This is a genomic window from Proteus vulgaris (assembly GCF_016239305.1).
In the GTDB taxonomy this organism is placed as follows: domain Bacteria; phylum Pseudomonadota; class Gammaproteobacteria; order Enterobacterales; family Enterobacteriaceae; genus Proteus; species Proteus vulgaris_C.
This window is the reverse complement of the sequence record NZ_JAEHOQ010000005.1, coordinates 1-57,671: the sequence shown is the minus strand read 5'-3', so window position 1 is coordinate 57,671 and position 57,671 is coordinate 1. Positions and strand designations below refer to the sequence as shown.

Annotated in this window: 55 protein-coding genes (1 of these 55 running past the window's edge); 45 read left to right on the top strand and 10 right to left on the bottom strand. The window is 38.5% G+C overall.

The features are described from left to right. From dpaL to JEP40_RS04925, 4 genes are all read left to right on the top strand, one after another. Window positions 1–1,029 carry the 3' portion of a diaminopropionate ammonia-lyase gene (gene dpaL / locus JEP40_RS04940; protein ID WP_198622708.1) on the top strand. Its footprint begins 189 nt before the window's first position, so only the last 1,029 of its 1,218 coding nucleotides appear in the window; its start codon lies off the left edge, out of view; it ends in the stop codon at window positions 1,027–1,029. A 31-nt stretch (window positions 1,030–1,060) separates the two neighbouring features. After that, on the top strand, window positions 1,061–2,245 hold the full coding sequence (locus tag JEP40_RS04935) for a YgeY family selenium metabolism-linked hydrolase (protein ID WP_198622707.1): 1,185 nt from the start codon (window positions 1,061–1,063) through the stop codon (window positions 2,243–2,245). A gap of 73 nt (window positions 2,246–2,318) precedes the next feature. Continuing rightward, window positions 2,319–3,905 carry an N-acyl-D-amino-acid deacylase family protein gene (locus JEP40_RS04930; protein ID WP_198622706.1) on the top strand — a complete coding sequence of 529 codons (1,587 nt, stop codon included), beginning with the start codon at window positions 2,319–2,321 and terminating at the stop codon, window positions 3,903–3,905. A 96-nt stretch (window positions 3,906–4,001) separates the two neighbouring features. Then, window positions 4,002–5,276, top strand: coding sequence for an MFS transporter (locus JEP40_RS04925; RefSeq protein ID WP_198622705.1), 1,275 nt, complete (start codon window positions 4,002–4,004; stop codon window positions 5,274–5,276). Between the two features lie 223 nt (window positions 5,277–5,499). Here the strand turns inward: JEP40_RS04925 and prfH are convergent, their stop codons facing one another. The 4 genes from prfH to deoC all read right to left on the bottom strand — a co-directional run bounded on the left by prfH (window position 5,500) and on the right by deoC (window position 9,060). Then, window positions 5,500–6,111 (bottom strand): peptide chain release factor H, encoded by a 612-nt coding sequence (prfH, locus tag JEP40_RS04920; protein WP_198622704.1) that lies wholly within the window; start codon window positions 6,109–6,111, stop codon window positions 5,500–5,502. Further along, window positions 6,111–7,247, bottom strand: a complete 1,137-nt coding sequence (locus JEP40_RS04915) for an RNA ligase RtcB family protein (protein ID WP_232799155.1) — start codon at window positions 7,245–7,247, stop codon at window positions 6,111–6,113. Before JEP40_RS04915 ends, prfH begins: the two co-directional genes overlap by 1 nt. A gap of 312 nt (window positions 7,248–7,559) precedes the next feature. Next, window positions 7,560–8,336: a DeoR family transcriptional regulator gene (locus JEP40_RS04910; protein ID WP_198622702.1), complete on the bottom strand. Its 777-nt coding sequence runs from the start codon at window positions 8,334–8,336 to the stop codon at window positions 7,560–7,562. Window positions 8,337–8,391: 55 nt separating this feature from the next. Next, on the bottom strand, window positions 8,392–9,060 hold the full coding sequence (gene deoC / locus JEP40_RS04905; RefSeq protein WP_072069516.1) for a deoxyribose-phosphate aldolase: 669 nt from the start codon (window positions 9,058–9,060) through the stop codon (window positions 8,392–8,394). 179 nt (window positions 9,061–9,239) lie between these two features. On the opposite strand from deoC, the gene rbsK reads away from it, so the two are divergent. The 12 genes from rbsK (at window position 9,240) to ilvN (ending at window position 20,930) form a co-directional block, all read left to right on the top strand. Then, the gene (gene rbsK, locus JEP40_RS04900; protein WP_198622701.1) at window positions 9,240–10,160 is read left to right on the top strand and encodes a ribokinase; all 921 of its coding nucleotides are present in this window, start codon (window positions 9,240–9,242) and stop codon (window positions 10,158–10,160) included. Window positions 10,161–10,398: 238 nt separating this feature from the next. Next, window positions 10,399–11,310: an N-acetylmuramic acid 6-phosphate etherase gene (murQ, locus tag JEP40_RS04895; RefSeq protein ID WP_198622700.1), complete on the top strand. Its 912-nt coding sequence runs from the start codon at window positions 10,399–10,401 to the stop codon at window positions 11,308–11,310. 42 nt (window positions 11,311–11,352) lie between these two features. Then, entirely contained in the window at window positions 11,353–12,717 is a 1,365-nt protein-coding gene (locus JEP40_RS04890) for a PTS transporter subunit EIIC (RefSeq protein WP_198622699.1), read from the top strand. Window positions 12,718–12,741: 24 nt separating this feature from the next. Then, window positions 12,742–13,593 (top strand): MurR/RpiR family transcriptional regulator, encoded by an 852-nt coding sequence (locus tag JEP40_RS04885; protein ID WP_198622698.1) that lies wholly within the window; start codon window positions 12,742–12,744, stop codon window positions 13,591–13,593. Further along, window positions 13,593–14,381: a sulfite exporter TauE/SafE family protein gene (locus tag JEP40_RS04880; RefSeq protein WP_198622697.1), complete on the top strand. Its 789-nt coding sequence runs from the start codon at window positions 13,593–13,595 to the stop codon at window positions 14,379–14,381. Before JEP40_RS04885 ends, JEP40_RS04880 begins: the two co-directional genes overlap by 1 nt. Before the next feature lie 306 nt (window positions 14,382–14,687). Further along, complete coding sequence (gene speFL, locus JEP40_RS19245; protein ID WP_106426928.1) at window positions 14,688–14,789, top strand: leader peptide SpeFL; 102 nt, start codon at window positions 14,688–14,690, stop codon at window positions 14,787–14,789. Window positions 14,790–14,926: 137 nt separating this feature from the next. Then, a complete protein-coding gene (argF, locus tag JEP40_RS04870; RefSeq protein ID WP_198622696.1) occupies window positions 14,927–15,919 on the top strand; it encodes an ornithine carbamoyltransferase in 993 nt (330 codons plus the stop codon). A 15-nt stretch (window positions 15,920–15,934) separates the two neighbouring features. Beyond that, window positions 15,935–16,882 carry a carbamate kinase gene (arcC, locus tag JEP40_RS04865; RefSeq protein ID WP_198622695.1) on the top strand — a complete coding sequence of 316 codons (948 nt, stop codon included), beginning with the start codon at window positions 15,935–15,937 and terminating at the stop codon, window positions 16,880–16,882. A gap of 101 nt (window positions 16,883–16,983) precedes the next feature. Further along, on the top strand, window positions 16,984–18,495 hold the full coding sequence (locus JEP40_RS04860) for a YfcC family protein (RefSeq protein ID WP_198622694.1): 1,512 nt from the start codon (window positions 16,984–16,986) through the stop codon (window positions 18,493–18,495). Between the two features lie 242 nt (window positions 18,496–18,737). Further along, entirely contained in the window at window positions 18,738–18,836 is a 99-nt protein-coding gene (gene ivbL / locus JEP40_RS04855; RefSeq protein ID WP_071788573.1) for an ilvB operon leader peptide IvbL, read from the top strand. Between the two features lie 108 nt (window positions 18,837–18,944). After that, entirely contained in the window at window positions 18,945–20,642 is a 1,698-nt protein-coding gene (gene ilvB / locus JEP40_RS04850) for an acetolactate synthase large subunit (protein ID WP_198622693.1), read from the top strand. A 3-nt stretch (window positions 20,643–20,645) separates the two neighbouring features. Next, window positions 20,646–20,930, top strand: coding sequence for an acetolactate synthase small subunit (gene ilvN, locus JEP40_RS04845; RefSeq protein WP_006535577.1), 285 nt, complete (start codon window positions 20,646–20,648; stop codon window positions 20,928–20,930). Window positions 20,931–20,978: 48 nt separating this feature from the next. On the opposite strand, the gene JEP40_RS04840 is transcribed toward ilvN, so the two are convergent. Beyond that, window positions 20,979–21,557, bottom strand: a complete 579-nt coding sequence (locus JEP40_RS04840) for a helix-turn-helix domain-containing protein (protein ID WP_069368071.1) — start codon at window positions 21,555–21,557, stop codon at window positions 20,979–20,981. 184 nt (window positions 21,558–21,741) lie between these two features. On the opposite strand from JEP40_RS04840, the gene JEP40_RS04835 reads away from it, so the two are divergent. The 10 genes from JEP40_RS04835 (at window position 21,742) to JEP40_RS04790 (ending at window position 32,157) form a co-directional block, all read left to right on the top strand. Next, complete coding sequence (locus JEP40_RS04835; protein ID WP_160229926.1) at window positions 21,742–22,488, top strand: sulfite exporter TauE/SafE family protein; 747 nt, start codon at window positions 21,742–21,744, stop codon at window positions 22,486–22,488. A 200-nt stretch (window positions 22,489–22,688) separates the two neighbouring features. Then, complete coding sequence (locus JEP40_RS04830) at window positions 22,689–23,876, top strand: MFS transporter (protein ID WP_198622692.1); 1,188 nt, start codon at window positions 22,689–22,691, stop codon at window positions 23,874–23,876. Window positions 23,877–24,325: 449 nt separating this feature from the next. After that, window positions 24,326–24,754, top strand: a complete 429-nt coding sequence (locus JEP40_RS04825; RefSeq protein WP_198622691.1) for a hypothetical protein — start codon at window positions 24,326–24,328, stop codon at window positions 24,752–24,754. Next, a complete protein-coding gene (locus tag JEP40_RS04820; protein WP_198622786.1) occupies window positions 24,754–25,707 on the top strand; it encodes an S-type pyocin domain-containing protein in 954 nt (317 codons plus the stop codon). Before JEP40_RS04825 ends, JEP40_RS04820 begins: the two co-directional genes overlap by 1 nt. Next, window positions 25,704–26,249, top strand: a complete 546-nt coding sequence (locus JEP40_RS04815; RefSeq protein ID WP_232799154.1) for a DUF6392 family protein — start codon at window positions 25,704–25,706, stop codon at window positions 26,247–26,249. Before JEP40_RS04820 ends, JEP40_RS04815 begins: the two co-directional genes overlap by 4 nt. Before the next feature lie 8 nt (window positions 26,250–26,257). Then, window positions 26,258–26,767 (top strand): DUF6392 family protein, encoded by a 510-nt coding sequence (locus JEP40_RS04810; protein WP_198622690.1) that lies wholly within the window; start codon window positions 26,258–26,260, stop codon window positions 26,765–26,767. A 494-nt stretch (window positions 26,768–27,261) separates the two neighbouring features. Next, a complete protein-coding gene (locus JEP40_RS04805) occupies window positions 27,262–28,608 on the top strand; it encodes an NCS2 family permease (RefSeq protein ID WP_198622689.1) in 1,347 nt (448 codons plus the stop codon). Window positions 28,609–28,735: 127 nt separating this feature from the next. Further along, the gene (locus JEP40_RS04800) at window positions 28,736–29,239 is read left to right on the top strand and encodes a GNAT family N-acetyltransferase (RefSeq protein WP_198622688.1); all 504 of its coding nucleotides are present in this window, start codon (window positions 28,736–28,738) and stop codon (window positions 29,237–29,239) included. A gap of 393 nt (window positions 29,240–29,632) precedes the next feature. Next, window positions 29,633–31,282, top strand: coding sequence for a Na+/H+ antiporter (locus tag JEP40_RS04795; RefSeq protein ID WP_198622687.1), 1,650 nt, complete (start codon window positions 29,633–29,635; stop codon window positions 31,280–31,282). 2 nt (window positions 31,283–31,284) lie between these two features. Continuing rightward, window positions 31,285–32,157 (top strand): carboxylate/amino acid/amine transporter, encoded by an 873-nt coding sequence (locus JEP40_RS04790; protein WP_198622686.1) that lies wholly within the window; start codon window positions 31,285–31,287, stop codon window positions 32,155–32,157. Here JEP40_RS04790 and metR read toward each other — a convergent pair. Beyond that, window positions 32,072–33,025, bottom strand: coding sequence for an HTH-type transcriptional regulator MetR (gene metR, locus JEP40_RS04785; RefSeq protein ID WP_198622685.1), 954 nt, complete (start codon window positions 33,023–33,025; stop codon window positions 32,072–32,074). The two genes, JEP40_RS04790 and metR, sit on opposite strands and share 86 nt — an antisense overlap. Before the next feature lie 106 nt (window positions 33,026–33,131). Between metR and metE the strand changes: the two genes are divergently transcribed. Next, a complete protein-coding gene (gene metE / locus JEP40_RS04780; protein WP_198622684.1) occupies window positions 33,132–35,405 on the top strand; it encodes a 5-methyltetrahydropteroyltriglutamate--homocysteine S-methyltransferase in 2,274 nt (757 codons plus the stop codon). A gap of 175 nt (window positions 35,406–35,580) precedes the next feature. Then, on the top strand, window positions 35,581–36,408 hold the full coding sequence (locus JEP40_RS04775) for a hypothetical protein (RefSeq protein ID WP_198622683.1): 828 nt from the start codon (window positions 35,581–35,583) through the stop codon (window positions 36,406–36,408). A 91-nt stretch (window positions 36,409–36,499) separates the two neighbouring features. Here the strand turns inward: JEP40_RS04775 and JEP40_RS04770 are convergent, their stop codons facing one another. Beyond that, complete coding sequence (locus JEP40_RS04770) at window positions 36,500–36,892, bottom strand: YidB family protein (RefSeq protein ID WP_198622682.1); 393 nt, start codon at window positions 36,890–36,892, stop codon at window positions 36,500–36,502. 508 nt (window positions 36,893–37,400) lie between these two features. On the opposite strand from JEP40_RS04770, the gene udp reads away from it, so the two are divergent. The 10 genes from udp (at window position 37,401) to tatC (ending at window position 45,968) form a co-directional block, all read left to right on the top strand. Next, window positions 37,401–38,159 (top strand): uridine phosphorylase, encoded by a 759-nt coding sequence (udp, locus tag JEP40_RS04765; RefSeq protein WP_023583501.1) that lies wholly within the window; start codon window positions 37,401–37,403, stop codon window positions 38,157–38,159. Between the two features lie 152 nt (window positions 38,160–38,311). Then, a complete protein-coding gene (locus tag JEP40_RS04760) occupies window positions 38,312–39,094 on the top strand; it encodes a tyrosine-protein phosphatase (RefSeq protein ID WP_198622681.1) in 783 nt (260 codons plus the stop codon). Window positions 39,095–39,165: 71 nt separating this feature from the next. Beyond that, complete coding sequence (locus JEP40_RS04755; protein WP_198622680.1) at window positions 39,166–39,696, top strand: DedA family protein; 531 nt, start codon at window positions 39,166–39,168, stop codon at window positions 39,694–39,696. Window positions 39,697–39,798: 102 nt separating this feature from the next. Then, on the top strand, window positions 39,799–41,139 hold the full coding sequence (rmuC, locus tag JEP40_RS04750; protein ID WP_198622679.1) for a DNA recombination protein RmuC: 1,341 nt from the start codon (window positions 39,799–39,801) through the stop codon (window positions 41,137–41,139). Window positions 41,140–41,223: 84 nt separating this feature from the next. Beyond that, entirely contained in the window at window positions 41,224–41,979 is a 756-nt protein-coding gene (gene ubiE / locus JEP40_RS04745; protein WP_075672293.1) for a bifunctional demethylmenaquinone methyltransferase/2-methoxy-6-polyprenyl-1,4-benzoquinol methylase UbiE, read from the top strand. Between the two features lies 1 nt (window position 41,980). After that, entirely contained in the window at window positions 41,981–42,622 is a 642-nt protein-coding gene (locus tag JEP40_RS04740) for a ubiquinone biosynthesis accessory factor UbiJ (RefSeq protein WP_198622678.1), read from the top strand. Beyond that, on the top strand, window positions 42,622–44,259 hold the full coding sequence (gene ubiB, locus JEP40_RS04735; RefSeq protein ID WP_198622677.1) for a ubiquinone biosynthesis regulatory protein kinase UbiB: 1,638 nt from the start codon (window positions 42,622–42,624) through the stop codon (window positions 44,257–44,259). The genes JEP40_RS04740 and ubiB overlap by 1 nt, the downstream gene beginning before the upstream one ends. A gap of 125 nt (window positions 44,260–44,384) precedes the next feature. Next, window positions 44,385–44,654 carry a twin-arginine translocase TatA/TatE family subunit gene (gene tatA / locus JEP40_RS04730; RefSeq protein ID WP_109372600.1) on the top strand — a complete coding sequence of 90 codons (270 nt, stop codon included), beginning with the start codon at window positions 44,385–44,387 and terminating at the stop codon, window positions 44,652–44,654. Between the two features lie 3 nt (window positions 44,655–44,657). Next, window positions 44,658–45,176 carry a Sec-independent protein translocase protein TatB gene (gene tatB / locus JEP40_RS04725; RefSeq protein ID WP_198622676.1) on the top strand — a complete coding sequence of 173 codons (519 nt, stop codon included), beginning with the start codon at window positions 44,658–44,660 and terminating at the stop codon, window positions 45,174–45,176. 3 nt (window positions 45,177–45,179) lie between these two features. Beyond that, window positions 45,180–45,968 (top strand): Sec-independent protein translocase subunit TatC, encoded by a 789-nt coding sequence (gene tatC / locus JEP40_RS04720; RefSeq protein WP_109408600.1) that lies wholly within the window; start codon window positions 45,180–45,182, stop codon window positions 45,966–45,968. Between the two features lie 63 nt (window positions 45,969–46,031). On the opposite strand, the gene rfaH is transcribed toward tatC, so the two are convergent. Next, on the bottom strand, window positions 46,032–46,532 hold the full coding sequence (gene rfaH / locus JEP40_RS04715; protein WP_198622675.1) for a transcription/translation regulatory transformer protein RfaH: 501 nt from the start codon (window positions 46,530–46,532) through the stop codon (window positions 46,032–46,034). Window positions 46,533–46,819: 287 nt separating this feature from the next. Here rfaH and pepE point away from each other — a divergent pair, with 287 nt between their 5' ends. From pepE to fre, 3 genes are all read left to right on the top strand, one after another. Further along, window positions 46,820–47,545: a dipeptidase PepE gene (gene pepE / locus JEP40_RS04710; RefSeq protein ID WP_023583493.1), complete on the top strand. Its 726-nt coding sequence runs from the start codon at window positions 46,820–46,822 to the stop codon at window positions 47,543–47,545. A 119-nt stretch (window positions 47,546–47,664) separates the two neighbouring features. Next, the gene (gene ubiD / locus JEP40_RS04705) at window positions 47,665–49,134 is read left to right on the top strand and encodes a 4-hydroxy-3-polyprenylbenzoate decarboxylase (protein ID WP_198622785.1); all 1,470 of its coding nucleotides are present in this window, start codon (window positions 47,665–47,667) and stop codon (window positions 49,132–49,134) included. Window positions 49,135–49,149: 15 nt separating this feature from the next. Then, a complete protein-coding gene (fre, locus tag JEP40_RS04700; protein ID WP_198622674.1) occupies window positions 49,150–49,851 on the top strand; it encodes an NAD(P)H-flavin reductase in 702 nt (233 codons plus the stop codon). 143 nt (window positions 49,852–49,994) lie between these two features. On the opposite strand, the gene fadA is transcribed toward fre, so the two are convergent. Together fadA and fadB are read right to left on the bottom strand one after the other, a co-directional pair. Then, window positions 49,995–51,158 carry an acetyl-CoA C-acyltransferase FadA gene (gene fadA / locus JEP40_RS04695; protein WP_198622673.1) on the bottom strand — a complete coding sequence of 388 codons (1,164 nt, stop codon included), beginning with the start codon at window positions 51,156–51,158 and terminating at the stop codon, window positions 49,995–49,997. Between the two features lie 11 nt (window positions 51,159–51,169). After that, window positions 51,170–53,350 (bottom strand): fatty acid oxidation complex subunit alpha FadB, encoded by a 2,181-nt coding sequence (fadB, locus tag JEP40_RS04690; RefSeq protein ID WP_198622672.1) that lies wholly within the window; start codon window positions 53,348–53,350, stop codon window positions 51,170–51,172. A gap of 267 nt (window positions 53,351–53,617) precedes the next feature. Between fadB and pepQ the strand changes: the two genes are divergently transcribed. The 4 genes from pepQ to hemG are packed head-to-tail and all read left to right on the top strand — an operon-like array spanning window position 53,618 to window position 57,600. Then, window positions 53,618–54,952 (top strand): Xaa-Pro dipeptidase, encoded by a 1,335-nt coding sequence (pepQ, locus tag JEP40_RS04685; protein ID WP_198622671.1) that lies wholly within the window; start codon window positions 53,618–53,620, stop codon window positions 54,950–54,952. Then, on the top strand, window positions 54,952–55,572 hold the full coding sequence (locus tag JEP40_RS04680) for an IMPACT family protein (RefSeq protein ID WP_198622670.1): 621 nt from the start codon (window positions 54,952–54,954) through the stop codon (window positions 55,570–55,572). The genes pepQ and JEP40_RS04680 overlap by 1 nt, the downstream gene beginning before the upstream one ends. Window positions 55,573–55,597: 25 nt before the next feature. Beyond that, the gene (gene trkH / locus JEP40_RS04675) at window positions 55,598–57,049 is read left to right on the top strand and encodes a Trk system potassium transporter TrkH (RefSeq protein WP_198622669.1); all 1,452 of its coding nucleotides are present in this window, start codon (window positions 55,598–55,600) and stop codon (window positions 57,047–57,049) included. Between the two features lie 20 nt (window positions 57,050–57,069). Further along, window positions 57,070–57,600 (top strand): menaquinone-dependent protoporphyrinogen IX dehydrogenase, encoded by a 531-nt coding sequence (gene hemG, locus JEP40_RS04670; RefSeq protein WP_198622668.1) that lies wholly within the window; start codon window positions 57,070–57,072, stop codon window positions 57,598–57,600. The last annotated feature ends 71 nt before the right edge of the window (window positions 57,601–57,671 follow it).

The following is a 57,671-nucleotide window of genomic DNA, read 5'->3' as shown; positions in this document are numbered from 1 at the left end:
TATCTTAAAGATGAATCTTTCCGTTTTGGTTTAAAAGCGTTTAAAGCGTTAGGTGGTGCTTATGCGATGGCACGCCATATTGCTGACTTCCTCGAAATGGACATAAGTGAATTACCTTATGAGGTAATGATCAGTGATGAGATCAGGAAAAAGTTAAATGGCGTGACTTTTGCGACAACCACTGACGGAAATCATGGACGTGGCGTTGCTTGGATGGCAAGACAGTTAAAGCAAAAAGCAGTGGTCTATATGCCAAAAGGATCATCACAAGAACGTTTGGATGCCATTTTACGAGAAGGTGCTGTTGCTGAAATCGTTGATATGAATTATGACGACGCCGTGAGAATGACGGCTGAAATGGCTGAAAAATATGGCTGGATCGTGGTTCAAGATACGGCATGGGATGGCTATGAAGAGATCCCTCTTTGGATCATGCAAGGCTATGGCACTTTAATGCTGGAATCTCTCGCCCAATTACATGAAGTACCACCGACGCATATTTTTGTGCAAGCCGGCGTAGGCTCTTTTGCGGGTATGGTGCAAGGGATGGTAACTGCTGCTTATGGCAAACAAGCCCCGAAAGTGATTGTGGCAGAAGCGCGTATTGCCGACTGTTTATATCAATCTGCCGTATCAGGAAAAGCGGATGCTATTCCTGTTGGCGGAGATTTACAAACGGTTATGGCAGGGCTTGCTTGTGGTGAAGCCAATAGTATTGGTTGGAATTTATTACGCGATTATTCAGCGGCATTTTTCTCTTGCCCTGATGCGGTCGCGACTAGGGGAATGCGGATTTTAGGGAATCCTTTACCCGGTGATCCGCACATCATTTCTGGTGAATCTGGCGCTGTGACAACTGGATTGCTCTCTATTTTAATGCAATCACCTGTTTATCAAAGCGCGAAAGAAGAGCTGGGATTAGATGAAAATGCAAGAGTGCTTGTGATAAGCACCGAAGGTGACACCGATCCTGAACGCTATCGCGATATCGTGTGGGATGGCGAGTTACCTAGCTTCAAACAATTTTAAAAAACAAATAAGTCTTTTGGAGTGAAAAAGTATGTTATCAGCAAACCGATTTGATGAAGTTATTAAGAATTGCCAATTATTAATCCAACAAAAAAGCTATTCGGGTGAAGAAGGTAACGTTGTTAAAGTCATAGAAGAGATGATGAAAAGCTATGATTTTGACGATATTCATATTGATAAATACGGCAATATTATTGGTGGAATAATAGGTCAACACCCAGGGAAAACCCTTGTTTTTGATGGTCATATCGACACAGTACCTGTCAGTGAGCGTGATTGGAAAGAAAAGCCTTATGGTGCAGAAATAAAAGACGGCAAGATTTATGGTCGTGGTACTAGTGATATGAAAGGTGCTGTGGCTGCGATGATTTCGGCAATTGGTTTTTATGGCCAAGATAATCAGCGCAATTTTGCTGGCCGTATTTATGTCTCTTGTATTGTGCATGAAGAATGCTTTGAAGGCGTGGCGGCAAGACTGGTTTCAGAGCGCTATAAACCTGATTACGTGGTGATTGGTGAAGCCTCTGAATTAAACCTGAAAATAGGCCAACGTGGTCGTGCTGAAATAGTTGTTGAAACTTTTGGTAAACCTGCACACTCCGCTAATCCAGATGCAGGGATCAACTCTGTTTATAAAATGGCAAAACTGATCGAGAAGATCAGAACCTTAACGCCGTCTGTTCACCCAGTATTAGGAAAAGGGATCTTAGAACTGACGGATATAAAATCCTCACCTTATCCCGGTGCTTCGGTTGTACCTGAGTATTGCCGAGCCACTTACGATCGTCGCTTGTTAGTGGGTGAAACCAAAGAAGAAGTGCTGGCGCCATTACAAAAAGTGATTGATGAACTATCTGCTCAAGATACTGATTTTAAAGCTAAAGTCTCTTATGCTTATGGAACTGAGAAATGTTACACCGGTGCCACTATTGAAGGTGAACGTTTCTTCCCTGGCTGGGTATTAGAAGAGAGTGATCCTTATGTACAAAGCGTTTTAACAGGGCTGCAAGAGTCGGGCTTTAAACCTACGGTCACACAATACTCTTTCTGTACTAATGGTAGCCATTACGCGGGTGAAGCGGGCATTAAAACTATAGGTTTTGGTCCATCTCGCGAAAACCTGGCGCACACCATTGATGAGTATATCGAAATTGAACAACTAAAAGGTGCAGCAAGCGGTTACTACAGCATTATGAACAGCCTTTATCACCTTTAATTCTTACTCAAATAAATCCTTACTAGAAGAGTATCTGGCGAAATAGTCAGATGCTCTTTGGAGAAATAACAGAATGAAAACAATATTTAAAAACGCCACTGTTATTGATGGAACAGGGGCAAGTGCATTTCAAGCTGATGTTGTGGTTAATGAAGGAAAAATAATAAAAATCGGTCAGATTGATGCTAAAACAAATGATCAGATTATTGATGCTACTGGAAAAATTGTCTGCCCTGGTTTTATTGATACGCATACTCACTCTGATCTTTCAGCATTACTTAATCCCGCATTATCCGCAAAAATTCGTCAAGGGATCACCACGGAATTGCTAGGGCAAGATGGTGTCGCATTAGCACCATTGCCTGAGCAGTATATTTCTGCATGGCGTAAGAATATCGCGGGGTTAGATGGTGATTCTGACAGTATTGATTGGCATTTTAAAAATACCGAAGGTTACTTAGGGATGTTGGAAGCCAGAGGCTCTGCAACCAATCTCGCTTATCTTGTACCTCATGGCAATATCAGAATGGAAGCAATGGGATTAGAAGGTAATCCTTCTACTCGTGAAGATGTCGCCAAAATGTGTGAGATCTTAGAGCGTGAACTAAAAGCAGGGGCATTTGGTTTATCAACAGGGTTGATTTATATGCCTTGTGCTTTTGGCGATACTGCTGAAATGATCGAACTTTGCAAGGTTACCGCGAAGCACAACGGTATTTTTGTCGTTCACCAGCGTAGTGAAGCCGACGATATTATTCAGTCTACTCAAGAGCTTATTGATATCGCTAAAGCATCTGGAGTTTGGTTGCATATTTCTCATATGAAAGTGTGTGGCAAGAAAAACTGGAGATTAATCGACGAAATGCTCGGTATGTTAGAGCAAGCCCAAAAAGAGGGTATTCGTATCTCTTTTGACCAGTATCCGTATGTGGCAGGCAGCACTATGCTTGGGGTGATTTTACCGCCTTGGGTACATGCGGGAGGAACAGAGAAATTATTAGAACGCTTAGCTTCTCCTGAACTGCGTAAAAAGATGATTGAAGATATTGAAAAAGGTATTCCGGGTTGGGATAACTTTATTGATTTCGCTGGATTAGAAAATATTTATGTCACCAGTTCTAAAACAGAAAAAAACCAAGATGCGGTTGGACTTAGCCTTGTCGAGCTAGGTAAATTGAGAGGAAAAGATCCCTATAACGCTACGTTTGATCTGCTATATGAAGAAGAAAATGCGGTAGGAATGGTGGATTTTTACGGTACAGAAGAGCACGTTATCAAATTCTTATGTCGTCCTGAGCAAAACGTCTGTACTGATGGATTAATGGGCGCAGGAAAACCTCATCCTCGTGTATTTGGTGCATTCCCGCGTGTTTTAGGGAAATACGTCAGAGAAGAAAAATGCCTCACTTGGGAACAAGCTATTCGCAAAATGACAGGTAAACCAGCGGAAGTCCTTCGATTAACCGACAGAGGCTTAATTAAAGAAGGGTATGCGGCAGACATTGTGATGCTTGATCCTGAAACCATTATTGATAAAGGCACGTTCGTTGAACCAAACCAATATCCAGAAGGGATTGATTTGGTGATGGTTAATGGGCGTATCGCTTTAATTAATGGAGTCGAAAGTTACGCCTGTAGCGGTCATGTTTTAAGGGCATAACAACCCAATAGCGCTCTTAAACGTTTAAACCTTATCTCTGTTTATCACGGTTGTTCTTCAACCGTGATGGTTTCCCCTTACCTGAGGAACAGGAAAATGAGTTCAAATATTATTCCAGACCTTCAACAGAAGAAGACATGGAAAGCTCGTTACACCGTTTTATCTTTGATTTGGTTAGCATGGTTACTTTCATTCTTAGATAGAATGGTGATGAGTGTTTCGTTACCTTTTATTGGGCGTGATCTTAACCTTGATACTACTCAACAAGGCCTAATCATCAGTGCATTCTTTGTCGGTTATGCTGCATTCCAAATACCGGGTGGTTTCTTAGCTGACCGCTTTGGTGCACGTAAAATTATGGCGATTGGGATTGCTTGGTGGTCAGTATTTACCAGTTTAACGGGAATGGTGTTTACATTACCGTTAATGTTAGCGGTGCGATTCTTATTTGGTATTGGTGAAGGGTGTTTTCCATCAGCCTCTTGGAAAATGATCTCAACCTATTTCCCATCTAAAGAGCGTGGTCGTGCTACTGCAATTCAATCAACAGTAAATACGTTAGGGCCAGCATTAGCCGTAATTGTTGCAGCCAGTATTATCGGTGCTTTTGGCTGGCATATGGTGTTTATTGTCTTAGGTATTCCGGGCTTATTAATTGCCGCAGGTATCTACTTCTTTACTCGTGATAATCCAAAAGATCACCCAAGTATTACTCAGCAAGATCTCGATGAATTAGCGGCAGATGGTACATTAACGGATAAACCTGTTGAAGCCGTACCTTTTAAAGATGTGTTAAAAATGCCAGTGTTATGGCAAATGGCAGCCATTTGGTTTCTGTTTGATATTACCTTTTGGGGATTTTCAACATGGTTACCAAGCTATTTAATTACCGTTCGTGAATTCTCTTTAGCAAAAACAGGAGTAATGGCAGCTATTCCATTCTTATTTGGTGCTGGTGGAACATTATTAGGCGGTTATGTTTCTGATAAATGTAAATCACAGCGTAAATGGCTATATATGGTTACCGCAGTGATTGCCGCTGGCTTTTTATATATGACCTATACCGTTGAAAGTGCTGATATGGCTGTTGTATATCAGTGTATTTCAGCATTATTTATGTTCTTCGCCATGGCAATGTTCTGGGGTATTTTAATGGATACTATCCCAAATAAAATCATGGGGCGTGCTTCGGGTATTGTTAACTTTGGCGGTCAAATGGCTGGTGTTGTTTCCGCACCTGTTATGGGCTTCTTAATTAAAGCGAGTGGTGGCAGTTATGATAGTGCATTTATGTTTATGATAATTGCATTAGTTGCTTCTGCTGTTGTGACGTTCACCGTTAAAATGAGAAATACACCAGCACCCATTTAATTAATCAGTATTAATAATGTTTATATTTAAATAAGTGTGATGTTATTAAAATAAATAAGATTAATTAAATAGAATAAATGTATTAACTGTAAGATTTATTTATTAAAACTCACTATACGCTTTATTGATTTTTTAATTTAAAAAATCTTATTGCAGGGTATTTTTGTCTTAAAAAAAGCCACGATTAAAAAATCGTGGCTTTGCTTTTGTTAAATTAATAACATTATTTGCTTATAAGCACAAAATCATTACCACTAAAACAGAGTGTGGCATCACCTCGGATCACTCGATGATGAGCAATATGGCGTTGGCTATTTAATGAGGCATGTTGCTTCATCATATAAGCTTCTAAATGCCATGCAATAAGTTGCTTAGCGAGCTTTTTATTAGCGTGCTGACTACGTTCTGATTGCACTTTTACACTAATACCTGTGGCAATATGTGTTGCTCTGACTGCAGATTCTGTTTTGTTAACATGCTGACCACCGGGGCCATTTGAACGCATGGTTTCAAAGACAATTTCTTTGTCATTAATTTCATCAGGTTGTTCAAAACAAGCGACACCAATAAACCAATTTTTACGCTTGTGTCGAGGCCGTAATGTACTTGCACATTGCCATTGTATTGAACCCGCCCATTGTTGTGCGATAGCTTGTGCATCAGCACCTTCTAGAAACACTAATGCAGATTTTAAACCATAACGTGAAGGTTCTTTTTCAAGCACTGTCACGTTAATTTGTTGTTTTGATACTGATTTTAAAAAGTAATTTAAGGCTTTTTCAACCGCTAAACAGCACTCTTCAGGGCCTTGTGCGGAGGTGAATTGTAATAACATTACGCCATCTCCCCACTTGTTTTGTAGGTGATCACTGGTTTTAAGCGGGCAATAACCTCGATTAATCCAATGCTCACCATACTTTCAATCACTGTTTCAATTGATTTATAAGATTGTGGCGCTTCTTCATAAATCAGTTGTTTATTGGCACAAATAATACGGCTACCTAATGCAGTTCGTGAAAGTTGTAATGGCGTAAAACGGTGTGATAAACGCCCTTTACACTCTGTACGCATCCATTTTCTGCCTGCACCATGAGGTAATGAATGAAGGCTTAATTCAGACACAATGGGTTTAACAATATAACTGTAATCACCACGTGACCCTGGAATAACCACCATATCGTGATGTGCGGGTGTTGCACCTTTGCGATGTAACCAGCCTTGTTGACCGTGTAACTCACTAGGCTCTACAAGATTATGATTTACATCAGAAATAACTTCACCTTGAGTACGAATTTGGCGCATCATTCTTTCACCAATAAGGCGACGATTTAGCTTTGCATAATCAAGCGCTTTATTGTGAGCTTGCAAATATTCATTTGCGTCATCAGTGTTTGCAACCAGTCCTTTATGACCAAATTGTTCGGTGTGGGCACGTAAGATAGCTTGTCCTAAACCTCTCGACCCGCTGTGGACTAATAGTAATAACTGCTTTTTATTGATACCACTTTCAGCAAAAAGTATTTCATTAATCACTTGGTCAATTTGCTGGAATTCAGCAAAGTGATTACCACCACCAATAGAGCCTAAAGAGCCAGCAAAAGGGTGGTTTTTCATTTCAGTCGGTAGATGAGTTTCTAACCATTCTGAAGGTGCGATATCACTCATTTCACTCAACTGTTTTTCTGCTTTATCTAAGTTGAGTTTGCTGTTTTTAAATTCAGTTTGAAAAAGTGTCATACCACAGCCGATATCATTTCCGACTAAAGCAGGGTAAAAACGATTAACAGAAAAAAAGGCTGCCCCAATAGGATAACCGCGACCCGGATGTAGATCTGGCATACCTGCGACATAAGTCATATCAGGAAGTTGAGCTGTTGTTTCTAGTTGTTGGATTGCTTTGCTTTCAATCCAAGTACTATCTGATGCGATATAACAAACGCTATCAGATAAATAATGAACACACTTGTCCATATACCAATCCATATAATGTAAAGGATAAAAAATAAATTGATTGGCGGACAGCAAAAAGAAGGAAAAAGATTACTTCTGAGATTGTCCGCAAAGAGTATTCATATTTGTAGTTGTCATGGGATACCTCCTTGCAGTTAAGTGAAATGGATAAGAAATAATAAATCGCGGGCATAGTAACCACTTTTTTTTGCTTTAGCAATTAAAAAGTGGTGTTGTTTTTCTTTATTTTTTATAAAAAAGAATAAATATAATCGATTTAATTTAAGGCTAATTTTTCTTTATTCTTCATTTTAGTTAGTACTCTATTTTTAATTAATAAATCACTTTTACCGAGCTTTTTCGGCAATAATCTTCGTAATCATCTGTTAATTTTCTATCGGTGATAACAACATCAAATTGAGCTAAATCTCCCATATTGCCTGTCGCTGTTTCATCAAAATAGTGGTATTTGGTAAGTAAGATCTTACGAATAGATTTATCCATCGCTTTTTTCTTCATATAAAGATCGTCGATGTTATAACAGGTAACGCCAAAATCGAGATGGACACCTTCAGCTGAAATAAAGGCTTTTTTGGGATTAATGCTATCAAGATAAGAAGGTTGGGTAGGATTGTAGAATGAATCACTTTTAGGACGATATTCACCTCCGCAGAGTAAAACGGTGGCATTTTTTTTCTGGCTTAATGCTAAAAATACACGATGAGAATAACAGATCCCTGTGAAATGCAAATTATCAGGAATAAGTTCAATCAATGTAGGAATAAATTGCCCGTTATCGAAAAAAAGGACATCACCCTCAGAGACCATACCAGCGGCAAGATTGGGTATATGAAGTTCTTCAGTTTGATCTGGTGTAATAATATCGGATGATGTTGAAATTAAACCAGAATGAGGTTGGGCTAATGCAACAATATAGCCACCCAATAATGACATTGGAAATGGATTTTCAGCGTCAGAACTAAGATCGCGTCTAATCGTCATTTCAGAAACTTCAAGGATCCTTGCGGCGTCTTTAAGATGTATGCGACCTGAGCGTTTTATACATTCACTGAGGCGGCGCAAACGTTCGTGCTGTTTGGTCTCTATCACCGAAGGATCCTTGTGTTATCGAATAGCGTACTCCAAGAAAATATACGCTAAATAATTAGTAGTTTGATTCAGGTGCATCTGAATCTGTTGCGATAGCGACACTTGCACTAGCACCGATACGTGTTGCACCTGCTTTGATCATGTTTAATGCTGTTTGACGATCGCGAACACCACCTGATGCTTTCACGCCAACTTCATCGCCAACTGTTTTGCGCATTAAAGCAACATGATGTTCTGTTGCGCCCATTGTACTGTATCCTGTTGATGTTTTCACAAAATCAACGCGGATCTCACGACACATTTCACAAACTAAACGTACTTCGTCGTCAGTTAATAAGCAAGTTTCTAAAATAACTTTCAGTGTTGTGTTACCACAAGCCGCTTTTACTGCTTCGATATCTTGTTTTACGAAGTCTAAACGACCGCTTTTTAACATACCAATGTTAATAACCATATCGACTTCTTGTGCGCCTTGACGAATAGCTTCAGCAGCTTCAAATGCTTTTGTTGCGGTTAAACCCGCACCAAATGGGAAGTCGATAACACAACATACTTTTACATCACTTCCTTCAAGGCAAGTTCTTGCTAAAGGGATATAAGAAGTGTTAATACAAACAGAGAAGAAACCATGTTCTGCTGCTTCAGCACACAATTTCTTGATTTGTGCTTCAGTTGTATCTGCAGCAAGAAGGGTATGATCGATATAATTAGCTAATGGACGCATTGTATATTCCTTAATAAGAAGATTGTTATTTATCACTCATGTTAGTTTGGCAACATATTAGTGCTGTTTTAACGAGATAACAATCACAAATGATATTTAAATAACACGATACTGTTATACATCTATCAAAATGTCACTATTTTCACATTTATAAATTTTACATAAAAGTAAGAGGCGCTATGGATATCGCAGTGATTGGTTCAAATATGGTGGATTTGATCACCTATATAGATAGGATGCCAAAAGAGGGTGAAACCCTTGAGGCGCCGGCATTTAAGATTGGTTGCGGTGGTAAAGGGGCAAACCAAGCGGTTGCTGCTGCTAAATTAAATTCAAAAGTGATGATGTTAACAAAGGTTGGCGATGATATTTTCGCGGATAATACCATCATGAATTTAGGATCTTATGGCATTAATACACGCTATGTTGAAAAAGTACCGGGTACAACAAGTGGTGTTGCACCTATTTTTGTAACTTCTCAATCATCAAATAGCATTTTAATTGTTAAAGGTGCTAATCAGCATTTGTCGCCAGAAGATATCGATAGAGCGGCAGATAGCCTGAAAAAATGCAAAATAATTGTACTGCAATTAGAAATCCCCCTTGAAACGGTCTATCACGCTATCGAGTTCGGTAACAAACACCATATTCCTGTGTTATTTAATCCAGCTCCAGCGTCAAAAGCATTAGATCTTGATGTCGCTGCCCGTTGTGACTTTTTTGTTCCGAATGAAACAGAGCTAGAAATTTTGACGGGGATGCCAATCACCACAATGGATGAGATCCGCGAAGCCGCTTGTTTTTTACTACAAAAAGGCTTTAAGAATGTCATCGTTACATTAGGTGAGAAAGGCGCATTATGGATGAATGGCGAAATTGAAAAGTACATTCCTGCTATCGAAGTTGATGCTATAGATACCAGCGGGGCAGGTGATGCCTTTATTGGTTGCTTCTCCCATTATTATGTTCACACCAATAATATCGAAGAGGCATTAAATAAAGCGGTGATGTTTTCAGGTTTAAGTGTTGCTGGAAAAGGCACACAATCTTCTTATCCGAGTATTGAAGAATTTGGGCAGTTTTTGTCACAAGCAAAGTAATATCCTTTTTCATAATCACTTCTTTCTATTCTCTCAGTTATCTGGCTCATAAGGTAATTGAGAGGATCACTTTAAGATCATGCAATTAAATTATATTGAAGATCATTATTAAATTTCTCCCTGAAGAAAAAGACCTCGAGTTATGTGATTTATTTCACATCATTATGACAAATAAGATTGAAATATAATTTCATAGAGTGTAATTTTAATTGAAATTTAATTTCATAAGGTTGTTGTGATGAAAGAAGATGCATTGAGCCAATGTCTTAAAAATGAAAGTAACCAAGAAACAACCCAATTTTCAGAGTTAAGTGCATTGGAATTGGTCACATTAATCAATAGTGCAGATATGACGGTTGCAAGTGCAGTCAAAAAAGAATTACCTGCTATTGCCAATGTGGTAGAAAAAATTACTGAACGTGTGCAAAACGGTGGGCGTATTTTTTATGTCGGTGCAGGAACGAGTGGGCGATTAGCTGTATTAGACAGTGCAGAATGTCCTCCAACTTTCGGTGTACCTTCTACATTAGTGCAGGCGATTATTGCAGGGGGCCATGATGCAATGCTAAAGGCCGTTGAAAATATTGAAGATAGCCAAGAAGCGGCAATTGAAGAACTTCAACGTCGTCATGCTAGTGATAAAGATGTCATTATTGGTATTGCAGCAAGTGGTCGAACTCCTTTTACGGTTGCAGCGTTGCAATATGGTAAGAAACTAAAAGCGTTAACAGTATCTATTACCACGCGTGGCAAAAGTAAAATGAGTGAGATTGCTGACTTATCTATTGCACCAGACGTAGGCGCAGAGGTGTTAACAGGCTCCACTAGAATGAAAAGTGGCACAGCTCAAAAAATGATTTTGGGTATGTTAAGTACCAGTGTAATGACTAAGCTTGGCAAAGTGCATAAAAACCTTATGGTGGATGTGATTGCAAGTAATGAGAAATTACAACGTCGTGCTGAAGGCATTGTCAGCGAAGTGTGTGGAATTTCCAATGAAAGAGCCAGAACGCTGTTACAAATGGTTAATTATCATCCTAGAAAAGCCATTTTAATGTATGAGCTTCATCTGAGTGTGGAGAAAGTTGAGCAAATCACACAGCAATATCCTTATTGTTCGCTACAACAGCAACTTGCCCTATTTAATTAATAACAATATGAGTAAATACTCTGAACTTTAGCAGGCACACATATGGCTAATAAAATAGAACATCTCGACACGTTAGCAATAGAAATAGAAAAATACGCTGGTGGGTTTCAAAATGTGGTAACCCTAACACATTGTATGACTCGCATTCGATTGATTTTAAAAGATAGTTCGCTATTTAATGCTGATGCTTTAAAACAAGTCGAAGGCGTTAAAGGTGTTGTATTTAATGGCGAACAGCATCAAGTGATTGTCGGAATGGGAACCGCCGCAAAAGTTTATTCCATCATGAATAAGCGTATGCAAAAAAATTCAGCAAGTAGTGAAGATGAGCCTGTGTCAACACCAGTGAAAAAAGGCTTCTCGATACGTCGTATGCTCAATACATTAGCCGCTATTTTTGTTCCTACAATTCCTGCATTAATTGGCTGTGGTTTGATCATGGGGCTAATTAATATTATTCGTTTAATGGCGCCTGGTTTGGTTGATCAATTCCCTGAATTATTTAAGCTATTTAAATTAATTGGCAGTACGGTATTTGCGTATCTCTCAATTATGATAGGAATAAATACAGCTAAAGAGTTAGGCGCATCAACGTCGATTGGTGCAGTAATGGCTGGGTTATTAGCCATGCCAGGGCTTGCAGATATCACTTTATTTGGTGAGAAATTACAGCCAAATAGTGGGGGGATTTTTGCAGTATTAATGGTGGTAGTGTTCTCTTCAAAATTAGAATTATGGTTTCGTAGTATTGTTAAAGAGAGTCTTGATCTTATCTTAACGCCGTTTGTGACTATTTTAGTCTCTTCACTTGTGGCGATTATGATATTCCAACCTATCGGTCATTATCTTAATCAGTTATTAGCGCAAGGCGTATCATTATCACTATTAAATCAAGGTGGTGGTGCGGTTGTAACCGGTGCTGCGTTGGGGGGAAGTTTCTTATTTTTACTCTTAACGGGATTACACCAAGGGTTAATTCCTATTCATACCGAAATTTTAAATACTTTTGGTTTAAATTACCTGTTCCCTATTTTAGCCATGGGCGGAATGGGGCAAGTAGGCTCTTGTTTTTGGGTTTATCTACGTACTAAAAATCAACGTTTAAAGAAAACATTAATGGGCGCATTGCCTGTGGGTATTTTCGGTGTTGGTGAGCCGTTATTATTTGGTGTTTCTCTTCCATTAGGAAAACCTTTTGTAGCGGGATGTATTGGTGGTGCTGCTGGTGGTGCATTAATGGCCTATTTCCAAGTTGGGATCATTATTCCATTTGGTACTGCTGGGTTATCATTAATTCCGTTAGTCGGTGATGGGCAAATTATTAAGTTCCTGATCGCGGTATTAGGCGCATGGATTGTCGGTTTTATTGCCAGTATGCTAATGGGATTTACAGATCCAGAGAAATAAGTCAGAAATAAAAAGGATAACAGGATGTCGACACTGACCAAAAAACTTGAAAGTTTGCTAATACAGGGCAAAGGCACAGAACAACGTATTGCTCATTATTTATTAGAGAATAGTGAGAATATTGCCAGTATGAATGCAGCTGAACTGGCACTGAAAGCTGGTGTAAGTAGTGCTTCTGTTATCCGTTTCTCTCGTCAAATGGGATATCGTGGTTATCCTGAATTTAAAATTGATTACCTTTCAGAAGAAAAGCAACAAAAAAGCAGTGGCGGTATTCTTTATGGTAATTTAGCGAAAACAGATCCGACAGAATTAATTATTTCAAAAACAGGCCATCTATTTACTAGCGCTATTCAGGACTCATTGGCTTTGTTAGATCCCAAGTGTATTGATCTGCTGGCTAAAAAAATGGTCTCGGCTAAACGCATTGTCCTGTTTGGTATTGGTGCCTCTGCGGTTGTGGCAAGTGATATTTTCCATAAGCTAATTCGCGTGAATAAAAACGCCTTATTTAGTTCAGATCTTCATGCTCAACTGGCTTATTCTGCCAATTTATCAGTTGATGACTTTGCTATTGCAGTTACTGCACGGGGTAATACTGCTGATATTAATCGTATGTTGAAATCAGCAAAGAATGAAGGCTGTTTAACGGTGGCATTAACCCGTTTTGGGCAAGATGAAGCGACTCGTTTATCTGATTATACGTTGCCTTATTTTTATGATGAACAACACTCTCAATTGGGGGTGATCACGCCACAAGTTTTACAAATGGTGGCTTTTGATGTGTTGTTTTTTAAATATATGACACTGGCGAGTGAGTCAGCAGAAAAAGCCTTATTAAAAGGGCGAGAAGCTGTCATGCAAGGAAATCAATAATGTTACTTATCACTACATTAGCGGTAGGTGCTGCTATTGGTTTAATTATTAGCACAACGGGCGTGGGTGGCGGTGTTATTGTTTTACCTGTATTGACGTATTTTTTTGGTATGAATGCATTAATGGCTGTGGCAACAGCAAATTTATTATCGATGTTGATGAAAGTCACCTCGTCTTATATGCATTTTCGCCTTGGTAATATTCCTTTTAAAAGAGCAATGATTGTATTAGGAATAATGCTACCAAGTACCTTTTTGGCTAGTGTTTTGGTTAATTATTTAGGTTCATTAGAGCAGTATCAGCAACAAGTTGAATGGGGAATTAATGCGCTTGTTGTCAGTGCTATTGTGTTTTCTCTATTTCTCTTTGTACAGAGAATGTTTTTCTCATTACCTCCCGTTGTGGTTGAAAATACAGCGTTAGCGCCTTTAAATATAAAAGCACTATTACTTCCTGCGATTGCAGCAGGTGTTGTTTTAGGTGCAACAGGGGTGGGGGGCGGTGTCGTTGTATTACCGTTATTGCTACGTTATGCAAACCTCTCTATTAAGCAGGCCATTGGTACTTCTATATTTACCACAACATTGTTATCAGGCTCTTCAGCACTGGCTTATATGCAAGATGGGCATACGGATATTCATTTGGCGCTTTTGTTATTTTTAGGCTCATTGATCTCTATTCCCTTGTCTAAGTGGCTGTTAATCAGAATGCCTGATAAGGTATTTCAGTATGCAACTTTGATTTTAATTATTTGTAGTGGCGTAATGATGCTAGCTAAATTATTTTAATGTTAAAACACATCGGTAACATTAACATTTAAGAAACACAATAAATAATAACTAAATAAAGTTGAATTATTTCTATTAATTTATTTTATATTATATTGCTAATTTAATTGAGTTAGTCTGTTAATATAAACTCAATTCTCCTTATAGTATATGTGTGTTAATGGAATGTTTTATTCATTATTTATTTCTAATAAGATATGATTTTAGTCATAAATAGATAATTGAGATAATAATCACATTAATGTTAATTCCTATATGTTTCACTGTAATCCTCATTTAATACATATAGATGAAGGTACTAGTATTATGGAAAATAATAATAGGAAAACACCTCATATTAGACGTATTACCCACATCATGATGTATAAACAACGTCAATGTTTTCATTTCTCCGTTTTTAACGGTTAAGCCCTCTTTTTGCGCACTAAAAATATAAAGCATACTTCCTAATGACGTCTGTTATTGGGGGGGGCTCTATTTTTTATAAATAACAAATCATTTCTTTAACTCTATTATTATCAGAATAATTAGGAGATAGGATTATTATGTCTATTAATATTAAAGGTAGAAGTTTTCTAAAATTACTCGATTTTTCATCGGCTGAAATTCAATATTTATTAAAGTTATCTAAACATTTTAAGTCATTAAAAATGACAGGCATTCCTCATCGTTCTTTGGAAGGTAAAAATATCGTTTTATTATTTGAAAAAACCTCAACACGTACGCGCTGCGCTTTTGAAGTAGCGGGTTATGATTTAGGAATGGGGGTGACTTATCTTGATCCCGGCTCCTCACAAATGGGGAAAAAAGAGTCTATTGAAGATACTGCGCGTGTATTAGGGCGTTTTTATGATGGTATTGAATATCGTGGTTTCGATCAGTCATTAGTTGAAGAATTGGCTGCAAAATCAGGTGTGCCAGTGTGGAACGGTCTGACAGATAAATTCCACCCAACTCAGATGTTGGCGGATATGCTGACTGTTGAAGAAAACTTTGGTCATTTAAAAGGGCTTAAGCTCACTTTCTTTGGTGATGCTCGCAATAACGTTGCTAACTCTTTAATGGTAGTTTGTGCGAAATTAGGCTTACATTTTACAGCGTGTGGCCCAGCATCTTTAATGCCAGAAGAGCAACTTGTGAAAGAGTGTCGTGTAATCGCGGCAGAAAATGAAGGCTCTATCACGTTAACCGAAGATATTGAAAAAGGGGCGAAAGATGCGGATGTTCTCTATACCGATATTTGGGTTTCAATGGGTGAACCAGATAGTGTATGGGATGAACGTATTCGCTTATTAAAAGCTTATCAAGTGAACAGTTCTATGATGAAAATGGCTAATCCTCATGCGATTTTCTTACACTGTTTACCTTCATTCCACGATCGTCTAACTATTATTGGTGAAGATATTTATCAGAAGTTTGGTTTGAGTGAAATGGAAGTGGCTGACGATGTTTTTGAATCTCGTCAATCAAAAGTTTTCGATCAAGCTGAAAACCGTATGCATACCATTAAAGCTGTTATGTTTGCCACTTTAAACTAAAGCAAGGAGTTAATAATGCCTAAAAAGGTATTTATTGCTTTAGGGGGAAATGCATTAGGAAATACGCCACTAGAGCAAAAGCAGATAGTACGAAAAACCGCAAAGCCCATCGTGGACTTGGTTGAGAAAGGTTACCAAATCATTATTGGTCATGGCAATGGTCCTCAAGTTGGGATGATAAATTTAGCTATGGATTATGCATCACAACAAAATATTGGCACGCCTTATATGCCATTTGCTGAATGTGGTGCTATGAGCCAAGGTTATATCGGTTATCACTTACAACAAGCTATTAATGATGAGTTGTGTGCTCGACATCTGAATAAAAATTATGGTTGTGCAACGATAGTGACCCAAGTGGTGGTTGATAAAAATGATCCTGCTTTTTTATCGCCAACAAAACCCATAGGGGCCTTTTATACTCAACAGCAAGCTGAGGCTATTCAAGAAGAGCATGGTTTTCACTTTATGGAAGATGCGGGGCGTGGATATCGTCGCGTTATTCCATCACCAAAACCGTTAGAAATTGTAGAATCACCGATTATTAAGCAGTTAGTTGAACATAATATTGTGGTGATCACTGTTGGTGGTGGTGGTATTCCTGTTATTCGGAAAGATGATTTATTAGAGGGTATTGATGCCGTTATTGATAAAGATAATTCCAGTGCTAAATTAGCTGTCGAATTAAAAGCAGATATTTTATTAATATTAACGGCTGTTGATAAAGTGGCAATTAATTTTAATAAACCAGAGCAAGTTAATTTAGATAAATTAACATTTTCTCAAGCTGAAGAATATATTTCTCAAGGACAATTTGCTAAAGGAAGTATGTTACCGAAAGTTGAAGCTTGTCTTAATTTTCTAAAAGAAAGTCACAAGGATGCTCAAGCAATTATTACTTCTTTAGATAATGCACTATCTGCTTTAGAAGGGAAAACAGGTACAACAATTATCTCTAATTAATATTATTTTTATTATTCTAAATTTAATTCTAAAAATAAATACTGCCAGTTAGACATTATTTCTACTGGCAGTCGTTACCTCTTATTTAAGTCGAGGACGCTATGAAACTTAAAAAGTTTGCGTTTCCGACCGCATTTACTATTTTATTTGCAATTACAGTAATTGTGGTTGGCTTAACATGGATTATTCCAGCAGGCGAATATCAACGATTAAGTTATAACTCAGCAGAGCCATCATTAGTGGTTGCAAAAATAGACGGTTCTCATGAATTATTACCTGCAACTCAAGCCACATTAGATGACTTAAATGTCTCTATTGAGATTAATAAATTTACTGATGGAACAATTAAAAAACCGATAGCGATACCTGGAACCTATGAACGTGTAGCACAACAACCCAAAGGGATAATGGATATTACTGAAAGTATGGTGAAAGGAACGATAGAGGGGGCTGATGTTATTGTTTTCATTCTTGTCTTGGGGGGGCTTATCGGGGTTGTTAATAAAACTGGTGCATTCAATGCGGGCTTAACAGCACTGGCAAATCGAACCAAAGGTAAAGAGTTTTTAGTGGTGTTTGGTGTCACGATTATATTATCCATAGGCGGGACAAGTTGTGGGATTGAAGAAGAAGCCGTAGCTTTCTACCCCATATTAGTGCCTATATTCTTAATATTGGGATATGACGCTATTGTGTGTGTTGGGGCCATTTTCCTTGCCTCTTCAATGGGGGCTGGATTTTCAACAGTTAATCCATTCTCTGTGGTGATAGCCTCAAATGCATCAGGAATAAGTTTTATTGAAGGGATTGGCTTTCGTACTATTGGTTTGGTTATAGGTACGATTGGCGTTTTGGTTTATTTATACTGGTATTGTAAAAAAATCAAAAAAAATCCTGCTTTTTCTTATAACTATGAAAATGCCGAAAGTTTTAAACAGCGCTTTTTAAGTAATTACGATCCTAATGAAATATTAGAATTTTCATGGCGTCGTAAAGTGATCCTCTGCTTATTTGTTGCCGCTTTTCCTATTATGGTTTGGGGCGTCATGGATATGGGCTGGTGGTTTCCACAAATGGCCGCTCTCTTTTTAGCCATTGCCATCGTCATTATTTTCCTTTCTGGATTAAAAGAAAAAACGGCTATTGATGGATTTATTCATGGGGCATCTGAATTAGTAGGCGTTTCATTAATTATTGGTTTAGCGCGTGGTGTTAACCTTGTGATGGAACAAGGTAAAATTGCCGATACTATCCTTGAGTTTATGTCTCATATGGTTGCAGGAATGCCGCCAAGCTTATTCTTATTGGCACAGCTCATGGTTTTTATTTGCTTAGGTTTTATCGTTCCTTCCTCTTCAGGGCTTGCGGTTTTAGCGATGCCAATTATGGCGCCATTAGCGGATGCAGTCGGTGTTCCTCGTTATATGGTGGTATCTGCATATAACTGGGGGCAATATATTATGTTGTTCTTAGCCCCTACCGGACTGGTGTTAGCAACCTTGCAAATGTTAGATATCTCCTATAACAAATGGCTTAAATTTATTATGCCTATGGTGGTATTTATGTTTGTACTTTCGGCAACATTACTCTTGGTTCAAGTTGCGTTTTTATAAAATTGAGTTGGTGTGTTTACGCAGATAAAAGGATTTTTGGTTATTCTGTAATGTGAGGTTAATCTGGTTTTTTATGCTGTTATCGTCATTATTTTTTTATTTTCATTAGAAGTGATCTAGCTCTCGTTTTTAATGGTGATAAAAAATAAACCGAAAAAAAAGGTTGTTAATTTGTAGAAGTTATGTTTTTTTAAATACAGATAATACGTAAACACATCATTAAATTAATTGATAGGTAACCCATGATCATCACTACTCTACTACAAAGCCTACGACTAACAGCGCACATTGCGGCTGTGGTTGTCGTGCGTGTGGTGGTGGTCGTCGGCAAAGCGCCGTAACGGGTCCGAATCAACACAGTTTCGAAACCCCGCCGGCGCACTAACCGGGCGGGGTTTTTCTTTTCTACCTGCCCATCAAGTCCGGCTTAGAACAAAGGACAGATAAAAATGGGTGATCAACAAGAAAACGCCACAACAAGTAGAACGTTTACTGGCGCACAATTAATCGTTTATTTACTGGAACGACAAGGCATTACGACAGTTGCAGGTATTCCCGGTGGGGCTGCGCTTCCTTTGTATGATGCATTGAGCCAAAGTAAATCTATTCGACATATTTTAACTCGCCATGAGCAAGGTGCGGGTTTTATTGCACAAGGTATTGCAAGAGCAAATGGTAAACCTGCTGTGTGTATTGCCTCAAGTGGCCCAGGTGCGACAAATTTAGTGACAGCGATTGCAGATGCTAAACTGGACTCTATTCCTTTGGTTTGTATTACAGGCCAAGTCTCTTCAGCCATGATCGGAACCGATGCTTTCCAAGAAGTTGATACTTATGGCATGTCTATTCCCATTACTAAACATAACTATTTAGTACGCGATATTGCGGATTTACCTGACATCATTTGTGATGCATTTCGTTTAGCAATGTCAGGAAGACCGGGACCAGTTTGGGTTGACGTGCCAAAAGATGTTCAGCAAGCCAAAATTACATTAGAAGCGTTACCGCCTATTCCACAAAAAGATCCTGTTCCCGCATTTAATACTGATTTAGTGATACAAGCGGCGCAAATGATTAATCAGGCTAAAAACCCCGTTTTATATTTAGGTGGGGGGATTATTAGCTCTGAGGCATGTAAAGAGGCAATTGAATTAGCAGAAAAAAGTAACCTACCTACAACCATGACATTAATGGGATTAGGATTAATGCCACCTTCACATCCATTGTATTTGGGGATGTTGGGTATGCATGCAACTCGTAGTACCAATTTTATTTTGGAAGAAGCGGATCTGTTGATTGTATTAGGGGCTAGATTTGACGATCGTGCCATCGGTAAAGCCGAGAAGTTTTGCCCTAATGCTAAAATTATTCATGTTGATATCGATCGCGCTGAAATTAGTAAGATCAAACGCCCTGATATTGCGATCCACGCCGATGCGAAATCCGTATTATCACTGTTATTACCATTGATTAATACCAATAAACGTAATGAATGGATAGAACGTGTTACGACACTAAAACAAGAATATCCATTGGAGATGAAAAACTCTGAAAATATTCTGAGTGGTTACGGTATTGTATTGGCTGCCTCAAGCTGCGTAGATGATGATGCGATTATTACGACTGACGTAGGACAACACCAGATGTGGGTAGCGCAAGCGTATCCGTTAAATCGACCTCGACAATGGTTAACTTCAGGTGGATTAGGCACGATGGGGTTTGGTTTACCTGCTGCAATTGGTGCCGCGTTAGCTGAGCCAGATAAGAAAATTCTCTGCTTTTCGGGGGATGGCAGTATTATGATGAATATTCAAGAGCTTGCCACCGCTGCTGAACACCAATTAGATATCAAAATTATTTTGATTAATAATCAGGCGCTGGGTTTAGTGCATCAACAACAAACGCTGTTTTTTGAAGAGCGCATTTATGCTGCAGCTTACCCTTATCAAACAGATTTTATCCGTATTGCACAAGGTTTTGGTTTAGATACCTGTGACTTAAATCAAGAAGCAGATCCCGCCAGTGCATTGCAAGCTGCTATTGAAAAACCAGGCCCTTGCTTAATTCACGTTATGATTGATATCCATGAAAAAGTATTTCCAATGGTTCCACCTGGGGCTGCAAATATTGAGATGATAGGAGCTTAATTTATGTCAAACCAATCACAACCTATCGCGCTGGAATTGATTGTTCGCAACCATCCCGGTGTTATGACCCATATTTGTGGTCTATTTGCCCGTCGCGCATTTAACGTCGATGGCATTTTGTGTTTACCGATGAAAAATAGCGATAAAAGCCGGATTTGGCTATTAGTACAAAAAGATGATCGTCTAATGCAGATGGTCAGTCAGGTCGAAAAGCTTGAAGACGTAAAAGAAGTCAGATTTAGTGATGATTTACGTGTTTTTGAACAAATGGAAAGTTATTTAAATTAATGCAGATTGGCTCTCTCTTTAATCATTAAGAGGGAGCCAATATAGTGCTTAAGGACGATGGTGGTAATGCTGTTGATTTGGGCTAGACATAATCACAGAAGCGCGTAAATGTCCTTCCACACAGATATAAGAGTGGGGAGCATTGCCATGAAAAGCGTAAAAATCACCTGTTTCTAATAAGACAGTTTCGTCGTTATCAAAACGCATCATTAATTTACCAGAATAGACCATGATGTGTTCTTGCGTACCATCAGCGTGAGCAGGGCTATTAATAATTGCCCCATGCTTCATCTCAATATGCCAAATCTCAGTAATATTGCCGATACCAATACGGAATTTAAATTCTTGGGCATAATCACCAACGATAGGTTTATGTCGTTCTAAGCGAGGGTACTCTTCGCGTGTAAAACTAAATAAATCTCCCAAAGGAAAGCCAAGGGCTATCGCGATAGCCTCTAAGGTATCGATTCTAGGATTAGAATCACCGGATTCTAATTTTGACAATGCAGCCTTGGATATTCCCGATTTTCTTGATAACTCATTAAGTGACAAGTTTCGAGATTGCCTTAATTGTTTGACTTTATTACCAAGGTATTCATTTGTTTTTTTAGGAGGTTGTGGGTTCATTGCCAATTCAAAATATCGTTAGTTTAAAAGTGTCATTCCGATTAGATAATAACACTAATTAACCGTATTCGGAAAAATGAGATCCTGTTTCTGCTGTATTTTGTGAATCGTCTTACGATCACTGTTCGATTTTTAATAATTACGCTAATATCCTTCGTTAAATGATAATTATTCAAGGTTTATTATGATGGACTTACTTAGTTGGTCTGATCTTTTTATTTGCCTACTTACCTTATTTTTTGCTTATGTTATTTTCGGTATGGCAGGGTTTGGCTCCGCGTTAATTGCAGGCCCCGTATTAGCACTTTATTTACCTCTTTCAATGATAGTACCTTTATTGGCATTAATTGATTTAAGTGCTGCCATAGTGAATGTCTTAAGAGATGGTAAACAGGCTGATTTTAAAGAGATACGCTATCTTATCCCGCTTATTATTATTGGTAGTCTTGTTGGTGCGACAATTTTATTAACCACACGACCTGATTTGCTCTCTCTTCTTTTAGGTATTTTTGCTGCTTGTTATGCAATCTATGCACTGTTTTGGAAAAAACAAGAAAGCCAATTTTCTCAACGCTTGGTTTATCCTTTTGGGTTAATTGGTGGGGTCTTTAGCGCATTGTTTGGTAGTGGCGGTTTTTTATATGCGATTTATTTATCAGGTAGGATCGCAGACAAAAATAAGTTTCGCATCACACAAACCACATTGATTGGCTTTAGTACATTAACGCGAGTGGTGATTTTCTTATTTGCAGGAATTTATTGGCAATTAGATATTCTTAAATTAGCGGTTATTTTCTTGCCTGCTATGTTTGCTGGCGTGTGGTTAGGGCGAAATTTAACATTACGTATGTCAAAAGCACGATTTATGAGTGTGATTTATACCATTGTATTGGCATCCGGTACTGTGCTTATCTACCGTTATTTTTCTTAAGTGTTGTAGGATAAGTGACGGTGGAGTGAGAATATTGTGAAAGACAAAGATCTTCGTGAGTCAAACGGAGATCTTTCTCTGATTAATGTTACTTTTTAAGCATGTTTATCTATTTCTTATCCCCTATAATACAACAATATTTTATTTAACCCCCTTTCTTTTATTACAGAGGTTTCTGTTATTCACAGAAACAAATAAACATGTCATATCAAAACTATCGCCAATCCGAAGTTTTTGCGATAACAACTATCACGGTAAGTATTGGCGTTATCGGGATTGTTATCGGATTAACTATTCCCATGGTTGCACTACGCCTTAATTTAGTGGGTATTAGTGAATCTATCATTGGGCTTATTTCCGCAGCGCCAGCTATTGGGATGTTAGTTATTTCACCTTTTGCTCGGCGTATTGTGCAATGGATTGGTAAACGCTTTGCTATGCTTTTAGCAACCATTATTTCTGCAATAAGCTTATTACCTTTAATGGGAAGCTTACCTCTAGAGTTGTTATTTCCTTTACGACTTATCACTGGTATTGCCAGTGGTGTGATGATTTGTTTAGGAGAGACGTGGATTAATGAGCTTTCACCAGATAATAAACGTGGACGGATTTTAGCGGTATATACCACTGTATTTACAATTAGCCAGTTATTAGGGCCTTCAATTATTGCGCTTTATGGCGTCGCAGATAAGACACCTATTTTAATTAGTGTCTTTATTCATATTATCTCTATTGTCCTGTTTTTAATGATGGATCAGAAAACAGGAGATAAATTACCAAAAGATACGCAAGAGCCTAATTTTTCTATTATTCGCTTTGTTAAAGTTGCACCAGCAATCTGTGGTGGCATTGTATTTTTTGCTTTTTTTGATGGTACCGTACTTTCAATGTTTCCTATTTATGGTTTAAGTATGGGACATACTGAAGCTATTGCAGCCATGATGATAAGCGCTATTTTAGCCGGTGACGCCATTATGCAAATGCCGTTTGGCTGGCTTGCTGACCATATGAACAGAACGCGGTTATATCGAATTTGTGGTGTGGTAACGCTGCTCGCAAGCTTATTATTACCTATCACGATGTCTCATACATTTTTGATTTGGCCTTTATTACTGGTGCTGGGCGCAACAGCGGGTGCGATATACACCATTGCGTTGGTACAAATAGGGCAATATTTCTCAGGTAATGATCTGATGGTCGCTAATGCGTCTGCGGCTATGTTATGGGGAATTGGTAATTTATCTGGACCTTTGCTGGCTGGCGCATTGTCAGAAATTTCTTCATCTTCACTACCCTTTTTATTGGTTGCCATGACAGGCTTATTCTTAGTATCAACGATGGAACGTTGGAATCTAGGCGTTGAAGCACTCAATAGTCGCTCATCTTAATATCATTTCTTCTCTATCGTATTCCATTTAGGGTGATAGGAATACGATAGAAGAACTCTCTCTTTTCTCGATTTCTAAATATTCAAATTTTATCTTATTGTTTTTTATAAATGATTATAATTATTTTTCGTAATTTTACTTATTTTAAAATTTATTAAGAATAATCTAGAAATGCTTATATTGAACAGAAGGTCATTTGCTAAAACAATGTTTATTCATCTAATGTTAGAAGTAGAAGATAACACTATCTTCAGATAAAAATAACGAATACTGCAAACCATTAATGCCACACATAGGGAACGAGCGGTATTATTTATCTAAGCAACTGATTAAAGTGACTAATGATAGATAAATATACCTAGTTATTGTTTTTAAATAAACTAACGTTAAAAAACAATTAGTTAAGATATTCTTATTTCACTTAATACTATTATTTTAGGAAGTAATGAATGGCGGAATATTTTATTCATAAACGAAGAGAAGAAGATAAAGGAAAAACAACAGCAGGAGGTCAAGTAACTCCTGTTTCTGTTTCTATCTCACCGGCTAAACTGTTTATGGAAGCGCGTTCACTATCCTATGCGTCGCCTAAATCCATCATATTACCTAAACCTATCTTTAAACCTACCCCTGTGCCTTATCAAAGTGTCCTCGATGCCGTTAAAGATGTTGCGATTGCCTCCCGATGGGGAATTTTAGGCTTACTTTTTCACTCTGAGCCTGCTGGGGATCCGAATGAAGACCAACTGTTCATTGGAAGATTGATAAATTCTCCCCTTTTAGTCGGCGGGTTTTCTCGCTCATCGCAGACAGTCAAAGGACAAAACTATACGGAAGAAGTCACTTTACGGCAGCTTGCTCATAAAAAAGCACCGTAATCACGGGCGTTCGGTTTCGGATTGTTGATGATGAAAGTACAGGATATGCCACTAAGGTCGCTGGGTATGTTGTCAATGAAGCCAGCGGACTCAATCATGTCAGAGTCCGATTTGCCGAGCGTCATGAAGATGGCACAGCAACATTTTTAGATCCTGATATAGAAGGATCATTTCATTGGGACATGGTGAGGAATACCGCAGAATATATCCCCTCAAACACCAGTGATGCTTTTCATACCGTTAAGTTTAGTTTGGATAATGGGCAACAAGAAACACTTATTCATGACGGTGGTGAGTTTGGCTATATGACGCCCCCACTTCCGTTACCTGAACCTCAAGAAATTTGGCGCTTACCGAACCCTATTCCTGAACAATCGCTGAATGCGCCTCCTGGTTTTCCTGAAGAACGACAAGAAGGTTGGATCGAAACCTTTCCCTTGGAAGAAGACGATTTTAATGATTTTATTATTGTCGACCCTTGGGGGGAAGTCCCCGCCATTTATGTTTATTTTCAAAAAAGACTCGTGAATTTTTTAGAGGTCGACTATTACGGAAAATTAAGAAAACTCTCTAAAGGAGGGATTTATGAAGTTGACCATATTCCCTCACAAGCTGCAGTTAGACTGTACTATAAAAAATTAAATCCTCTATATTCAAAAAGTCAAATAGATATATTGGTCGATCAAGTCGCTTCCGTAGCTATCCCGAGATCCGTACACCAAAAATGCAGTGAAACTTTCGGTGGAAAAAACAGGAGCTGGGTAGAATTAGACGATGACATCAAATTACGTCGAAAAGAGTATGACAGTCAGGATTTAAAAGTCGCAGTTGAGCGAAATTGGGAAGCGAACAGAGGATGTTTAAAAGCGGAATATAATGTGTCTGATGAAAAACTGAATGAAGTCTTAGCTGAAATACACCGATTAAATAGGGAAAGAGGATTATATAAATGAGTGTGAATATTGAAGCCTTAGTGCTGCGATTAGGGGATACCTATAATGAGCTTTATGACGACGGATTAATCCCTTATAAAACTAAACCGCAAGGGAATTCAGGTGATGATGAAGTGACACTTAAAATGTCCAAAGAGTACGTTTCTTTATCTTTTGAAAATCCATCAAAAAAACTCTCTGAAATTACATTGACATTAATTCCGGATAATATGAAAAATGGCTGGATATTTCCCAATAAAATCCCATTTGGATTAGAACAAGTCATGACCGACCAATGGTTTTATCAGCATATGGGTAACCCGATTAGATATACTCCTGAACAAATTATTTTAAAAATACCTTTTGGTAAAATTGAAGTTTTCAAATTAACAAATATAAATATTGATAAAAATATAATTTTAATTGTTAATTTCCATCCAACCATGAAAACCTTTGCCCAAAATATAACATTTGAATTATTTGAGTCTTTAGAGGCTAGAGAAGAATATTCTAAAGGTAATAGACCTCACCCAAATCTTTATCTTTCAGACGAAGAGGTTTAATACTACAAATGAGTGTGAATACTGAAGCCTTAGTGCTGCGATTAGGGGATACCTATAATGAACTTTATGACGATGGGTTAATCCCTTATAAAACTAAACCGCAAGGTAATTTAGGTGATAATTCTTTAAAGTTACGGATGAGCAAAGAATATGTTTTTTTAGCTTTTAAAAATCCCTCGAAAAAACTCTCTCAAATTACACTAACATTAATACCCGATAATATGAAGAATGGCTGGATATTTCCCAATAAAATCCCCTTTGGGCTAGAACAGGTTATGACTGACCAATGGCTTTATCAGCATATGGGTAACCCAATTAGGCAAGCCCCCGAAAATATTATCTTAGGGACTCTCTATGGCAAGGCAGAAGTGTTCATATTAAAAGAGAGGACTCACTCAAATCAAAAAGTAGTTTTAATAGCGAGTTTTCACCCTACTATGAAAAATTTTGTTCAAGAAACAACATTTGAATTATTAGAAGATTTAGAAGCACGTTGGAAGCCAGATCACTACAAATAATCCCTTTTATGTTAAACGGGCGAGTGAGTTAGCGAAAACCGCCCGTTCATCCCCATCAAAGCCCCTCAAAATGATTTTAAGGCTTGCTCATTCAAAAATTTAGAATGATCTCTATACTATTTTAATTCATTTTTAATATCATCCGGAGTGACTAAAAGATCGAATTAAAATTGTTGAAAGAGACTCAACTTGATCTGATGTAGCTAAATTGGCGAACTAAAAAGTAGGTAGTCGCTTTCTTCTTTTCCTTCTTTTCTGGCTTTAAATTATCTTTTTATGACATTTTTATTAAAAATGTGTTTTTTCGCTTGATTCTTACCCTAAAAGCACCAGATAATCGTTTGCGTCAAATTCTCTCACTCAATCCACACGAAAAACCAAACGTTTGCTTTTGACTCCCTCTTAAGATTTTTATCAATAAGAGGCTATTTTAATTGATACGTAATCGTTTTCGTTTTTTGGAGAGTGAACCGTTTTTATGTCAGAGGAATGTAATGTCTGCTAATCAATCAGCAACCTCAGGTAAACTGGATAGCTATTTTAAACTTACAGCTCGCGGTACCACTGTTCGCAAAGAAATGATCGCCGGTTTAACGACATTTTTGGCGATGGTGTATTCCGTGATTGTTGTTCCTAGTATGTTAGGACAAGCCGGTTTTCCACATACCGCAGTTTTTATTGCAACCTGTTTGGTCGCGGGATTGGGCTCTCTTCTAATGGGATTGTGGGCAAATCTTCCTATGGCGATTGGTTGTGCTATTTCATTAACAGCATTTACCGCTTTTAGCTTGGTTTTGGGACAAAATATCTCTGTGCCTGTTGCATTAGGTGCCGTATTTTTAATGGGATGTTTATTCACTGTCTTCTCATTAACTGGCATTCGTACTTGGATCTTAAAAAATATTCCGACAGGTATTGCTCATGGCGCAGGAATAGGGATAGGTTTATTTTTACTTTTAATTGCCGCCAATAGTGTTGGACTTGTCGTTAAAAACCCATTTGATGGTTTACCTGTTGCAATGGGGAAATTTACATCATTCTCTGTTCTGATGTCACTTGCTGGATTAGCTGCTATTTTCGGATTAGAAAAACGCAAAGTTCCGGGTGGCGTATTATTGGTGATTGTTGCCATTTCTATTATTGGGTTGATTTTCGATCCTAATGTAAAATACCAAGGTGTTTTTAAAATGCCTCAATTAGGTGAAGAAGGGCTTTCTTTATTATTTGCGATGGATATTAAAGGAGCATTACAACCTTTAGTTTTACCAAGTGTACTTGCATTAGTCATGACTGCTATTTTTGATGCAACCGGGACTATCCGTGCTGTTGCCGGTCAAGCAAACTTATTAGATAAACGCGGACAAATTATTAATGGCGGAAAAGCACTGACTTCTGACTCTGTCAGTAGTATTTTTGCGGGTGTGATTGGTGCCGCTCCTGCAGCAGTTTATGTTGAATCAGCTGCAGGAACCGCCGCGGGTGGTAAAACAGGATTAACTGCAACTGTAGTGGGTATTTTATTTTTACTGATCCTTTTCTTATCACCTCTCTCTTATTTAGTTCCAGCCTATGCAACGGCACCTGCACTAATGTATGTGGGTTTATTGATGTTAGGTAATGTCACTAAGTTAGATTTTAGTGATTTTGTTGATGCTATGTCAGGTATGGTGTGTGCCGTCTTTATTGTTTTAACCTGTAATATCGTTACAGGTATTATGCTTGGTTTTGGTTGTTTAGTGATTGGCCGAGTATTTGCGGGCGAGTGGCGTAAACTCAATATTGGTACCGTATTAATTACTATTGCTTTAGTGGCATTTTATGCGGGTGAGTGGGCGATTTAATTCGAATCATCGGTTTTAAAGACAAAAAGCGGAATATATCTATATTCCGCTTTTTTGCTATTTATTTATCTACTTTAATTCGCTATTGTCGAATTTAAGCTTAGTTGTTAAATAGTTGGTAGAATATATGCAAGAAATAAAAATACGCCATGGCGAACCAGATGACGCAGCCGCAATTCAACAGTTATATACTCACCCTGATTTATATATTTGTACTTGCCAATTTCCTTACCCTTCTGTGACGATGTGGAAAAAAAGATTACTTGAATTCGCAGAACAAAATATTCCTAATTTTGTGGCAACTATTGATGGTCAAGTTGCGGGACATTTAGCTCTGATAATTAATAGTCATCCTCGTCGTCACCACATTGTAAGTTTTGGTATTGGTGTTGGTGCTGAGTATTCCGGAAAAGGTGTCGGTAAATTACTTGTTAATACAGCAATTGATTATGCTTTCAATTGGTTAGCAGCAACACGTTTAGAGTTGGAAGTCTATTCAGATAATGAAAAAGGCTTACATTTATATAAAAAATTAGGCTTTGAAGTTGAAGGTATACGCCGTAAAGCTGCGTTTAGAGACGGAAAATATTGTGATGTTGTCATGATGTCGATGCTAAGAACGATTGAATAATCATGTGAATAAGCGACATTGCTCTAAAAATTAATCGATATTGTCTTTTATTTGTTATTTTTATTTAATTTCTTAATGTTTTACGTTTGTATACGAGTAATTACATCACTTAGACGGAAAAAGAGAAATAAAAACGTATGCTTTCGATGTTTAATGCCGTTAATAAATAAAGGGCAATAAAAAGAGTGCAATTTGTTGCGTTAGATACGATTAATCTTAATTTTAAATAATCACGCATGAGTCAGCGTGGGATCTGTTTAAAATAAGGAAAGGTAAAGAAAGGCATGGCGCATAAGTTTTTGCAGGGTGTGTTTTTTTATCATTCAGTAGGGTTTTCTTTTTTAAGGAAAAGATAACAGGTTTTTGAGATAAAAATAGGCATGTAAGGGTAACATGGAAATTTTCTTTACTATTTTGATTTTAATACTGGTGGTTTCAGTTTCGGGGGTTATTACAAAACTAATTCCCTTTCGTGTTCCGTTACCATTAATACAGATTGTAATAGGGGCTTTATTGGCATGGCCTCAGTTTGGTTTACATGTCACTTTTGATCCTGAATTATTCCTCGTCCTATTGATCCCTCCTTTGCTATTTGTTGATGGTTGGAAAACACCGACACGAGAATTTATCCAAAATGGGCGTGAGATTTTTATTCTTGTGCTTGTGTTAGTGATGGTGACTGTTGTTGGTATTGGTTACCTGATTTATTGGATGATGCCAAGTATCCCACTGATTTCAGCATTTGCATTAGCGGCTGTACTTTCACCAACCGATGCAGTAGCACTTTCCTCCATTGTCGGTAAAGGGCGAATACCTAAGCGAATAATGGGTATTTTAGAGGGTGAAGCATTAATGAATGATGCTTCTGGCCTAGTTGCGTTGAAATTCGCGGTTGCGGTAGCAATGGGAACCATGGTGTTTACTGTGGGGGGCGCAACACTTGAGTTCTTTAAAGTCGCTGTTGGTGGGCTACTGGCCGGTATTGGCGTCACCTTAGTTTACAGTAAATCTCTGCGATTAATGAGTCGCTGGAGTGGCGATGATCCAGCTACACAAATTGTCTTTATGTTATTGTTGCCTTTTGCGTCTTACTTAATTGCCGAGCATATTGGTTTTTCAGGAATTTTAGCCGCTGTTGCTGCAGGTATGACTATCAGTAAATCAGGTGTTATTCGTAATGCACCACTCGCAATGCGTTTACGTGCGGATAGCGTGTGGTCAATGCTTGAATTTGTCTTTAACGGCCTTGTCTTTATTATGCTTGGTTTACAACTTCCGATTATTTGGACAAGCTCTGTTATTCAGGCTGACCTTGATCCAGAAGTTGAAGTGTGGATGTTGTTTGCTGCCGTATTTGTTATCTATTTTGCACTACTTATCTTACGCTTTACATGGTTATGGCTAATGAAAAAGATCAGCCGTATCTTTATGAAAAAACACCCACTTGATTTCGCCAATTATACAACGCGTGAGCTGTGGCTTTCGTCATTTGCTGGTGTTCGTGGTGCGATTACACTAGCCGGTGCGCTCTCTATTCCACTCTTTTTAGCCGATGGCAGTACTTTCCCAGGGCGTTATCAAATCATCTTTATCGCAGCGGGTGTTATTTTACTGTCAATCCTTGTCGGTATTATCTCTCTCCCTTTTCTATTAAAAGGCGTGAAAACGACCGATAAAGAAGTCGATAAAAATGAAGTTCGTTATGCGCGAAAAATCATGGCAGAAGTGGCGATTGTCAGCTTGAATAAAATGGAAGAGCGTTTAGCCGCTAGTACAGAAGAGCAACTCGATGCAGAAGAAATTAATGAAGTTGCTTCTCGGGTAACAGGCTATTTACGACGTCGTACTGCAAATCAAGATGAAATGGTTCATAACATGTTAGAAGAAGATCTTGAAAGACGTTTTCGCCTAACTGCATTACGTGCTGAGCGTGGTGAGCTTTACCATTTAAGGGCTACGCGAAAAATTAGTAATGAAACACTCCAATTGTTGCTACATGAATTGGATTTAATGGAAGCACTGTTAGTTGAGAAAGATAGTTAATTATGTGGTTGCTCATTATTACAACACTGTTATGGGCAGCCTCTTTTAGCTTGATCGGCGAGTATCTCGCGGGTCAGGTTGATAGTTGGCTCTCTGTTTTGATCCGTGTTTCTTTAGCGGCTTTGGTCTTCTTACCTTTCTTACGTTGGAAGGGAATTCGTTTTAAGGTAATTTTGCTTTATATGAGTGTGGGAGCTTGCCAACTTGGTATTATGTATCTGTTTGTCTTCCATGCTTATAACTATTTGACCGTCGCAGAATTCTTACTGTTTACCGTATTAACACCGCTTTATGTCACGTTAATTTATGATCTATTAGAACGTCAAAAATTACGCTGGGGTTATGTATTCAGCTCCTTACTCGCAGTATTAGGGGCAGCTATTATTCGCTATGACCATTTAAGTGATGATTTTTGGTATGGATTGTTATTAGTGCAACTTGCTAATATTTTCTTTGCTATCGGTCAGGTGGGGTATAAGCGATTAATGGAAGTACATCCGATCCCACAACATCATGCGTTTTCTTGGTTTTATCTTGGTGCGGTTGCCGTTTCACTGGTTGGTGCGTTATGTTTTGCTGATTGGCAGAAAATGCCAACAACATCACTACAATGGGGGGTTTTATTCTGGTTAGGAGTAGGGGCTTCTGGAATAGGCTATTTCATGTGGAACTATGGCGCTACACAAGTTGATGCTGGAACCTTAGCTATTATGAATAACATGATGGTTCCAGCTGGGTTATTAGTCAATTTCTCTATTTGGCAACAACATCCAAATTGGCCAAGTTTCATCATAGGCGCGAGCCTGATTGTTGCATCACTTTGGATCCATCGACGCTGGATACACCGACCTGTTTTACAAAAGGAAGGTTGTTAACGGCGTGCTGACCTGACAGACGAATAAATTCACGAATTGCCGGTTGATGTTGCTCTCCACTACGATTAGCTGCATATAGCCGGCTCCATAATCCTTCACCTAATGTTTTTGTCACAACTAATCCTTGTTTTTCAAAATTCTCTACTGCCCAATGAGGTAGCGCTGCGATCCCCATACCAGCCGCAACCATTTGAATTAACAATAATGTATTATCGACATGTTTAAAATGTGGTGTTATTCCTGCGGGCTGTAAAAAATGACGCCACACATCAAAGCGCTCTCTTTGCACAGGATAAATAAATAAGGTTTCTGCAATTAAATCTTGTGGCTGAATATGTAAGCGATCCGCGAGAGGGTGGTCGGGGGATAAAACCAGTTTAACTTCGTAGTCAAACAACGGGGTATAGTGTAAACGCGCATCATCTAAAATATCAGAGGTTAGCACTACATCTAATTCACGTTGTAGTAATGCCGGCTGTGGATCAAATGTAACCCCCGAATGGAAATCGACATTGACTTCAGGCCATGTTTGGCGATATTGCTGTAATGCGGGTGTTAACCATTGAATACAACTATGGCATTCAATCGCAATATTTAAATTTGAACTCCCCGGCTCATTACAGGCTTCAATCGCTCTGCGCACGATAGGTAGAACTTCTTCGGCTAATTTGACCAGCACTTCACCTTGTGAGGTAAAACGCAGTGGCTGGCTTTTACGCACAAAAATTCGATAACCCAGACGATGTTCTAATTCACTAAATTGATGTGAAAGAGCTGACTGTGTTTGATGTAGTTGATTTGCTGCGTTAGCAAGAGAGCCAGTGTGCTTTAATGCCAATATCGTTTTTAAGTGTTTTATTTCTATCATGAGAAACCTTCAGGTTGTTGATGAAAAATTTGCGCTTGTGATTTATACACTACCTGTAGATTATGGATGTGTAAACATCTAGACGGCTAAAAACAGGATTTTAATTATGACAATTCGCAATCACACACTGGGTTTCCCTCGTATTGGCTTAGATAGAGAGCTAAAAAAGGCACAAGAAAATTATTGGGCAGGCAAGATTTCACAAGAAGAACTTATCGCAGTAGGTAAAACGCTTCGTGCTCGTCACTGGCAACAGCAAGCAGATGCAGGAGTTGAATTATTACCTGTGGGTGATTTTGCTTGGTATGACCAAGTTTTAGGAACAAGTCTATTGTTAGGCAATGTGCCACCTCGTCACCGTAATGAAGATGGCTCATTGGATCTTGATACATTATTTAGAGTTGCGCGTGGTAGAGCACCAACGGGTAAGCCTGTTGCTGCATCTGAAATGACGAAATGGTTTAATACTAACTATCACTATATCGTTCCTGAATTCCAACAAGGTCAATCATTTACCTTTGCATGGAAAGAGCTATTAGATGAAGTAGATGAAGCATTAGCTCTTGGCCATAAAATAAAACCAGTGTTGCTGGGTCCCGTGACTTATCTTTGGTTAGGCAAAGTGAAAGGGCCTGAATTTGATAGATTAACGCTTTTAAAAGAAATTTTACCTATATATCAACAAGTTCTTACTGCATTAAAAGAGAAAGGTATTGAATGGGTACAAATTGATGAGCCTGCATTAGTATTGGATTTACCAATTGAATGGCAAAGCGCATACCAAACCGCTTATCAAGCATTAGCAGGGCAAGTTAAATTACTGTTGACGACTTACTTTGATGGTATTTCTCATCATCTTGATATTATTAAGGACTTACCTGTTAATGGGCTTCATGTTGATATTTCAGCAGGTCAAGATGATTTGCAACATTTACATCAAACATTACCCAAAGATTGGGTGCTGTCATTAGGTGTCATTAATGGCCGTAATGTTTGGAAAGCCGATTTGAGTACACGTTATCAGCAAGTCGTTGCGCTAAAAGGTAAACGCCCATTATGGATCGGAACTTCATGTTCATTACTGCACAGCCCAATTGATTTAAAGGCAGAAACTAAACTTGATGATGAAGTAAAAAGTTGGTTTGCTTTTGCTGTTCAAAAATGTGAAGAAGTGGCTTTGTTGGCTAAGGCACTAAATGCATCCGAAGGCGAGTATGATGATCAATTGGCACAATACAGTGCTCCAATTCGCCAACGTCAGCATTCTACACGCGTGCATAATGCCAAAGTGGCGGCTCGTTTAGAGGCGATTAAAGCACAAGACAGTGAAAGAAACTCACCTTATACCCAACGCGCAGAAGTTCAACGTGCTCGGTTTAATCTGCCATTATGGCCAACCACGACCATTGGTTCATTTCCACAAACCACTGAAATTCGTACTGTGCGCCTTGATTTTAAAAAAGGAAATATTGATACAGTAGCTTATCGTAAAAACATTAGTGAACATATTAAGCAGGCGATAACAGAACAAGAAAACCTAGGCCTCGACGTATTAGTCCATGGTGAAGCTGAACGTAACGACATGGTGGAATATTTTGGCGAGCATTTTGATGGTTATGTCTTTACACAAAATGGTTGGGTGCAAAGTTATGGCTCACGTTGTGTAAAACCACCAGTGATTATTGGAGATATTAGCCGTCCTGAAGCCATTACTGTAGATTGGGCAACTTACGCGCAATCATTAACTGAAAAGCCAGTTAAAGGAATGTTAACCGGGCCAGTGACAATTTTATGTTGGTCGTTCCCTCGTGAAGATGTGACGCGTGAAACGATTGCAAAACAGATCGCGCTAGCACTGCGTGATGAAGTAGATGATTTACAAAAAGCGGGTATTGGTATAATCCAAATCGATGAGCCAGCCTTACGTGAAGGATTACCACTGCGTCGTGATGAATGGCAAGCTTATCTTGATTGGGCAGTTGATGCCTTTAAATTAAGTGCCGCTATTGCCGATGATGAAACCCAAATTCATACTCATATGTGTTATTGCGAGTTTAATGACATCATGAATTCTATTGCTGCATTGGATGCTGATGTAATTACTATCGAAACATCACGTTCAGATATGGAGCTTTTAGAAGCCTTTGAACACTTTGATTACCCAAATGAAATTGGGCCTGGTGTTTATGACATTCACTCGCCTAACGTGCCAAATGTGGAATGGATTGTGGGATTATTAAGAAAAGCGCAATCACGTATTCCAGCAGAGCGTTTATGGGTAAATCCAGATTGTGGATTAAAAACACGAGGCTGGGCCGAAACACGTGCAGCATTAGCGAATATGGTGGAAGCCGCTAAATATTTACGTCAGAACGTATAATAAAATAATTACTGATTAGTCTGCTATTTTTGAATGGTCATTTTGAAAAGAAATCATACCATCAAAATAGTAGGCTAATTTTATATAAATAAAAAAGAGTATTAATGAAAACTCGGAGCAAATCTTATTATTGATATTCTGAAGAGTTGTTATACTGCGAAAACTCGCTAATTTTATGGATATAATTATTGTGCAAAGCAGTATTAAACTTTCGGATAAAATATTAGATGCTTTCCCTACCCGACCTTTGACATTGGTTCCACTAAGAGGAGACGGTGGATTATTTCGCACCTTATTTTTAGTGATTGTGATGTTAGCATTGACTGTATTTAGTGCATATCAAATCCCTAATATTCTTTATGATTATAAAATCAGTGAGAATGCAGTACCCGTTGATGCTACGGTGAAGGGCTCTTGCCGCTCACAACTCTTCGTTCTTACTAACTGTAGTGTTGATTTACGTTATAAAGGCAATGAAGTTTCGCGTAATTTTACTTTTTTAGATTTAGGTCCAAAAGATGTATTAGTTGAACCCGTTGCTGATGCAAATGATCTTAGCAAAATGACCGTTGATGTAGCGATAAATAATATTTGGCTTCGCCTAATTAGTACGGTTATTTTTATCGGCTTATTTGGGTTTAGTGTGATCTTTTTTATTTATCGTCAAATATTGACGAGTAAAGTGAGAAAAGCATTATTATCAGTGGGAACTCAGCCTCTAAAATTAATAGCAATCCCAGCAAAAATGGTTGTGAGTAATAAGCAATTTATTGCAACTTATCATCTTAACTTGGATGGTAAAGATATTCGTACTGCTTATTCAGGAAATAAGAAAACGCCTCCTATTGTGATTGAGCAAAATGGAAATACCTATGTATTAGCCGTTTATTCACCACAACAAAATATCCCTTATGCTTTAGATGTGCCTTTAGAGCGTATTCAAGCAACGCCAGAAGAGAAGCAACGTTTCCATGACGCGTTAATTGAAGAAGGTTTGCTGTAATCAATTTTGATTATTAAGAGCGTAATGCGTTTTCTCTTATGGATGTAAGGGAAAACGCATTAAATAAGCACGATTAAAACAGTTTGTTTATTTAACTACCAAAAATCTTCGCTTTTAGGATATCCATCCCTGCACTGACTAAATCTAAATCTTTAGGTACCACTCCATCTGGTGTCACTTTATCAATTAATTTAGGTAAATATTGAGCTGCCATTTCAGAGGCTTCAGTTGTACTTAAATTAATCTTTGACGCAAGTTCGTTAATAACAGGCGATGAGAAAACAGTTACAATTTGTTCAGCACTGATAGGTAAATTTGTATTTGTACTTATCCAAGATTGGATCAGCTCACTTAAACCCGCTGTATCAAATTGCTTTATTAAGCCTTCAATACCGCCTTGAGACTCAACCCAGTCGAGGACAGTTTTATATTGATTGATTTTTTCGCCACCCAATAGGCTTGCAATTTGGTTAAATAAGCTCATGTTTACTCCAGTGACGAGGTGTTTGTCACATTAAGATGTTTGTTTTAAGGGCGGGTAGTGTACGCGTTATGCTCGTTAGACTTCAAGCTACTCGTCATACTTCAAGCTGTAGCGTTGTTGACTTCATTCTCTCGCACTAGTCACATACTATTTATGCTCCTAGCGACTCGTTCATTTGTCGCCTAGCTACACCTTGAATTATTTAGAGTATGTATATTGGAGTATGTATTTGGGTATTTATATTCGATAAGGTGTTTATTGCATCTATACTAATTAATTAGGATGGATGTATGAGTATCTTGAATGATTGAAGTAAGCAAATATTGATAATGTATTTGCTGAAAATGTATTTCGAACGCCATATTTCGTGATGATAATCACAATTTTATGAAATTGTTACTTTGTTTAGCGCCTTGTAGGTGATATTGGTCACTAAAAAGGTCTGTAAAGCTGATAAAGTAAGCCTTAATTTAATGATCATTGGTTTTGTCCCATTGAGGAGTCCGATATGTCTGATGTATTTCACTTAGGTTTAACCAAAAATGACCTACAGGGTGCCACTTTAGCAATTGTTCCAGGTGATCCTAAGCGTGTTGAAAAAATTGCAAAATTAATGGATAACCCTGTCCATCTGGCTTCTTTACGTGAATACACGTCATGGCGTGGCGAAATTGATGGCAAAGCGGTTATTGTTTGCTCAACAGGTATCGGTGGCCCATCTACCTCTATCGCAGTTGAAGAATTAGCGCAATTAGGTATTCGTACTTTCTTACGTATTGGTACAACAGGTGCAATTCAAGAACATATCAACGTAGGTGATATTCTTGTGACTACGGCCGCCGTCCGTTTAGATGGCGCGAGCTTACACTTTGCTCCAATGGAATTCCCAGCTGTTTCTGACTTTGAATGTATGAATGCACTGTACAAAGCCGCTAAAGACAATGGCTCAACTGTACACGTAGGTGTAACTGCGTCTTCTGATACATTCTATCCAGGACAAGAACGTTACGACACTTATACAGGTCGCGTTGTTCGCCGTTTCAAAGGCTCGATGAAAGAGTGGCAAGAAATGGGCGTAATGAACTATGAAATGGAATCTGCAACATTACTAACAATGTGTGCAAGCCAAGGTTTACGTGCAGGTATGGTTGCGGGCGTTATCGTAAACCGTACTCAGCAAGAAATTCCAGATGCAGAATTACTGAAGAAAACAGAAAACAATGCACTTGGTATCGTTATTGAAGCGGCTCGTATTTTAATGAAATAAGCGTTTCAATTGAATGCTAAAGCCCTTAATACAAAAGTATTAAGGGCTTTTTTTGTATGGTAATTCATCACGTTTATATGACATGACAATAGAAGATGATTTCTGTTAAGGTTCTTTAAGAACTTAACAACATAATAATGAGAAGAGGCGTTATGACTGATATCTTACAAATACATCCTTCGGTGTTGCCTTTAGTTGGTGGGATCAACTTTCGTGATTTAGGTGGGAAAAAATTAAGTAACGGTGGTGTTATTAAACCTGGAATGCTCTTTCGCTCAGGATCATTGGATAGATTAACCCATACAGATCAATCTCTTCTCATCGATAGAAATCTTTTTCAAATCATTGATTATCGTGATGCAGGCGAAATTATTGATAAACCAGACAGGGTTTGGGAAGGCGCTCAATATTATCATGCTCCTGCAAATCCATTATCAAAAGAAGTCTCCGCTAATCTTGAAAAATTGACGCCTGAAATATTAGAGCAATTTGATGCTAAAGCATTTATGTTTCAGTTATATAAATTACTACCTATTAATAATCCTGCGTATAAGCAACTGGCTACGCTATTAAAGCAACCTGAAAAAGGGGGCGTAGTGCAACATTGTGCAGTAGGTAAAGATAGAACAGGGGTTGGTTCTGCATTAGTCTTGTTTGCATTAGGAGCTTCTTTAGATGTGGTGATGGAAGACTACCTACTGACTAATGAAACATTGGCACCTTATCGTGCTTACCTTCTAGAAGAACATGCTAAGACCATGAGTGAAAATATTGTTGATAAATTTGCTTATGTTTATTCGGTACAAGAAGAGTTTTTACAAACGGCACTAGCCAGTATTAATCAACACTATGGCAACGTGGATACATGGCTAGAGAAAGATATTGGTTTAGATGCTACCAGCCGAGATATTTTACAAAATTATTTTCTCGAATAATGAAGTGATTTATATTCGGTTAATCAGTCTGTTTTATTTTACTTAGGTTAACCGAATTTAAGGCCTCTATTTTGACAGTACAAGACATCATTCATACCATCACTCTCTTCGTAAAAGAGCACGAAATCTGGGCTATTCCTATCGTGTTCCTTCTTGCTTTTGGTGAATCACTTGCTTTTATCTCTTTGTTGATCCCCGCAACGGTTATTTTATTGGGATTAGGGGCTTTAATTGGTGAAAGTGGCTTGTTTTTCTGGCCGATTTGGCTTGCTGCTGCATTAGGTGCTTTTTTCGGAGATTGGGTTTCGTACTGGGTGGGTTTTCACTATAAAGAAGGTGTGAGAAATTTATGGCCAATCTCGCGATCACCACAAACCCTTGTTAGAGGTCATCAATTTTTTAATCGTTGGGGGATCTGGGGCGTATTTATTGGGCGTTTTTTTGGGCCTTTTCGTGCGATTGTTCCATTAGTTGCGGGCATTTGTGCAATGCCTCAGCGTTATTTTCAAATTGCTAATTTAACATCGGCCATGATTTGGGCATTTGGTATTTTGGCTCCAGGTGCTTTTGGTTTGCAATGGCTTGCGAAATGGGTGGGATAACTGCGTCCTTTATCGCAAATCAAGTCACGATGTAAATTGTTGCTAGACAATATTACCTATGCGTTTTAACGTAGCCCGCTGGAAAGTAAAAAGGTCACTTTAGTGGATATTCAGTTGTTATATGGGATCATTGGTTTATTAGGCGGTGTACTGGTCGGTGGCGCGCTTGTTTGGTGGTCTATCCAACAACGTTTAGCTGATAAAGAAGCCATGCTACGTGAAAATTACACACAGCTTGCCGTTGCTCAAGAAAAATCAGCAATTATTCCCACTTTACAACAGCATATAGAACAACTAGAGCAAGAATTGCGTGCTCAACGAGAAATTATTACCTCTCAAGAAGCAGAATTAAGAGAAGTGACAACGCGGTGGGAAGAAAGCCGTTTATCTGCTGAAGAAAAACAGCGACTATTAGTCAATAGTGAACAACGTCTTGCGACGCAGTTTGAAAATCTGGCTAATCGTATTTTTGAACAAAGTGGACGTAAAGCTGAAGAATTAAATCGACAAGGACTAACGCATTTACTATCACCTTTTCGTGAACAACTGGAAAATTTTCGACGCCAAGTTCAAGATGGTTTTGGACAAGAGGCCAGAGAAAGACATACCTTGGTTCATGAAATTCGCCAGCTTCAACAATTAAATGTCAAAATGGCACAAGAAGCGGTTAACCTAACAAATGCCTTAAAAGGGGACAATAAAGTCCAAGGTAACTGGGGTGAAACGGTATTAGCGCGTATATTAGAGTCTTCAGGATTACGTGAAGGCCATGAATTTGAAACACAGGTGAGTATTCGCCATGAAAATGGTGGTCGCTATCAACCTGACGTTATTGTGCACTTACCTCATGGTAGGGATGTTATTATTGACGCTAAAATGTCGCTGGTGGCGTATGAAAAGTATTTTAGTAGTCATGATGATAATGAACGCAAACAGGCGCTTTGTGCGCATGTAAACTCAATTAGAACACATATTAAAGGATTGAGTGTAAAAGATTATCATAAACTACCCGGTGTCACATCTTTAGACTATGTTTTGATGTTTATACCCATAGAGCCAGCTTATCTTGTTGCAATTGGCCATTCTCCTGACTTGTTAGAAGAAGCATTGAAAAACAATATAATGTTAGTTGGGCCATCTACTTTACTTGTTGCTTTGCGTACAATAGCCGCATTGTGGCGATATGAATATCAAAGCCAAAATGCGCAAGAAATTGCGGACAGAGCGGCTAAAATGTATGACAAATTAAGACTTTTCGTTGATGATATGCAAGGGCTAGGAAACAGTATTCAAAAAGCGCAGTCTGGCTATTTATTGGCGATGAAAAAACTCTCTGAAGGTCGCGGAAATCTTATCAGTCAAGCGGAAGGCTTCAAATCCCTAGGGGTTGAGATAAAAAAAACGATTGATAATGATCTCATTGAAAAATCGACGTCTGATTGATTTGAAAAATAAAGAGATAAAGATTTCCAAAAATAAGATCAGTACTGAATTTACTAAATTTTGATTAATTAGCGGGCAAATAATATGACTCAACAAACTAAGGAAACAACAGATTTTGGTTTCCAAACCGTTGACAAAGATGATAAACAAACCATGGTTGCAAGGGTTTTTCACTCTGTCGCGTCTAAATATGATTTAATGAACGACTTGATGTCTTTCGGTGTCCACCGTATCTGGAAACGTTATACCATTGAAGCAAGTGGTGTAAGACGTAACCAACGTGTTCTTGATCTTGCGGGCGGTACGGGTGATTTAACAGCTAAATTCTCTCGCCTGGTAGGTGAAAATGGGGAAGTTGTTTTAGCTGATATTAATGATTCAATGCTGAAAATGGGGCGTGAGAAGCTACGCGATCACGGTATTGTGGGTAATGTTAATTACGTACAAGCGAATGCTGAAGAGTTACCTTTCCCTGATAACCATTTTGACTGCATCACTATCTCTTTTGGTTTACGTAATGTGACTGATAAAGCGAAAGCATTACGCTCCATGTTTCGTGTATTGAAACCAGGTGGACGTTTGCTGGTGCTGGAGTTCTCTAAACCGGTTCTTGATCCTTTAAGTAAAATTTATGATGCTTACTCTTTCCATATCTTACCAAAAATTGGTCAAGTGATTGTGAATGATGCAGAAAGTTACCGTTATTTAACGGAGTCAATTCGTATGCATCCAGACCAAGAAACCTTAAAAGGTATGATGGAAGAAGCGGGATTTGACCAAGTGACCTATACCAACATGACTGGCGGTATAGTTGCTCTACACAAAGGATTTAAATTCTGAGATGGAAAAAGCCACTTTTTCTTATGATATTGCTTCTCAAGTGCTGTATCCGCTGTTAACAGCATCGATGGAAACCGCACTTAATCACGTTTTATATCAGGAAAATGTGCTTAAACCTGCCCGCAATCGTCTTGCGGGCAAAGTGTTGGCGCTTTCTATCAATGAGTTTCCTCGTTCCATCTACTTAGTCTTTAGCGAACAACAAGTTGATGTATTAAGCCAGTGGGATGATGAAACTGATTGTTTGATAAAAACAAAATTACTCACTCTGATTAAGCTTCGCGATCGCCAGAAAATGTCAGAACTGATCAATCGTGGCGATATCACTATTGATGGTGATATGCAGGTTGTTCAAAATTGGTCTGCATTGCTAGATATGGCGCAGTGGGACCCCGCGCAATATTTGGCGCCTTATATTGGCGATATAGCAGCGCAAAGTTTGACTGTTGTTGCAGGAAAGGGCGTTCAGTTATTTTCTTCACTCTTGAGTCACCAAAAAGGCTATTTACGTGATGCGTTAATTGAAGAGTGGAAAACCGCACCTAGTGCATTAGAAACAGTCCATTTTTATGATGAAATAGAACAACTTGCACAGCAAACAGCCGAACTGGAAAAACGGTTAGGCACATTGGAGAAAAAATAATGCTCCTTAGTGAGTTAAAGCGCCTCTATCATATTATTCAGGTATTCTTATCTTATGGGCTTGATGAATTAATTCCTAAACATCGAATTACTTTACCTGCAAGATTAGGATGCCGAGCACTCTTTTGGATCAAAAATAAGCATCCAGAAAAACCATTAGGTGAACGCTTACGACTCGCATTGCAAACATTAGGGCCAGTTTGGATTAAATTAGGTCAAATGTTATCAACTCGACGTGATCTTTTTCCTCCTCAAATCGCTGACCAACTTGCGCTATTGCAAGATAAAGTTGCTCCTTTTGATGGTAAGAAAGCACGACAATATATCGAAAACTCATTTGGTGGCCCTATCGACCAATGGTTTGATGATTTTGATGAAACACCTCTGGCTTCAGCTTCTATTGCTCAGGTTCATACTGCGAGATTAAAAGAAAACGGCAAAGAAGTTGTGCTAAAAGTTATTCGTCCCGATATTCAGCCTGTGATCAAAGCGGATATACGTTTGATGTATCGCTTGGCAAATTTATTACCCTTTTTACCTGATGGTCGTCGTTTACGACCAAAAGAGGTGATCCGCGAATACGAAAAAACATTACTTGATGAGCTAAATTTACTGCGTGAAGCCGCTAATGCTATTCAACTTCGTCGTAATTTTGAAAATAGCTCAATGCTTTATATTCCTGAAGTGTATTCAGATTATTGCCATGAAAATGTGATGGTGATGGAACGTATTTATGGTATTCCCGTTTCTGACATTGAAGCGTTGAATGCACAAAAGACGAATATGAAGCTTCTTGCTGAGCGTGGCGTAAAAGTCTTTTTCACTCAGGTGTTTAGAGACAGTTTTTTCCATGCGGATATGCATCCTGGAAATGTGTTTATTAGCTATGATCACCCTGAAAATCCATATTATATCGGCATTGATTGCGGTATCGTCGGCTCATTAAATAAAGAAGATAAACGTTATTTAGCTGAAAATTTCTTAGCTTTCTTTAACCGTGATTATCGAAAAGTTGCAGAGTTACATGTTGATTCAGGATGGGTACCAGCAGATACCAACGTGGAAGATTTTGAATTTGCGATCCGTACTGTGTGTGAACCGATTTTTGAAAAACCTCTTTCTGAGATCTCATTTGGTCATGTGTTGCTTAACCTGTTCAATACCGCACGGCGTTTTAATATGGAAGTGCAGCCACAATTAGTGTTACTTCAAAAAACATTACTTTATGTTGAAGGGCTTGGGCGACAACTGTATCCACAATTAGATTTATGGAAAACGGCAAAACCTTTCTTAGAAGATTGGTTGCATAGCCAAATTGGTATTACAGCGTTAATGAATGGCATAAAGAGTAAGGCACCTTACTGGATTGAAAAAATGCCAGAGATACCCGAGCTGGTTTATGATAGTCTGAAACAACATAAAAATATGAAGTTAACACTAGACAAATTGACGGAACAAATAAGTTCGCAAAGAGTCAAACAGAGACAGTCTCTATTTTTATTGGGTATAGGTACGACACTGTTTTTATGCGGTAGCCTGTTTTTCGTTTCTGGTTTTAAAACATTATTCAGTGTTTTTATCAGTTTAGGTCTTCTTGCATGGATTTGGGGTTGGTTCAAATCTGGTAATGCACAATAAAAACACATCAAAGTTTGTCTTTGAGCAAGTTAAAAGATGAATTCGAGATTCCCGAAAATTGAATTCGTTGTATATAATGGGCACTGTTATTAAGTATAACCCCGAAAATAGTTGAGGAACATAAAATGGGCGGTATTAGCATTTGGCAATTACTCATCATCGCTGTCATCGTTGTCTTATTATTTGGTACAAATAAACTGCGCACATTGGGCTCAGATTTAGGTGCTTCAGTAAAAGGCTTCAAAAAAGCGATTGGTGATGAAACTGCAGATAAAGACACCAACAACGCTGAAAAAACAAATAACGACGCAGATTTTGATACTAAAAATTTAGCGCAGAAGACTTCAACAGAAGAGAAGTCTACAACTGAGAGCAAAAACAAAGAGCAGGTGTAAACCGTGTTTGACATTGGTTTTAGTCAGCTGCTATTGGTCATGGTGATTGGTCTTGTTTTTCTGGGGCCAGAACGTTTGCCCGTAGCAGTAAAAACAATTGCTGGCTGGGTAAGGGCGCTACGCTCTTTGGCTGCGAATGTACAAAATGAGCTGACTCAAGAACTCAAGCTTCAAGAGCTCCAAGAGAGTTTGAAGAAAGTTGAAGAGAAAGCAAATTTACAAACGTTATCGCCAGAGTTAAAAGCGTCTATGGATGAGTTAAAAGAGGCTGCTCAGTCTTTAAAGCAGACTTATCAAACACCTTCAACGCCAGACTCAACAACAGAGCAGTCTGTAAAAACCGACTCTACGGAACCTTCACCTTCTGATCTTGCCGCGCTTGCTGAAGCTGATGAAGTTAATGATGATGCTAACAGCCATAAACCTGTTGTGGCAGAAAGTATTACAAAGACAGAAGTTCCTGTTACTAAAACAGTAACAATAGAGAAAAAAACAACTGATCAGGTCAATGGTGAGCATTAAAACATGGCAGTAAATGATACCCAACCGCTGATCAGCCATTTAATAGAACTACGCAAGCGTTTGATGTATAGCTTGGTTTCTGTTTTAGTGGTTTTTTTAGGGCTGGTTTATTTTTCTAACGATATCTATCAATTAGTCTCGGCGCCATTACTTGATAAGTTGCCGCAAGGGTCAAATATGAGTGCGACAGATGTTGCCTCTACGTTTTTGACTCCGATTAAATTGACAATAATGGTATCCGTTTTTGCTTCTGTACCTGTTATCCTTTATCAGGTATGGGCTTTTATCGCACCAGCATTGTATAAACACGAACGTCGCCTAATGTTGCCGTTACTTGTTTCAAGTACGGTATTATTCTATCTCGGTATGGCGTTTGCTTATTTTGTTGTGTTCCCTCTTGCATTTGGCTTCTTTGTTAATACAACCCCAGAAGGGGTTAACTTTATTCCAGATATCAGTAAATATCTCAGTTTCGTCATGACTCTCTTTATGGCGTTTGGTGCGGCATTTGAAGTACCTATTGCGATTATCTTACTGTGCTGGAGTGGTGTAACAACACCAGAAGCATTAAAGAAAAAACGTCCTTATATTCTTGTGGGTGCCTTTGTCGTTGGTATGGTATTGACGCCACCAGATGTTTTCTCTCAAACCTTACTAGCAATACCTATGTACTTACTGTTTGAAATTGGTGTCATGGTATCGCGTTTTTATGTGGGTAACGGAAGAAGAAAAACACCTGAAGAAGAAGCTGAGGAAGCAGAGGCGGAAGCTGAAACAGAGCAGCAAAAATAGTTTTAGGAACAAGTTTTCTGAAATCATATGATATTAACCCAGCAATAGCTGGGTTAACTTTTTCTAGGGTGACTCTTTTTTAAATTCTTTATTACTCACTGATTTTTTCACTTCGTTGTTTAATATGTTTAAAAGCAAAATTGAGCGAGCTTCACCATCAGGCTCTTGATATATTGCTTGTATCCCTTGGAAAATACCTTCTGTAATCAATACGCTATCTCCACTATGAGGTACATTTTCTTCGCTATATGTCATCGATGAAAGTTGAGGTATTTGCAATGTATCAATCACATCTTGAGGAACGGTGACAGGATATTGCCCAAAGCGAACAAACGAGCTCACTCCACGCGTTGAGTTAATGGTCGTAGTATGGATCACTTCAGGATCAAACTCGATAAAAAGGTAATTAGGAAAAAGAGGCTCGGTTACTGCGGTACGTTTTCCTCTTACTATTTTTTCTATGGTAACCATCGGTGTAAAACAGCCCACTTGCTGACGTTCTAAGTGTTCGATAGCGCGAGGAATTTGGCCTCGTTTACAATACAGCAAGTGCCATTTTTTCATAATAGAGACAATAAGTTAGTTAATTTTAATTTAAGTGATAATAGCAAATTTATAATTAAGGTAACAGCCATCTATTGGGTTTAAATAAAAATAACCTAACGCGATTTTATACTGGAAAAAGAACAGAAAAGCTGTGTTCATACGCAATAAAAGGAGGTGTTTTTGTTACTTTCAATTGGATCTCAGATAGAGGTAACAAGTTGACAAAAAAATGATGGTAAAAACAAGAAAAAGCTTTCAAGATAATTATCTTAGAATTTTATTCATAATTATAAAGAGGTTCTGTAATGGAAGTTTTTTTATTAAGTAACGGAAAAATTGCCGGGGATCCACGATGGTTAAGTTATGCGAAAGATAATATCGATAGCATGATCAAAAAACGTGGTATTCGTTCTGCTGTATTAATTGCCTATGCTGTTATTCGTTCTGATCATGACCAACGTGCTCGTGATTTATCAGAAGTGTTAGGTATTGAAGTGACTTGTATTGAGCATTTCGATTCAGAAGTTGATGCAATCAATAATGCGGAATGTATTTTAGTTAGCGGTGGTAATACTTGGTTATTAAACCAAATGCTGCATGAAAAAGGATTAGTTGTTCCTATTCAACGTGCTGTCCGTGAACGTAATATTCCTTATATTGGATGGAGCGCAGGTTGTAACGTTGCAACCCCGACAATTCGCACAACCAATGATATGCCAGTACGTTCCTCTGTTATTATGCCATCACTCGGCTTGTTCCCTGTTCAAATTAACCCACATTACATTGATGCTTCTATTAGTGGCCATATGGGTGAAACACGCGATGAGCGTATTGCTGAATTTTGTGCTATCAACCCTGAAGAGATTGTTGTGGCTATTCGTGAAGGGAGTTACTTATATATTCAGGGTGAAGAATTACATTATTATAGTGCTAAAAATGAAGGTTTTAAAATCTTCCAACATGGAAAAACATTCCCTGAACAGTTTGATACTAAATTGCTTTCAGAGTGGGTTCCATTCCGTTGTTTATAAGTATAGTAAACGCTATCAAATAAAAAGCATTGCATTTTAGTGAGTTATGCGTTTAGCTTATAGCGTCTCAAAGAGGGCATTGCCCTCTTTTCTTTCACTCACTGGCTCGTAAGATTATGATGAAATACCGCGATTTAAGAGATTTCCTTTCATTATTAGAAGAAAAAGGTGAATTAAAACGTATCACCTTTGAAATAGATCCCTACCTTGAAATGACCGAAATAGCGGACAGAACTTTACGTGCCGGTGGGCCAGCGCTGTTGTTTGAAAATCCCAAAGGATTTGATATGCCAGTGCTTTGTAACTTATTCGGTACACCAGAGCGTGTGGCAATGGGAATGGGGCAAGATGATGTTAAAGCTTTGCATGAAGTCGGCAAGCTATTAGCATTTCTAAAAGAACCCGATCCACCGAAAGGTTTTCGTGATCTTTTTGATAAGTTGCCCAAGTTTAAGCAAGTTTTAAATATGCCAACGAAGCGCTTGAGTAAAGCACCTTGTCAGGAAGTGGTTTTAACTGGTGATGATGTTGATTTAACGAAGATCCCTGTTATGCATTGTTGGCCTGAAGATGCAGCACCTTTAATTACTTGGGGATTAACGGTGACTCGTGGCCCATTTAAGGAGCGCCAAAATCTGGGTATTTATCGCCAGCAAGTGCTGGGGAAAAATAAAGTGATTATGCGCTGGTTATCGCATCGTGGTGGTGCGTTAGATTTTCAAGAATGGTGTCAAAAACATCCTGGTGAACGCTTCCCAGTTTCTGTCGCATTAGGGGCAGATCCTGCCACTATTTTAGGTGCTGTAACACCAGTTCCAGATACATTATCTGAATATGCATTTGCTGGTTTATTACGGGGTAATAAATCGGAAGTGGTAAAATGTCTTTCAAATGATCTTGAAGTGCCTGCAAGTGCTGAAATTATCCTTGAAGGTTACATTGAACCCGGAGAATTAGCTCCAGAAGGACCCTATGGTGATCACACAGGATATTATAATGAAATTGATTCTTTCCCTGTGTTTACCATTACGCATTTGACGCGCCGTAAAGATGCAATTTATCACTCCACCTATACAGGGCGCCCACCTGATGAACCAGCAGTATTAGGTGTTGCACTCAATGAAGTGCTTGTTCCAATACTACAAAAACAGTTTCCTGAAATTGTAGATTTTTATCTACCTCCTGAAGGGTGTTCATATCGTTTAGCCGTTGTGACTATGAAGAAGCAGTATGCGGGTCATGCTAAACGCGTAATGATGGGAGTTTGGTCCTATTTGCGGCAATTTATGTACACCAAATTTGTGATTGTTTGCGATGATGATGTCAATGCAAGAGATTGGAAAGATGTGATTTGGGCAATTACAACCAGAATGGATCCTGCGAGAGATACCATTATGATGGAAAATACGCCTATTGATTATCTCGACTTTGCTTCACCTGTTTCAGGATTAGGATCAAAAATGGGTCTTGATGCGACCAACAAATGGCCAGGTGAGACAGATAGAGAATGGGGTAGACCTATTGTGATGTCTGATGAAGTCAAGCAACGAGTCGATACTATTTGGGAACAGCTTGATATTCTTAAATAATAACAGAGGAACAACATGGCAATACTGAATTGTAAAGTCTCACTTGTTGAGCCGATGACAGAGACGGTTTATCGTGTAAGGCTATTACCCGATGGCGAATTTGATTTTCAGGCTGGGCAATATCTTTTAGCCGTTATGGATGAACGTGATAAACGTCCTTTTTCTATTGCATCTATACCTGAAAATAAAGACTTTATTGAACTTCATATTGGTGCGTCTGAACTTAATCTTTATGCGATGGCTGTGCTTGATGTGATATTGGAAAAACAGCAACTCACCATTGATATTCCTCATGGGAACGCATGGTTTAAAAAAGAGAGTCAGCGTCCTCTACTATTAATTGCTGGCGGTACAGGGTTTTCTTATACCCATTCAATTTTATTGGCGGCATTAGCTGAAAATCCCCAGAGACCTATTACAATTTATTGGGGGGGAAGAGAAAGCATTCATCTCTATGATCTCAATGAATTACAACAATTATCAGAGTTGCACCCTTCTTTAACGGTTGTCCCAGTGGTTGAACAACCAGATGAGACTTGGCGGGGTAGAAAAGGTACGGTATTAACTGCAATAAGTGAAGATTTCGGTGATTTATCAGAATATGATATTTACATTGCGGGACGTTTTGAAATGGCAAAAATAGCCAGAGATCGCTTTTGTAATGAACGTAATGCAGATAAAACACGTTTATTTAGTGATGCGTTTGAATTTATTTGATAACGTTTTTACTACGTTCTTGTCGATTTTGTTTTTAAAACCATAAAAAAACCCGCCCCTGACGGCGGGAAAATGGTTTTTAACCATGCAATCGAAAAGAATACCTTTCTAACGATAAGAACGTGGATATACAGAATATCGCATTAAACACGTTCTATAATCGTTGCAATACCTTGCCCTAATCCAATACACATTGTGGCTAAGCCAAATTGTGCATCTTTACGCTCCATAATATTGAGTAACGAGGTTGTTATACGTGAACCTGAACAACCTAAAGGGTGTCCTAAGGCAATAGCACCACCGTTTAAATTAATCTTGTCATCTAGACTTTCTAGCAAATTCATTTTCTTCATACAGGCTAATGATTGTGCTGCAAAAGCTTCATTGAGTTCAAAAATATCAATATCACCGAGTGTTAACCCTGCTTTCTTCAATGCAATTTCTGTGGCAGGAACAGGACCATAACCCATAATTGCGGGATCACACCCTGTAACAGCCATAGCACGAATAACAGCTCGAGGCTTTAAGTTGTGCTCTTTAGCATAACGTTCACTGGTGATAAACATCGCAGATGCACCATCAGAAACCGCAGATGAATTGCCTGCTGTTACAGAGCCAGTTGCAGGATCAAATACAGGTTTTAATTGTGCCAAATCATCAAGGCTTGGGTTATAACGAATAACTTCGTCATTTTTGATATTGATGAAATTACCCGTTGCATCATGACCATTGATAGCCACTATCTCATTATCAAAATAGCCTTGTTGTGTTGCAAGAGCTGCTAAATGGTGAGAACGATAAGCAAATTTATCTTGGTCTTCGCGCGAAATTTGGAATGATTTAGCTAACATTTCTGCGGTTAAACCCATGGAAAATGAGGCTTTAGCAACAGAAAGATTAAGAGAGGGATTAAAATCTGCATTATAAGTCATTGGTACATGACCCATATGTTCAACCCCACCAATTAATGCGACTTGGCTATCACCAAGCATAATTTGGCGAGTGCCATCATGTAATGCTTGCATTGATGAACCACATAAGCGATTAACCGTGACCGCTGGCACTTTATGTGGAAGTTCGGCTAATAACGCAGCATTACGTGCAATATTGAAACCTTGTTCTAAGGTTTGCTGTACACAACCCCAAATTACATCGCCAATATCATTAGGATTAATATTGGGATTACGTTTTAGTAGTGCTTGCATCAGGTGAGCAGAGAGATTTTCTGCTCTAACATGGCGAAAAGCACCACCCTTAGAGCGTCCCATAGGAGTACGAATACCATCAATTATGACAACCTTTTCCATTTCATCTCTCCTTAAGCGAGTTCTCTGATGTTAACATCTACTTTTGCGGGTTTTGGATAATAGGTTTCGTTGTGTTGCGCTTTCTGTTTTAAGCTTTCAGGGATTTGATAGAGAGGTCCTAAGGACGCATATTGTTGTGCATCTGCAACAAATTTCGCTGTTCCAATAGTATCAAGGTAACGGAATATACCACCACGGAAAGGGGGAAATCCTAGGCCATATACTAGTGCAATATCAGCTTCGGCGGGGGAAGCAATAATCCCTTCATCTAAACAACGAATAACTTCATTGATCATTGGGAGCATCATGCGAGCAATAATCGTGTCTTGGCTAAACTCTTGTGTTTTACCCACATTTTGTTGAATGAGTGTTTGAATTTGTCCATCAACTGATTTCTGTTTTTTACCTCGTTTATCAACTGTGTAATTATAGAAACCGTGATTATTCTTTTGCCCATATCGCTGTTGTTCATATAACAGTGCAATAGTATCGCGTTCAATTGTTCCCATTCTGTCAGGGAAGCCTTGGGCCATAACTGCTTGAGCATGATTGGCAGTATCAATACCCACAACATCAAGTAAATAAGCTGGACCCATTGGCCAACCAAATACTTTTTCCATCACCTTATCAACAGCAATAAAATCAGCACCGTCTCTTAGCAATAGAGAGAATCCCGCAAAATAAGGGAAGAGAACTCGATTTACAAAGAAGCCAGGGCAATCATTAACAATAATCGGTGTTTTGCCCATTTTGCTTGCATAACTAACAATACGATTAATGGTTTCTTCACTGGTTTTTTCACCTTTAATAATTTCCACTAAAGGCATGCGATGAACAGGATTAAAGAAATGCATACCACAGAAATTTTCTGGGCGTTTTAAGGATTTTGCGAGTAATGAAATAGGAATGGTTGAGGTATTAGAAGCAAGGATCGCGTTATCTGCTAATAGTGCTTCTGTTTCTGCAAGTACAGTTGCTTTTACTTTTGGGTTTTCAACAACCGCCTCAACCACAATATCTACATCGCTTACAGATGCGTAATTTAATGTTGGTTGAATAGAGGCGAGTGTTTTCGCCATATCAACAGCGGTCATACGACCTTTCTCTTGACGTTTTTGTAATAGGCTTAACGCTTCATTCATACCTAGTTCAAGGGATTTTTGGTTAATATCTTTCATAATAACCGGAATACCTTTTAAGGCTGATTGGTAGGAAATTCCACCGCCCATAATGCCCGCACCTAATACAGCAGCTTGTTTAGGTAATTCTGCATGCCGTTTTTTTGTAATATTTTTGACATATTGATCATTGAGAAAAATACCAACTAAGGCTTTTGCAACATCAGTGCGTGTGAGTTTGACAAAACTTTCAGTTTCAAGGGCGAGTGCTTCATCTCTATTTAGAAATGCTGCTTTTTCTATAGTCTTAACTGCGGTAATAGGGGCTGGATAATGAGAACCAGCTACTTTCATCACCATGCCTTTAGCCACACCAAAAGACATCTTATGTTCAAGTTCTGTCAGTCTTAATGGTGCTGTTTTTGGGTGACGTGCTACCTTCCAATCAATCTCACCATCAATCGCTTGCTCTATTAGAGAAAGAGCACTCTCTTTTAATTTTTCCAGTGGAACAATAGCTTGGATCAATCCATTTTGAAGTGCAGTTTGAGCATCAACATCTTTACCTGCAGTAATAATTTCTAATGCATTATCGACACCAATTAAACGAGGAAGGCGTACTGAACCACCAAAGCCGGGCATGATCCCAAGTTTAGTTTCCGGAAGACCAATACGTAAATCAGGGGATGCAATACGGAAATCGGTAGCAAGTACACATTCACAGCCCCCACCAAGTGCATAACCATTGATAGCAGAAACAGTGGGGACGGGTAAATCTTCGAGTCGACTAAAGATTTGGTTAGAAAAGTGTAGCCACTGAGTCAATTCTTCTTCAGGGGCATCAAATAGGGATAGAAACTCAGTGATGTCAGCACCGACAATAAAGGCAGGTTTTTCAGAACGTAAAATAACACCTTTTAGATCTTGTGTTGCTTCTAATACGGTTAAAGCTTCGCTTAGCATCGCAACTGTTTTGGTATCTAATTTATTAATAGAGCCTTTGGCGTTAAAAACGAGTTCAACAATACCTTGTTTCACCCAATCGACTTGAATATTTTCGCTTTGATAGAGCATTTGTATTCTCCCTAAAAGTATAGACTGGTATGACCAGATAATAAGAGTGTGAATACAATGTTAAATAAATGCAAATAATTGATTAAAAAACTGCAAGGAGGATCACAGTGAAATTATTTAACTTATTGAATTTTATGTTGTTGCTCTATTTGATAAAAATAAGTGAGATAAATCGCTAATAATCTATTTTTGTTATGGTGTTAGCCACTAAAAGAGTTGGCGTGTTAAGCTGAATCATTAACAATGAATAAGATAAGGTAATTAATAATGGAAAAATTGCTCTCTTTGTACCAAGAACATATCAAAACTCTACAAAATCGTACGCGTGATGCTTTATCCAGACACCATCTTGATTCCGTATTAATTCATTCTGGTGAGCCTATTCGTATTTTTCTTGATGACAGTGATTATCCTTTTAAAGTTAACGCACATTTTAAAGCATGGGTACCTGTGACTGATGTACCTCATTGCTGGTTATTAGTTGATGGTGTTAATAAACCAAAATTATGGTTTTATTCTCCAGTTGATTATTGGCATAGTGTTGAAGCCCTACCAAGTAGCTATTGGACGCATGAAATTGAGTTAATTCATCTCAAAAATGTTGATGATATTCAAAAAGAACTTGCTCCTTATATTAATAAGAATACTGCTTATATTGGCCCAAATACGCAACGAGCTGGATCATTAGGCGTGAGTATTGATAATATTAATAATCAATCTCTTCTTAATTATTATCATTACTATCGTGCTTATAAAACAGGTTATGAATTAGCCTGTATGCGTGAAGCGCAGAAAATGGCAGTGAATGGACATATTGCTGCACGCGAAGCTTTCCAAGCGGGATTAAGTGAATTTGATATTAATATGGCGTATTTAATGGCAACAGGTCATCGTGATACCGATGTACCTTATGGCAATATTGTTGCATTAAATGAACATGCTGCTGTGTTGCATTACACAAAATTAGACCATGAATCACCAGATGAATACCGTAGTTTCCTTATTGACGCTGGTGCAGAATATAATGGTTATGCCGCTGATATAACTCGTACTTATAGTGCCAAAGAAAATCATGAATTTACGTCTTTAGTTAAAGATATGAATGATGCACAACAAGCGCTAATCGCAACGATGAAAGCGGGTGTGCGTTACACGGAATACCATGTTCAAATGCATCAACGTATTGCTGGATTACTTAATAAATACGATATTGTTAAAGGTGTTAGTGAAGAAGAGATGGTGAGTGCTGGCTTAACGACCCCATTTTTACCTCATGGTTTAGGGCATGCTTTAGGTCTGCAAGTTCATGATGCTGCTGGCTTTATGCAAGATGATAAAGGAACTCATTTAGCAGCGCCTGCTATGTATCCATTCTTACGTTGTACACGTATTGTTGAACCCGGCATGGTATTAACAATTGAACCTGGATTTTACTTTATCGATTCTTTATTAGAGCCTTGGAAAGAAGGGAAATACAGCACTCATTTTAATTGGAAGCAGATTGAACACTTCAAACCCTTTGGTGGCATTCGTATTGAAGATAATATTATTATCCATGATAACAAAATTGAAAATATGACCAGAGACTTACACCTAGCCTGATGAAAGCGTATTTGATCCCTGCTGAAACTGTAGAGTTCAGTGAAGAAATAAAGAAAAGCCGTTTTATTACATTTATTGCTCACACTGAGGGCATTGATGCAGCTAAAGCTTATATTCAGTCTATCAAAGAGCAATTTCCTGATGCTCGACATCACTGTTGGGCTTTTGTTGCTGGTAGGCCAGATGATTCGCAACAATTAGGATTTTCTGATGATGGTGAACCAACAGGCACTGCGGGAAAACCTATTCTTGCTCCCCTTTTAGGAAGTGGAATGGGAGAAGTAACTGCAGTGGTTGTTCGGTATTTTGGCGGGATCAAATTAGGAACAGGTGGGTTGGTTCGTGCTTATGGTAGTGGTGTTCAGCAGGCATTAAAAATATTATCCACAAAAACAAAAGTGCCACAATTGCACTTTTGTGTGGAGTGTGAATATTCACTTGTTTCATTACTTGAACAAGTCGTTGAACAATATGAAGGGCAAGTGCTCTCAAGTGAATATACTGATAAAGTCACATTTATCCTTTCATTGCCGGCAGTACATAGTGGTGAAGTGGAAGTTAAACTACGCGATATGAGTCGTGGCAGTATGCAATTAATCCCGTTAGATAAAAATGAATAATCTTTGCTACCAAGGAAATCGCTAAATGCATTTTCGTTCAATAACCCGTATTGTCGGACTGCTCGTTATCTTATTTTCTGTCACGATGATCATTCCTGGTATTGTCGCGTTAATATACCGAGATGGTGCCGGACGAGCATTTAGCCAAACATTTATTGTCGCATTGATCATTGGGTTAATGCTATGGATCCCCAACCGACATAAGAAAAGTGAACTAAAACCCAAAGAGGGCTTTCTCATTGTGGTTTTATTTTGGACTGTATTGGGTAGTGTGGGGGCATTACCGTTTATTTTTTCTGAGCAACCTCACCTTTCTATTACAGATGCATTTTTTGAATCTTTTTCTGGGCTTACTACGACAGGGGCTACAACCTTAGTAGGACTAGACTCCTTACCTAAAGCTATTTTGTTTTATCGACAAATGCTTCAATGGCTAGGGGGGATGGGGATCATTGTATTAGCTGTCGCTATTCTTCCACTTTTAGGTGTTGGGGGAATGCAACTCTATCGTGCAGAAATGCCGGGGCCATTGAAAGATAATAAAATGCGGCCTCGAATTGCAGAAACAGCAAAAGCGCTGTGGCTTATTTATGTATTGCTTACAATTATTTGTGCTTTAGCGTTATGGATTGCAGGCATGGATGTGTTTGATGCTATCTCTCATAGCTTTTCAACAATTGCAATTGGTGGTTTCTCTACTCACGATGCCAGTATTGGTTATTTTAATAGCCCAACCATTAACATTATTATTGGTGTATTTCTTTTAATTTCTGGTTGTAACTTTGGCTTGCACTTTGCTGTATTAACAGGAAGAAGCCTTAATATTTATTGGCGTGATCCTGAGTTTCGTATGTTTATCTCAATTCAAGTGGGATTAGTCATTATCTGTAGCGGTATTCTTTGGTTTTATTCTGTATATGATTCAGAATGGATAACCATAAATCAGGCCTTTTTTCAAGTTGTCTCTATGGCGACAACGGCTGGTTTTGCAACAGACAGTTTTGCACAATGGCCAGCGTTTCTACCTCTTCTATTATTATGCTCTGCTTTTATTGGTGGGTGTGCGGGATCAACGGGGGGGGGATTAAAAGTGATCCGTATTTTACTTTTATTCTTACAAGGGAATCGTGAATTAAAACGCCTTGTTCACCCAAATGCAGTTTACACCATCAAACTTGGTCATCGAGCATTACCTGAACGTATTATTGAAGCAGTCTGGGGATTTTTCTCTGCTTATGCTTTGGTATTTATTATTAGCTTAATGTTGTTGATTGCGACGGGAGTTGATGAGTTCTCTGCATTTTCTGCTATTGCAACAACATTAAATAATCTTGGTCCTGGATTAGGTATTGTCGCTGATAACTTTACGACAATGAATCCGGCTGCAAAATGGATACTCGTCGTAACAATGTTATTTGGACGACTAGAAGTTTTCACATTATTAGTTTTATTTACCCCAACGTTTTGGCGTGATTAATCTAATACAAGGAGTGATGTATGAGCGCGCTATTGTTGTATTGTAGTACTGATGGTCAAACTAAAAAGATAATGACACAAATCGCGAATGAATTAAGACAACACGGTTATGAATGTGATGTGAGAGATTTAACCACTGTTCAGCAGAGTTTAAATTTATCTGCTTATAATAAAGTTTTAGTGGGTGCTTCTATTCGCTATGGTTACTTTAATAAAGCTCTTGATAAATTTATCACTCGTCATCTTGCACAATTGAATAGTATGCCGTCCGCATTCTTTGGCGTTAATCTTACTGCAAGAAAAGCAGAAAAGAATACACCTGAGACGAATGCTTATATGCGTAAGTTTCTAGATAAGACTCCATGGAAGCCAACGTTAACAGGTGTATTTGCTGGTGCACTTTTTTATCCTCGTTATAAATGGATTGATAGAGTTATGATCCAGTTAATTATGAAGATGACTAAAGGTGAAACTGATCCTACAAAAGAAATTGAATATACGGATTGGAATAAAGTAAGTGAATTTGCTTCTTATTTTGCCAAGATTGAGTGATGTTTCGCCTCTATTGTTGGGTTTTTATACGTCTTGATGGTGTTTTGAACGAACGAAAAATTATTTTTAAA

Bases quoted from the DNA above. Each gene is read 5' to 3' on its own strand.
- JEP40_RS04935 (WP_198622707.1), top strand. From the start codon at position 1,061: ATGTTATCAGCAAACCGATTTGATGAAGTTATTAAGAATTGCCAATTA.
- JEP40_RS04930 (WP_198622706.1), top strand. From the start codon at position 2,319: ATGAAAACAATATTTAAAAACGCCACTGTTATTGATGGAACAGGGGCA.
- JEP40_RS04925 (WP_198622705.1), top strand. From the start codon at position 4,002: ATGAGTTCAAATATTATTCCAGACCTTCAACAGAAGAAGACATGGAAA.
- prfH (WP_198622704.1), bottom strand. From the start codon at position 6,111: ATGTTATTACAATTCACCTCCGCACAAGGCCCTGAAGAGTGCTGTTTA.
- JEP40_RS04915 (WP_232799155.1), bottom strand. From the start codon at position 7,247: ATGGACAAGTGTGTTCATTATTTATCTGATAGCGTTTGTTATATCGCA.
- deoC (WP_072069516.1), bottom strand. From the start codon at position 9,060: ATGCGTCCATTAGCTAATTATATCGATCATACCCTTCTTGCTGCAGAT.
- rbsK (WP_198622701.1), top strand. From the start codon at position 9,240: ATGGATATCGCAGTGATTGGTTCAAATATGGTGGATTTGATCACCTAT.
- murQ (WP_198622700.1), top strand. From the start codon at position 10,399: ATGAAAGAAGATGCATTGAGCCAATGTCTTAAAAATGAAAGTAACCAA.
- JEP40_RS04890 (WP_198622699.1), top strand. From the start codon at position 11,353: ATGGCTAATAAAATAGAACATCTCGACACGTTAGCAATAGAAATAGAA.
- JEP40_RS04885 (WP_198622698.1), top strand. From the start codon at position 12,742: ATGTCGACACTGACCAAAAAACTTGAAAGTTTGCTAATACAGGGCAAA.
- JEP40_RS04880 (WP_198622697.1), top strand. From the start codon at position 13,593: ATGTTACTTATCACTACATTAGCGGTAGGTGCTGCTATTGGTTTAATT.
- speFL (WP_106426928.1), top strand. From the start codon at position 14,688: ATGGAAAATAATAATAGGAAAACACCTCATATTAGACGTATTACCCAC.
- argF (WP_198622696.1), top strand. From the start codon at position 14,927: ATGTCTATTAATATTAAAGGTAGAAGTTTTCTAAAATTACTCGATTTT.
- arcC (WP_198622695.1), top strand. From the start codon at position 15,935: ATGCCTAAAAAGGTATTTATTGCTTTAGGGGGAAATGCATTAGGAAAT.
- JEP40_RS04860 (WP_198622694.1), top strand. From the start codon at position 16,984: ATGAAACTTAAAAAGTTTGCGTTTCCGACCGCATTTACTATTTTATTT.
- ivbL (WP_071788573.1), top strand. From the start codon at position 18,738: ATGATCATCACTACTCTACTACAAAGCCTACGACTAACAGCGCACATT.
- ilvB (WP_198622693.1), top strand. From the start codon at position 18,945: ATGGGTGATCAACAAGAAAACGCCACAACAAGTAGAACGTTTACTGGC.
- ilvN (WP_006535577.1), top strand. From the start codon at position 20,646: ATGTCAAACCAATCACAACCTATCGCGCTGGAATTGATTGTTCGCAAC.
- JEP40_RS04840 (WP_069368071.1), bottom strand. From the start codon at position 21,557: ATGAACCCACAACCTCCTAAAAAAACAAATGAATACCTTGGTAATAAA.
- JEP40_RS04835 (WP_160229926.1), top strand. From the start codon at position 21,742: ATGATGGACTTACTTAGTTGGTCTGATCTTTTTATTTGCCTACTTACC.
- JEP40_RS04830 (WP_198622692.1), top strand. From the start codon at position 22,689: ATGTCATATCAAAACTATCGCCAATCCGAAGTTTTTGCGATAACAACT.
- JEP40_RS04825 (WP_198622691.1), top strand. From the start codon at position 24,326: ATGGCGGAATATTTTATTCATAAACGAAGAGAAGAAGATAAAGGAAAA.
- JEP40_RS04815 (WP_232799154.1), top strand. From the start codon at position 25,704: ATGAGTGTGAATATTGAAGCCTTAGTGCTGCGATTAGGGGATACCTAT.
- JEP40_RS04810 (WP_198622690.1), top strand. From the start codon at position 26,258: ATGAGTGTGAATACTGAAGCCTTAGTGCTGCGATTAGGGGATACCTAT.
- JEP40_RS04805 (WP_198622689.1), top strand. From the start codon at position 27,262: ATGTCTGCTAATCAATCAGCAACCTCAGGTAAACTGGATAGCTATTTT.
- JEP40_RS04800 (WP_198622688.1), top strand. From the start codon at position 28,736: ATGCAAGAAATAAAAATACGCCATGGCGAACCAGATGACGCAGCCGCA.
- JEP40_RS04795 (WP_198622687.1), top strand. From the start codon at position 29,633: ATGGAAATTTTCTTTACTATTTTGATTTTAATACTGGTGGTTTCAGTT.
- JEP40_RS04790 (WP_198622686.1), top strand. From the start codon at position 31,285: ATGTGGTTGCTCATTATTACAACACTGTTATGGGCAGCCTCTTTTAGC.
- metR (WP_198622685.1), bottom strand. From the start codon at position 33,025: ATGATAGAAATAAAACACTTAAAAACGATATTGGCATTAAAGCACACT.
- metE (WP_198622684.1), top strand. From the start codon at position 33,132: ATGACAATTCGCAATCACACACTGGGTTTCCCTCGTATTGGCTTAGAT.
- JEP40_RS04775 (WP_198622683.1), top strand. From the start codon at position 35,581: ATGGATATAATTATTGTGCAAAGCAGTATTAAACTTTCGGATAAAATA.
- JEP40_RS04770 (WP_198622682.1), bottom strand. From the start codon at position 36,892: ATGAGCTTATTTAACCAAATTGCAAGCCTATTGGGTGGCGAAAAAATC.
- udp (WP_023583501.1), top strand. From the start codon at position 37,401: ATGTCTGATGTATTTCACTTAGGTTTAACCAAAAATGACCTACAGGGT.
- JEP40_RS04760 (WP_198622681.1), top strand. From the start codon at position 38,312: ATGACTGATATCTTACAAATACATCCTTCGGTGTTGCCTTTAGTTGGT.
- ubiE (WP_075672293.1), top strand. From the start codon at position 41,224: ATGACTCAACAAACTAAGGAAACAACAGATTTTGGTTTCCAAACCGTT.
- JEP40_RS04740 (WP_198622678.1), top strand. From the start codon at position 41,981: ATGGAAAAAGCCACTTTTTCTTATGATATTGCTTCTCAAGTGCTGTAT.
- ubiB (WP_198622677.1), top strand. From the start codon at position 42,622: ATGCTCCTTAGTGAGTTAAAGCGCCTCTATCATATTATTCAGGTATTC.
- tatA (WP_109372600.1), top strand. From the start codon at position 44,385: ATGGGCGGTATTAGCATTTGGCAATTACTCATCATCGCTGTCATCGTT.
- tatC (WP_109408600.1), top strand. From the start codon at position 45,180: ATGGCAGTAAATGATACCCAACCGCTGATCAGCCATTTAATAGAACTA.
- rfaH (WP_198622675.1), bottom strand. From the start codon at position 46,532: ATGAAAAAATGGCACTTGCTGTATTGTAAACGAGGCCAAATTCCTCGC.
- pepE (WP_023583493.1), top strand. From the start codon at position 46,820: ATGGAAGTTTTTTTATTAAGTAACGGAAAAATTGCCGGGGATCCACGA.
- ubiD (WP_198622785.1), top strand. From the start codon at position 47,665: ATGAAATACCGCGATTTAAGAGATTTCCTTTCATTATTAGAAGAAAAA.
- fre (WP_198622674.1), top strand. From the start codon at position 49,150: ATGGCAATACTGAATTGTAAAGTCTCACTTGTTGAGCCGATGACAGAG.
- fadA (WP_198622673.1), bottom strand. From the start codon at position 51,158: ATGGAAAAGGTTGTCATAATTGATGGTATTCGTACTCCTATGGGACGC.
- fadB (WP_198622672.1), bottom strand. From the start codon at position 53,350: ATGCTCTATCAAAGCGAAAATATTCAAGTCGATTGGGTGAAACAAGGT.
- pepQ (WP_198622671.1), top strand. From the start codon at position 53,618: ATGGAAAAATTGCTCTCTTTGTACCAAGAACATATCAAAACTCTACAA.
- JEP40_RS04680 (WP_198622670.1), top strand. From the start codon at position 54,952: ATGAAAGCGTATTTGATCCCTGCTGAAACTGTAGAGTTCAGTGAAGAA.
- trkH (WP_198622669.1), top strand. From the start codon at position 55,598: ATGCATTTTCGTTCAATAACCCGTATTGTCGGACTGCTCGTTATCTTA.
- hemG (WP_198622668.1), top strand. From the start codon at position 57,070: ATGAGCGCGCTATTGTTGTATTGTAGTACTGATGGTCAAACTAAAAAG.